The 57671-nt window shown below is 38.4% G+C and carries 49 protein-coding genes, 1 tRNA gene and 1 pseudogene (2 of these 51 running past the window's edge); 12 read left to right on the top strand and 39 right to left on the bottom strand.

What is annotated here, in order from left to right:
* The 6 genes and pseudogenes from AC3E7H_RS02260 to AC3E7H_RS02235 form a co-directional block, all read right to left on the bottom strand.
* On the bottom strand, window positions 1-6165 hold the 5' portion of the coding sequence (locus AC3E7H_RS02260; RefSeq protein ID WP_490676026.1) for a SpGH101 family endo-alpha-N-acetylgalactosaminidase. 867 nt of this gene lie to the left of the window's left edge; only the first 6165 of its 7032 coding nucleotides appear in the window; it begins with the start codon at window positions 6163-6165; its stop codon lies beyond the left edge, outside the window.
* 330 nt (window positions 6166-6495) lie between these two features.
* Entirely contained in the window at window positions 6496-8826 is a 2331-nt protein-coding gene (locus AC3E7H_RS02255; RefSeq protein WP_490676025.1) for a DNA translocase FtsK, read from the bottom strand.
* Window positions 8827-8957: 131 nt separating this feature from the next.
* Window positions 8958-9746 carry a HEAT repeat domain-containing protein gene (locus tag AC3E7H_RS02250; protein ID WP_490676024.1) on the bottom strand — a complete coding sequence of 263 codons (789 nt, stop codon included), beginning with the start codon at window positions 9744-9746 and terminating at the stop codon, window positions 8958-8960.
* Window positions 9747-9919: 173 nt separating this feature from the next.
* Window positions 9920-11883: pseudogene (locus AC3E7H_RS02245) on the bottom strand (PTS fructose transporter subunit IIABC).
* Window positions 11880-12791: a 1-phosphofructokinase gene (gene pfkB / locus AC3E7H_RS02240; protein ID WP_414260472.1), complete on the bottom strand. Its 912-nt coding sequence runs from the start codon at window positions 12789-12791 to the stop codon at window positions 11880-11882. Before pfkB ends, AC3E7H_RS02245 begins: the two are co-directional and overlap by 4 nt.
* Window positions 12788-13528: a DeoR/GlpR family DNA-binding transcription regulator gene (locus AC3E7H_RS02235; RefSeq protein WP_075228252.1), complete on the bottom strand. Its 741-nt coding sequence runs from the start codon at window positions 13526-13528 to the stop codon at window positions 12788-12790. Before AC3E7H_RS02235 ends, pfkB begins: the two co-directional genes overlap by 4 nt.
* A 161-nt stretch (window positions 13529-13689) precedes the next feature.
* Here AC3E7H_RS02235 and AC3E7H_RS02230 point away from each other — a divergent pair.
* Window positions 13690-13777: transfer RNA gene (locus tag AC3E7H_RS02230), tRNA-Ser, on the top strand.
* Between the two features lie 261 nt (window positions 13778-14038).
* On the opposite strand, the gene AC3E7H_RS02225 is transcribed toward AC3E7H_RS02230, so the two are convergent.
* From AC3E7H_RS02225 to AC3E7H_RS02160, 14 genes are all read right to left on the bottom strand, one after another.
* Window positions 14039-14356, bottom strand: a complete 318-nt coding sequence (locus AC3E7H_RS02225; protein WP_239682035.1) for a hypothetical protein — start codon at window positions 14354-14356, stop codon at window positions 14039-14041.
* Between the two features lie 907 nt (window positions 14357-15263).
* Window positions 15264-15656, bottom strand: a complete 393-nt coding sequence (locus AC3E7H_RS02220; protein ID WP_490676023.1) for a hypothetical protein — start codon at window positions 15654-15656, stop codon at window positions 15264-15266.
* 15 nt (window positions 15657-15671) lie between these two features.
* Entirely contained in the window at window positions 15672-15899 is a 228-nt protein-coding gene (locus tag AC3E7H_RS02215; RefSeq protein WP_414267296.1) for a Blp family class II bacteriocin, read from the bottom strand.
* Window positions 15900-16089: 190 nt separating this feature from the next.
* Window positions 16090-16386, bottom strand: coding sequence for a bacteriocin immunity family protein (locus tag AC3E7H_RS02210; protein WP_414267297.1), 297 nt, complete (start codon window positions 16384-16386; stop codon window positions 16090-16092).
* A 707-nt stretch (window positions 16387-17093) separates the two neighbouring features.
* Complete coding sequence (locus AC3E7H_RS02205) at window positions 17094-18419, bottom strand: GHKL domain-containing protein (protein ID WP_490676022.1); 1326 nt, start codon at window positions 18417-18419, stop codon at window positions 17094-17096.
* Window positions 18420-18429: 10 nt separating this feature from the next.
* Complete coding sequence (locus AC3E7H_RS02200) at window positions 18430-19170, bottom strand: response regulator transcription factor (RefSeq protein WP_490676021.1); 741 nt, start codon at window positions 19168-19170, stop codon at window positions 18430-18432.
* A gap of 10 nt (window positions 19171-19180) precedes the next feature.
* Entirely contained in the window at window positions 19181-19513 is a 333-nt protein-coding gene (locus AC3E7H_RS02195) for a LytTR family DNA-binding domain-containing protein (RefSeq protein ID WP_049526856.1), read from the bottom strand.
* Between the two features lie 463 nt (window positions 19514-19976).
* Window positions 19977-21311, bottom strand: a complete 1335-nt coding sequence (locus tag AC3E7H_RS02190) for an Nramp family divalent metal transporter (RefSeq protein ID WP_000094598.1) — start codon at window positions 21309-21311, stop codon at window positions 19977-19979.
* Between the two features lie 555 nt (window positions 21312-21866).
* Window positions 21867-25043 carry a carbamoyl-phosphate synthase large subunit gene (gene carB, locus AC3E7H_RS02185; protein ID WP_075228251.1) on the bottom strand — a complete coding sequence of 1059 codons (3177 nt, stop codon included), beginning with the start codon at window positions 25041-25043 and terminating at the stop codon, window positions 21867-21869.
* 448 nt (window positions 25044-25491) lie between these two features.
* Entirely contained in the window at window positions 25492-26571 is a 1080-nt protein-coding gene (locus tag AC3E7H_RS02180; protein WP_485681209.1) for a carbamoyl phosphate synthase small subunit, read from the bottom strand.
* A gap of 49 nt (window positions 26572-26620) precedes the next feature.
* Window positions 26621-27544 (bottom strand): aspartate carbamoyltransferase catalytic subunit, encoded by a 924-nt coding sequence (locus AC3E7H_RS02175; protein ID WP_373093788.1) that lies wholly within the window; start codon window positions 27542-27544, stop codon window positions 26621-26623.
* 17 nt (window positions 27545-27561) lie between these two features.
* Window positions 27562-28083, bottom strand: coding sequence for a bifunctional pyr operon transcriptional regulator/uracil phosphoribosyltransferase PyrR (gene pyrR / locus AC3E7H_RS02170; protein ID WP_000850020.1), 522 nt, complete (start codon window positions 28081-28083; stop codon window positions 27562-27564).
* Between the two features lie 209 nt (window positions 28084-28292).
* Window positions 28293-28922: an endonuclease III gene (gene nth, locus AC3E7H_RS02165; RefSeq protein ID WP_049509065.1), complete on the bottom strand. Its 630-nt coding sequence runs from the start codon at window positions 28920-28922 to the stop codon at window positions 28293-28295.
* Entirely contained in the window at window positions 28923-29465 is a 543-nt protein-coding gene (locus AC3E7H_RS02160; protein WP_000773200.1) for a YceD family protein, read from the bottom strand.
* A 169-nt stretch (window positions 29466-29634) separates the two neighbouring features.
* On the opposite strand from AC3E7H_RS02160, the gene AC3E7H_RS02155 reads away from it, so the two are divergent.
* Both AC3E7H_RS02155 and AC3E7H_RS02150 read left to right on the top strand, forming a co-directional pair.
* The gene (locus AC3E7H_RS02155) at window positions 29635-29964 is read left to right on the top strand and encodes a hypothetical protein (RefSeq protein WP_000389563.1); all 330 of its coding nucleotides are present in this window, start codon (window positions 29635-29637) and stop codon (window positions 29962-29964) included.
* Between the two features lie 346 nt (window positions 29965-30310).
* A complete protein-coding gene (locus tag AC3E7H_RS02150; protein WP_025171235.1) occupies window positions 30311-31870 on the top strand; it encodes an ATP-binding cassette domain-containing protein in 1560 nt (519 codons plus the stop codon).
* A gap of 44 nt (window positions 31871-31914) precedes the next feature.
* On the opposite strand, the gene htpX is transcribed toward AC3E7H_RS02150, so the two are convergent.
* Both htpX and AC3E7H_RS02140 read right to left on the bottom strand, forming a co-directional pair.
* On the bottom strand, window positions 31915-32814 hold the full coding sequence (gene htpX / locus AC3E7H_RS02145; protein ID WP_490676020.1) for a zinc metalloprotease HtpX: 900 nt from the start codon (window positions 32812-32814) through the stop codon (window positions 31915-31917).
* Window position 32815: 1 nt separating this feature from the next.
* Window positions 32816-33376: a LemA family protein gene (locus AC3E7H_RS02140; RefSeq protein ID WP_490676032.1), complete on the bottom strand. Its 561-nt coding sequence runs from the start codon at window positions 33374-33376 to the stop codon at window positions 32816-32818.
* A 94-nt stretch (window positions 33377-33470) separates the two neighbouring features.
* On the opposite strand from AC3E7H_RS02140, the gene rsmG reads away from it, so the two are divergent.
* Both rsmG and AC3E7H_RS02130 read left to right on the top strand, forming a co-directional pair.
* On the top strand, window positions 33471-34184 hold the full coding sequence (rsmG, locus tag AC3E7H_RS02135) for a 16S rRNA (guanine(527)-N(7))-methyltransferase RsmG (RefSeq protein WP_490676019.1): 714 nt from the start codon (window positions 33471-33473) through the stop codon (window positions 34182-34184).
* 360 nt (window positions 34185-34544) lie between these two features.
* Window positions 34545-35828 carry a uracil-xanthine permease family protein gene (locus AC3E7H_RS02130; protein ID WP_375555178.1) on the top strand — a complete coding sequence of 428 codons (1284 nt, stop codon included), beginning with the start codon at window positions 34545-34547 and terminating at the stop codon, window positions 35826-35828.
* A gap of 110 nt (window positions 35829-35938) precedes the next feature.
* Here AC3E7H_RS02130 and AC3E7H_RS02125 read toward each other — a convergent pair whose 3' ends face one another.
* The 6 genes from AC3E7H_RS02125 to AC3E7H_RS02100 form a co-directional block, all read right to left on the bottom strand.
* Window positions 35939-36697, bottom strand: a complete 759-nt coding sequence (locus AC3E7H_RS02125; RefSeq protein WP_490676018.1) for a CPBP family intramembrane glutamic endopeptidase — start codon at window positions 36695-36697, stop codon at window positions 35939-35941.
* A 116-nt stretch (window positions 36698-36813) separates the two neighbouring features.
* Window positions 36814-37725, bottom strand: a complete 912-nt coding sequence (locus AC3E7H_RS02120; RefSeq protein WP_000030342.1) for a DMT family transporter — start codon at window positions 37723-37725, stop codon at window positions 36814-36816.
* Between the two features lie 9 nt (window positions 37726-37734).
* Window positions 37735-38667, bottom strand: coding sequence for a serine hydrolase domain-containing protein (locus AC3E7H_RS02115; RefSeq protein WP_490676017.1), 933 nt, complete (start codon window positions 38665-38667; stop codon window positions 37735-37737).
* Entirely contained in the window at window positions 38664-39389 is a 726-nt protein-coding gene (locus AC3E7H_RS02110) for a CppA N-terminal domain-containing protein (RefSeq protein ID WP_049509927.1), read from the bottom strand. The genes AC3E7H_RS02115 and AC3E7H_RS02110 overlap by 4 nt, the downstream gene beginning before the upstream one ends.
* 149 nt (window positions 39390-39538) lie before the next feature.
* Window positions 39539-40357 (bottom strand): endonuclease/exonuclease/phosphatase family protein, encoded by an 819-nt coding sequence (locus tag AC3E7H_RS02105; protein ID WP_490676016.1) that lies wholly within the window; start codon window positions 40355-40357, stop codon window positions 39539-39541.
* A 51-nt stretch (window positions 40358-40408) separates the two neighbouring features.
* Window positions 40409-42595 (bottom strand): PTS transporter subunit IIBC, encoded by a 2187-nt coding sequence (locus AC3E7H_RS02100; RefSeq protein WP_490676015.1) that lies wholly within the window; start codon window positions 42593-42595, stop codon window positions 40409-40411.
* A gap of 201 nt (window positions 42596-42796) precedes the next feature.
* Between AC3E7H_RS02100 and mnmL the strand changes: the two genes are divergently transcribed.
* From mnmL to AC3E7H_RS02075, 5 genes are read left to right on the top strand one after another with little or no spacing between them, the layout of a single operon-like run.
* Window positions 42797-43744 carry a tRNA modification radical SAM protein MnmL/YtqA gene (gene mnmL / locus AC3E7H_RS02095; protein WP_000844482.1) on the top strand — a complete coding sequence of 316 codons (948 nt, stop codon included), beginning with the start codon at window positions 42797-42799 and terminating at the stop codon, window positions 43742-43744.
* The gene (gene mnmM, locus AC3E7H_RS02090) at window positions 43728-44285 is read left to right on the top strand and encodes a tRNA 5-(aminomethyl)-2-thiouridylate-methyltransferase MnmM (protein WP_000828447.1); all 558 of its coding nucleotides are present in this window, start codon (window positions 43728-43730) and stop codon (window positions 44283-44285) included. The genes mnmL and mnmM overlap by 17 nt, the downstream gene beginning before the upstream one ends.
* Window positions 44278-44532 (top strand): hypothetical protein, encoded by a 255-nt coding sequence (locus tag AC3E7H_RS02085; protein WP_000361083.1) that lies wholly within the window; start codon window positions 44278-44280, stop codon window positions 44530-44532. The genes mnmM and AC3E7H_RS02085 overlap by 8 nt, the downstream gene beginning before the upstream one ends.
* Before the next feature lie 11 nt (window positions 44533-44543).
* Window positions 44544-46598, top strand: a complete 2055-nt coding sequence (locus tag AC3E7H_RS02080) for a cation:proton antiporter (RefSeq protein ID WP_490676014.1) — start codon at window positions 44544-44546, stop codon at window positions 46596-46598.
* 31 nt (window positions 46599-46629) lie between these two features.
* On the top strand, window positions 46630-47493 hold the full coding sequence (locus AC3E7H_RS02075; RefSeq protein ID WP_490676013.1) for a YihY/virulence factor BrkB family protein: 864 nt from the start codon (window positions 46630-46632) through the stop codon (window positions 47491-47493).
* Window positions 47494-47720: 227 nt separating this feature from the next.
* Here the strand turns inward: AC3E7H_RS02075 and AC3E7H_RS02070 are convergent, their stop codons facing one another.
* Window positions 47721-48662 (bottom strand): ATP-grasp domain-containing protein, encoded by a 942-nt coding sequence (locus AC3E7H_RS02070; protein WP_001287359.1) that lies wholly within the window; start codon window positions 48660-48662, stop codon window positions 47721-47723.
* Between the two features lie 13 nt (window positions 48663-48675).
* Entirely contained in the window at window positions 48676-49926 is a 1251-nt protein-coding gene (locus tag AC3E7H_RS02065; protein ID WP_490676012.1) for a dicarboxylate/amino acid:cation symporter, read from the bottom strand.
* 251 nt (window positions 49927-50177) lie between these two features.
* On the opposite strand from AC3E7H_RS02065, the gene AC3E7H_RS02060 reads away from it, so the two are divergent.
* Both AC3E7H_RS02060 and AC3E7H_RS02055 read left to right on the top strand, forming a co-directional pair.
* The gene (locus AC3E7H_RS02060; protein ID WP_060955976.1) at window positions 50178-50531 is read left to right on the top strand and encodes a DUF3397 domain-containing protein; all 354 of its coding nucleotides are present in this window, start codon (window positions 50178-50180) and stop codon (window positions 50529-50531) included.
* Between the two features lie 110 nt (window positions 50532-50641).
* Entirely contained in the window at window positions 50642-52303 is a 1662-nt protein-coding gene (locus AC3E7H_RS02055; RefSeq protein ID WP_490676011.1) for an N-acetylmuramoyl-L-alanine amidase, read from the top strand.
* 35 nt (window positions 52304-52338) lie between these two features.
* Here AC3E7H_RS02055 and AC3E7H_RS02050 read toward each other — a convergent pair whose 3' ends face one another.
* From AC3E7H_RS02050 to AC3E7H_RS02010, 9 genes are all read right to left on the bottom strand, one after another.
* Window positions 52339-52653, bottom strand: a complete 315-nt coding sequence (locus AC3E7H_RS02050) for a hypothetical protein (RefSeq protein ID WP_000756544.1) — start codon at window positions 52651-52653, stop codon at window positions 52339-52341.
* Window positions 52654-52829: 176 nt separating this feature from the next.
* Window positions 52830-53690: a DUF6287 domain-containing protein gene (locus AC3E7H_RS02045; RefSeq protein WP_001034418.1), complete on the bottom strand. Its 861-nt coding sequence runs from the start codon at window positions 53688-53690 to the stop codon at window positions 52830-52832.
* A gap of 181 nt (window positions 53691-53871) precedes the next feature.
* Window positions 53872-55005: a site-specific integrase gene (locus AC3E7H_RS02040; RefSeq protein WP_301559692.1), complete on the bottom strand. Its 1134-nt coding sequence runs from the start codon at window positions 55003-55005 to the stop codon at window positions 53872-53874.
* A gap of 37 nt (window positions 55006-55042) precedes the next feature.
* Entirely contained in the window at window positions 55043-55378 is a 336-nt protein-coding gene (locus AC3E7H_RS02035; protein ID WP_490676010.1) for a DUF771 domain-containing protein, read from the bottom strand.
* A gap of 56 nt (window positions 55379-55434) precedes the next feature.
* Window positions 55435-55680, bottom strand: coding sequence for a DUF4160 domain-containing protein (locus tag AC3E7H_RS02030; protein WP_001127469.1), 246 nt, complete (start codon window positions 55678-55680; stop codon window positions 55435-55437).
* Entirely contained in the window at window positions 55673-55924 is a 252-nt protein-coding gene (locus tag AC3E7H_RS02025; RefSeq protein WP_000588738.1) for a hypothetical protein, read from the bottom strand. Before AC3E7H_RS02025 ends, AC3E7H_RS02030 begins: the two co-directional genes overlap by 8 nt.
* A 49-nt stretch (window positions 55925-55973) precedes the next feature.
* Window positions 55974-56291 carry a hypothetical protein gene (locus tag AC3E7H_RS02020; protein ID WP_490676009.1) on the bottom strand — a complete coding sequence of 106 codons (318 nt, stop codon included), beginning with the start codon at window positions 56289-56291 and terminating at the stop codon, window positions 55974-55976.
* Between the two features lie 61 nt (window positions 56292-56352).
* Window positions 56353-57225: an LPXTG cell wall anchor domain-containing protein gene (locus AC3E7H_RS02015; protein WP_490676008.1), complete on the bottom strand. Its 873-nt coding sequence runs from the start codon at window positions 57223-57225 to the stop codon at window positions 56353-56355.
* Window positions 57226-57240: 15 nt separating this feature from the next.
* Window positions 57241-57671: the end of a phage tail tip lysozyme gene (locus AC3E7H_RS02010; RefSeq protein WP_490676031.1), read on the bottom strand. It continues 664 nt past the right edge of the window; only the last 431 of its 1095 coding nucleotides appear in the window; its start codon lies off the right edge, out of view; the stop codon is at window positions 57241-57243.

Raw genomic sequence — 57671 nt, 5'->3', positions numbered from 1 at the left:
AAACTCTGGTACTTCATGGATTGCGGCTTCAACACCATTTACACCACCTGTGAATTCTGGAAGGTCAACAACTGGCGCAGCTTCGTCACCCTTGCTTGAAGTTGGAGCTTCAGGTTTAGGTTCTGGAGTTGGTTCTGGATCTGGAGTTGGAGTAGGTGTTTGGTCTTTCAATTGGTCGAGATAATTTGCAAAGAATTCAAGCATTCTATTTGTTAAGAGATGATTATCTGTTGCAAATTTCATGCTGGCAACAACACTTGCTACTTCCTCTTGATTACTTTTATCAGTCAATTTTTGAGCTTTTGCCAAGGCTGCTTCATAGGCTGTAGTGTCAAGACCAGTTTCAGCAACCTGTGGACGAGCGAAGATCAATTCTGCAGCTGATTGATATTGGTTTTCTGTATCACCGTAGGTTCTTGTTCCAGTTAGAACAATCTTTTTAGCCTTGATAGTCTTACCAAAGTCAATATCTTTTGGTTTATTATTGTTAGCCCAATTGGTTGCATTGAAGGTATGTTCCTTACCTGTTTCATCAGTAACCACAAGAGTGACATCTCTCAAGTTACCATTTGATCCTGAACCACGTGGAACGTAACGGAAGCCAGTAATTTCAGTTGGTTCCTTCAAGACCATAGTTGCAGGTTTACCAACATCTCCTCCGCTCCATGATGTATGCCATAGGCTAGAAACGTTGCCATCAAAGGCATTTTCAAGACCTTCACCAGCCTGAGCAGGAGCTGTAAGACTTGCAAAGTCATCTGCTACAAGAGCTGTTTTCTTCATCACTAAAGCGTCTTTAAGAGCATTGACCTTAGCAATTTCAGACTTAGCTTCTTCTACACTGATATCATCATCTGCTTGACTGAGGTTGAAGACAGCTTCTTTCAAAGCATCCATTGTTTCTTTAGTGTAGTTAGTCATCGCAACAGTTGGAAGATAGTTCTTGACAGCATTTTCTGTCATCATCTTACCAGTCAAGACAATTTCTTCGATTTGAAGTCTGTCCATGATGAAGTCATTGTAGCCACGGAAGTTAGCATTACCACCTGAGTCTCCGCGAGTGTTGCTTGCATTGCCTGTAGAGTAGATACCTACCCATGTATCGCCAGTTTCCGCACCTGTTACTAGGAAGGTTGCACGTTTCGCTTTCTTAGAATCTGTCCAAGTATTTGGCAATTCATGCATTTCCAAATTACTTGCTTGTCCAGATTGGAATTCTCCCTTACCGACTACAAAGGCGTAAGTATTGTCAGATCCAGCTTCATAGTCAAATGTAATACGGTAGGTCTTGCCTGCTTCAAAGCGGAAGTTTTGTGGAATTGTTTGGTAAACCAAGTTACGACGACTTACAAGTCCATTTGTCTTGAGTGACCAATTTCCTTCGATAACGTCATCAACTTTCTTGCCATTCCAATCACGTTGTGTGTATGGTCCATGTTTTTCAGACAAGTGAGTACGGTTGTCTTCAACGCCTTCGATACCACCGATGACAAATGGGAAGATACCTTGTCCGACATTTTCAAAGTCTTGTTTGAAGACGCCTGTTGCAGTATCGTGACCGTCACCGTACATATTTGATTCATTTTCAAAGGTACGAATTTCATCGAAGTAAGTTGCTTCATCGCCTGCTTCACGACTCAAGGTCAAGGTTACATTTGATACATCTGAACCTGTTGTGAAGAAAGCATACATGTTTTGGAAATAACTTGTGTTATCAACTGTTGCATTGCTTCGACGAGTATTGTGAGCATAGGCTTTTACATAGTTGAGGGCGAGTGACTTGTTGGTGTAGTTGGTTACTTCTTTTTCACCAGTATTAACGGTAATACTTGCTTTAGCATTACTACGGTTGTCTACACCGACATAGACTGCATATTTAGTATTTGGCTTCAAGCCAGTCAATTTTTGAGTGAGACTAACTTTTTCTTTGTTGCCTTGGATGCGGAGCATTTGGTTTGCACCTTGAGACTTCACGATTTCAGCCTTAGAAGCATCTCCCGAAATCTTCCAATGATCCAAAGATTCACTGTTAAATCCTTGGTCATAGATATGCATTCCTTCACTCCATGACATTTCAGGATTTGTTTGTTTAGAACGATAGAGAACATATGGCTGATTTGCAGTGAGGTCAAGGGTAATCTTACCATCTTTCACGGCAACTTCTTTTTCCTCAGTTTTACCTTGGTCAGTTAGCTTATAAAGGTAAACCTTACCATTTGCCCAGTCGCTAGGAAGTGTCCAAGTTGTTGCACCTGCTTCAGTATTGAAGTAGTACATTTTTTCCTTGTCACTTTCAAGCTTATTACCATTTGCATCCCAGTTCCAAGGTGTCAAGTAGGCTGAACCATCTTGAATCACACGATCGTTAAGCGTAACAATTCGTTCACGATATTGTGGACTGTTGACATCATTAGATTTACGAGTTACAACAACCTTGTTATTTGCAGCATCGACCAACTCGACTTTCATTTCTGGAGTCCATTTATAGGTACTACCATTGTCAGTCATGGTTACTGGTTTGCCATCTTCCCATTTGCTTACTGTGAAGTGTTGGAAGTACTTAGTCATAACGTCATGAGCAAACAAGTTTGTTACATAACCGTTATAGTCACTTCGTCCTTGCCATCCTTCAAAGTCCTTCATGCTATAACCGCCTAGAAGTGGGTAGTCAGCTGCACCACCATAACTTCTGTAGTCACCAACCCAAGAATCTTTTTGGTGGTTACGGATAAAGCGAGTGATGGCACTGTTAATACCTTTATTTGTATAGCCACCGTAGGTCAAGTCAGCTGCCCAGTGTTGGAAGGTAGAATCATATTCACCACCATGGCCCCACTCAATAGCAAAGCGCCAACCTTGTTTGTTAATTTCTTTCGCAATAACGTGAGTTGCCCAGGCACCGTTGTCACCTGATTGACCGTTACCCCATACGTCGACGTAGATGAAGTCTAGACCTTCACCCAACTCTTTCTTCAACTCTTCCCAACGAGCTAGACGCCCATGAGCGAGGTCATAACCAGCATCAATGTTGATACCTTGGTCAAGCCAGTTCCAACCGTAGCTATAGCTACCATCTGCATTTTTACGAAGAATATCTTCATTAAAGTATTTAGACTCTGGATAAGTTTCTGAAGCGTTGACGTGGATACCGAGGTGGGCACCATATTTCTTAGCTTTCTCAATAAGAGTCTTAAAGTCTTCAACACCACCGATACGTTTACCGATGTCCGCATAGTTCAAGTGTCCAGAGTCATGTCCTTCACTTCCGTATCCCTTAAGCAGTACACCTTGGCCAAGACCATCGGTATGGAGGTTGATCTTCTTGATACCATCCAAGGTCATGAGGAATGGGTTTTGCGCTTGTGAACCAAAGTTCATAGCGATACGGTAAGCAGTAATGTCTTTAACTTTTTCCCAACCTTGAGGGTTGTTCATGATGCTACGGTAAGCAATCGCACCATCTTGCCAGTCAACCTTATGGTCAGCATTGGCATCTTCAGTGATGACAACTTTTGCACTTGGAAGTTCTTGAGTGTATGCTGGGAAGACAACTCCATTGTGCGCTTTTTCCCATTGCCATTCAGAGCTATGAATTTCCACGTAGTTAGCATTGCCAATCGTATTCTTATAAGCTGTCAAACGTGTCCAGTCGTAAGAACCACCACCGTAGCTATTTTGTGAGTTACTCCATACACCTGCTGCAAGTTTGTCTGTTGAAACAAATCCGTACATGTAGCCTTTGGCTAATTCTTTCATTGGATTTGTTACTTCGATATGGTCATCACCACTGACGTGAGTATTGTTTGACATGGTTGCCCCATCAAACTTAGCTCCCGCTTGGTCGCTTGAAACAGATACCAAGGCATTTCCTAGGAAGCTGATTGAAGAAAGTAATTTACGTTCGTCATCAATCTTTTGTCCTGGTGTAACTTGGTTATGGTTGACAATCTTAGTCACATCAAAGTGAAGTTGGTTGTCCACCACTTGCAAACGAACTGTCATATCTGCATTGATGAGGTTTTCCTCATCACGGAGTTTCATTTCATACTCGGCAGTCGTTGCATTGACCTTCTTATAGGTAACTTCAGGAGTCACAGCGTGTTTATTAATCACAACTTGATTAATCGGTTGCACTTGACCTGGAAGCTTGTTGCCATTGAGGACGTACTCTTTAATACGTGGGAAGGCTTGGTCGATGACTGCTTTCAATACTGTAGATTCGATAGTGTCGTATTTGACATTGCTATCATCTACTGTGTCGCCCTTTTCTTTTTCAGCGGCTTCTTGATCGTTTTTCACACCTTCTTGATCATCAGTTTTGACATTGACAATGGTACGTTCGCTGCTGTTATAGGTTCCAGCTTTAAGAACGATTTTCTTCTCATCTTTGAGTTTGTCATTAACTGCAGATGGCAAGGTAACTGTGTCAAAGAGTTTGACATCGTTGTTAGTTGCATTGAGCTGTCCATCTGATTTAAGGCTGATGGTCAAGTGGTTCTCAGAACCATTTACTGGAGCTGCAACACGTCCACCTTGGTACCAAAGTCCACTTCCATTTGACTTGTATTCCCAGAACCATCCACCTTGGTCGTAACCTACAAAAACATTGTTATCAGTGTCTTTGAATTTCATGAAGACACCGAAGCGAGATTTACCTGTTTCAGATTCTTCTTTAAAGGTCAAATCAACAGTGGCATTTCCATTAGCATCGACTGTCAAACCATCTTTTTCAAACAAGGCTGGTTTCTTACCATTGTCATTTTGAGCAGTTGAAGCTAGTTGGTTGTAACGAACTCCATTTTCTTCACGGATTGTTACTGTTCCCTGTTGGTCTTTATTTTCAACTGTTTTCCATTCTGGAGTAACTTCTTTTGATTCAGTCGGTTTATTCTCAGCTGGTTTATTCTCAGCTGGCTTGTTTTCAGCAGGTTTATTTTCTGCTGGCTTGTTCTCAGCCGGCTTGTTTTCAGCAGGTTTATTTTCTGCTGGTGTTTCTGCTTTTGGCTTATCTTCCTTAGGTTTATCCTCTTTTGGTTTTTCTTCCTTGTCCTCAACTTGTTTATCGAGAGCATCTAGACCAGCTGGTTTCGTTGTTTCAATACCCTTGATGTAGTTTTGAATCCACTCTAGCTGAGCAGGTGAGAAGAGAATACCTCCACTACGTTTACCAGATACACCATTTTGGTGAATACCAATCAATTTCCCATTTTCATCGAAAATACCGCCACCACTAGCACCTGGTTCACTTCCTTGATAGCTAATGCCACGAACACCTTCTCCGTGATTATTAATATCCTCAACAGTTGTATTCAAAATTGGATCAAGTTCTCCTTTTGGATATCCAAATACGTGAACCTTATCTCCTACCTTAGTTGTTGCAGGCTTGTCAGTCACTTCAACTGGTGCATTTGCAAGAGGTGTACGAAGCTTAACGATTGCCAAGTCATTTTTATATCCTTTGAGGAATCCTTCACGGTCCCAGTGTTTTACATCATTTTTACTGAATTTGACGTCTGGAGCGCCTTGGTAAGAAATTGTATAAACATCGTCATCACTTTCAACATTATCAGCTACCTTACGATTATTGCCATCTGGAACATCTTTGATAAAGTTATGAGAAACAGACAAAACGAGATTTTCCCCGATAACAATACCACTACCGAGCCCAGCAGAGCTTTTAATTTCGACAGTTGCACCGTAGTTTAATACCCCATTTTTTGTTTTAGCTACTTCTTCTGGAACTAAGCTTTTATCTTCTTTTTCTAGTTCTTCTTTTGAGGCAGTGCGGCCATTTTCTTCAGCCTTATCAAGTTTTCCACGTAGTTCTTCAGGAAGAGTATCTGAAGCTGCTGAGCTTGTTGCAGTTGCAGTTTCTTTTTCTTTTGCCAGCAATTCTTCTTCAGTCTTTGGTCCTTCAGTTACTTCAGGAGAACCCTGATCTTCACCAGGTTTTGGTGCTTCAAAGTCATGCCCATCATCCTCTTTAGCATTGGCAAGAGCTGCCGCCAAATCAGTTGGCATATCTGCTGTCGAACCTGTTTGTGCAGAATCTGCGAGGACAGTGCTAGTTCCAAAGAAAGCTGCACCAATCATAACAGAAGCAACCCCTAGTGAAAATTTCCGAATACTGTATTTGCAACGTTTTTCAAATAATCCTTTATCCATCTGTTTTTTGGTTCCTTTCAGTTTGTCAAGTAAGCGTTTGCATTTTATTTTAAAAAAATATCCTCCTCAATTTTTAAACACTACTAGATAAACATATAATTTTTTCTATACCAATTCAATATATCAAAAACAGCTTAAAAAATCAATACTTTAATAGGTAAAACTAGTAAAAGTAAAATCCAATTAGTTGGCAAGTCTGAAACGATTTTCAGATGACTTTATTTCTAAAGAAATCGCTATAAAAAAGGAAACTTCATCGAAAAAGTTAGACCATTTTTGACTAACTTTTCAATAAAGTTTCCATGCATTTTTATACTATTTTTACGTTTTTTATTGTTGTAAGACTTTTCGAGGTTTTGTTCCTTCTGCAGGTCCGATAACTCCAGCCATCTCTAATTCTTCCATCAAGCGAGTTGCTCGGTTAAAACCAACTGATAATCTACGTTGAATCATGGATGCGCTCGCTTTTTGAGTTTCAATGACCAGAGCCTTAGCTTCTTCAAATAGCGGATCTCCACTTTCATCTCCTGAGCCAGACTCACCTTCTGTCTCAGAAACCTCTCCAGGATCAAAGCTTTCATCATAGTCAGCATCCGCCTGAGCCTTGATAAAGCTAACAATACGCTCAACATCATCATCCGAGATAAAGGAGCCTTGCAGTCGGACAGGGTGGTTTTCATCGATTGGTTTAAAGAGCATATCTCCTCGACCCAGGAGTTTCTCAGCACCATTTTCATCTAAGATAGTTCGAGAATCCGTTCCAGAAGATACAGCAAAAGCTACACGAGACGGCACATTGGCCTTAATCAGACCAGAAATAACATCCACTGAAGGACGTTGGGTTGCAAGAATCATGTGAATACCAGCTGCACGCGCCTTTTGTCCGAGTCGGATAATGGCATCTTCTACTTCTTTGCTGGCCACCATCATAAGGTCAGCTAACTCGTCCACAATCACGACAATTAAAGGAAGAGGTACTTGTTTGTACTCAGATTGAGCGTTGAATTCCTCCACCTTAGCATTGAAACCAGCAATATTACGAACCCCAATTTTAGCAAAGAGTTCATAACGGTTTTCCATCTCATCTACGACTTTTTGAAGGGCCTTGCTGGCCTTACGAGGGTTCGTCACAACTGGAATCAAGAGGTGAGGAATATCATTATAGACTGACAACTCAACCATCTTCGGATCCACCATCATAAACTTGACTTGATCTGGTCGAGCCTTCATGAGAATACTTGCAATAATACCATTGACTGCAACAGATTTACCAGAACCTGTCGATCCAGCCACAAGTAAGTGAGGCATTTTAGCAAGGTCGAAACTACGAGCTGTTCCGTTAACTGCTTTCCCAAGAGGAATTTCTAGCAGATTTTCAGGTTTAGTTTGGGACTGTTCCCATAGTTCTCGGAAAGATACGGTCGCAATTTCAGAGTTAGGCACTTCAATCCCGACCAAGGATTTCCCTGGAATTGGAGCTTCGATACGGACATCTTTCGCAGCCAAAGCCAGAGCCAAGTCATCTGCTAGATTGGAAATGCGATTGACACGAACACCAACTGCTGGCTTGACTTCATACTTGGTAACTGATGGACCAATCTCAGCACGTTCAACCGTTACCTTGATACCGAAACTCGCAAAGGTTTCTTCCAAAATTTTGATATTCTCGCGAACAATTTTCTTTTCCTTGGACTGATCTTTGGGCTTATCAGGTGCAAAGAGTTGCAAGCTTGGAAGTTTGTATTCCAAGGCTTTTTTAGCAGAAAAATCTACCTCAACATCCTCATCATCTAAGAACTCAGCTTCCTCTGGAGTATCAACTTCGCTAGGAACTTCATAGTCTGCTTGAGGGAGAATAATTTCAGGTTCTACCCATTCTTCCTCTGGAAGAGGTGGTAAATCATCAAAGTGAACAGGGGGAGCTTCTAAAATCTCGCCAGTTTCCATATCAACAGGAGGTATGTCCAACAAGGCTTGCTCTGCTTGTTCTTTTTCTAGTCTTTCCTGCTCCTCTATCTCCTTACGCGCTTTTTCTTCTTCCCGTTTGATGAAGCGTTCTTGTTTCTTCAGCTCGCGTCGCTCCATCCAAAGTGCAAAACGTGCTCCAAGAAAATCAGCAACGTCATAGACAGACCAGGGACTGACTAGAAGAACACCGATCAAGATTAAGATGGCTCCGATAAAGTAAGTACCAATATTTGAAAAAAGAAAGGCGACTGGAATATAAAGGGCAACACCTAGAAGCCCTCCTCCAGCAAAGCTAGTCACACGAAAACCTGTCAAATCTGTCAACACTTGGGCCAAAGTACCCTTTAAGACAGACTGCTCTAAGCCATATTTCCATACAAGATAAGCTTCAAAAATCAGCAATAAGCCTGAAAAAATGCAAAGAAAACCTGAGTTCAGACCTTCTTGCTTCCGAATCCATTTGAAGAAAAAAAGATAGACTAGAACGACAAAAATGACCAGATAGGCCAGACTTCCTACTAATAGACGAATGAGATTATAGAGGGTGAGACCCACTGCTCCTAATCTCAGAGCAGCGAACATTAAGCAAAAAGCTATGACTAAGGAAATTAACATCCGTTGGATAGCTTGCTTTCTTTCTAATTCAGCTTTTGACGGTCTCCGTCTTGTTTTACTTGTATTTTTGTTTGCCATGCTTCTATTATACCATATTTCAGAAACATCTAGAGAAATCAAAAAAATGACTGCATCTACTAGACACAATCATCTTTCGTTGATATTTTTGAATTTTCTATTCTATATGATTTTTCAACAACCTTGTCTCACTACTTCTTCAAAAATCTAATTGCTGATTTTCTTGCTTTCTCAATCTTTTCGATTTCCAACTTCTCTACAGCAGATGTAGGGATCCATTTTTTCCCAAACAATACCTGGGCTGCTTCTATCATCAGAGCGCAAGCCTGTATGTCCTTTTCTTCTGTAATTGCTTCACAAAATAAATCCTTCGTTTTTTCCATTAAGATTTCTTTTTTTACTTGATGAAAAGATAATTGCATTAGACTACTGGCAGACCAGGCACGACAAAGTGCATCTTTGTCAGTCAAGAGATGTTGTCCTAAGATTTCTATTTCACCTATTGAACCAATCCAACCTAGGGCAATGATTAGCTTCCTACGATTCGAAGCTTCTGAACTAGGTAAAAGAGAGAGCAGAACAGGAAGTACTTGCTTGCAAGAAAACGCATAAAAATCTCTATGTCTTGCTTTGGAGAGGATTTTCGCTAGGAAATAAACAATCAAAATGCGTTGACTCTCATCTTCCTCTTGATTGAGAGTTTCCAACAGATAGTCTATCCCCTCCTGTCCATGTTGGTCAAAACTCGCTTCAAAATTCAGGTCAGTTTCTTCCTCCCAATCTTTGTAAATGAGCTCAAAATGAAAGGCAATTTCTGGGCTCCTACCTAAATCAGCGATAAAATGAATTCGTTTAGAATCAGGAAAATTCTCCTCCAGCAAGCTGGCATAGGTCTCTTGTAACTCTTCTTTTGTAAGATTTTGGTGAGGGATATTTTCTTTCACTAATTTGTCGATTTCTTCTTTTCTAGAATCACTCATGACACTTTTCTCCTCTAAGGTATTTGTAGAACTTTAGCATTCTATCATTTGGATGAAGAAAAATTCTCTAATATTTACTTCTATTATATCACTTTAAAGATCGGTCTCCCTAACTCCATTATCAAAAAAATGACTGCCCACTTTCGTGTTCAGTCATTTGAATCTATTTGTGATTATTTTTCTAATGGTTTACGAAGGTAACCATAAACTACACCACTAACAAGTGCTCCTACCAAGACAAAGACAAGGTAAAGAAGGGCATTTGTTGTAAGGGCGATAACGAAGATTCCTCCGTGAGGTGCCATCAGTTTGATACCTGCAAGACCAACAAGTCCACCTGCCACTGCTGAACCAAGGATAAAGCTTGGGATAGCACGAGCTGGGTCAGCCGCACCAAATGGAATCGCTCCTTCAGTGATGAATGACAAGCCCATAACGATGTTAGTCAAACCTGAGTTGCGTTCTTCTTTTGTGAATTTATCTTTAAAGAGAAGAGTTGCGACAAAGATTGCAAGTGGTGGAACCATTCCTCCAGCCATAACCGCTGCCATGGCTACTGAACCACCTGTTGACACTGTTGCTGCAAGAGTACCAGTACCAAAGACATAAGCTGCTTTATTGACAGGTCCACCCATATCGACAGCCATCATTCCTCCAAGAACGATACCAAGAAGGACAGCTGAACCGCCTCCAAGACCGCCAAGGAAGTCGTTCATAGCAGTGTTGATTGCTGCCATTGGGATGTTAACAGCTAGCATGACAAATCCTGTCAAGACTGTTCCAAGAAGTGGCAAGAGAAGGATTGATTTAGCACCTTCAAGTGAACGTGGAACCTTCACGTATTTCTTAACCAAGAGCACCAAAGCACCAAAGCACCAGCGATAAATCCACCAACAAGGGATCCTAGGAAACCTGATGATACACCTGCAAGGGCTGAAGTTGCTTCACCACCTTGAGCGTAAGGGATTTTACCAAAGGCAAAACCTTCTTTGGCAATAGCTCCAGCAACGAAACCTGCTACCAAACCTGGTTTTTCAGCGATTGAGTAAGCAACATATCCTGCAAATACTGGAAGCATCAAACCAAAGGCTGCGCCTCCGATTTTCATGAACATAGAAGCGAGTTCATGGTAAGAACCAAGATTTCCAAGGCTATCATTCGGCACACCCATAGCACCATCAATCAAGAAGGCAAGGGCAATCATGATACCACCACCGATAACGAATGGCAACATTTGAGATACACCACTCATCAAGTGTTTGTAGAAGGCACCACCGATACTTTGTTTTTCATTAGATGCTGTTGTAGCTTTTGCTCCATTAGCAGCGTGATAAACTTCAGCATTCCCAGAAAGAGCCAAGTTGATTAACTCTTCTGTCTTGCGGATACCGTCAGCTACTGGACGATTTACCAATGGTTTACCATCGAAACGATCCATATCAACTGCTTTATCTGCAGCGATAATTACAGCTTTAGCCTTGCGGATATCTTCTGCTGTCAATTGGTTACCAACACCGCTGGCACCATTAGTTTCAACCTTGATACCAACACCCATTTCAGCAGCCACTTTTTGAAGAGCTTCTTGAGCCATATAAGTGTGGGCAATTCCTGTTGTACAAGCAGTTACAGCAACGATAAAGTCATCAGAACCATTTGCAGGTGTTTGAACTGGTTCCTCAGCTTTCTCTGAAGCTTGATCAAAGAGTTCAATAACTTGATCAGGTGATGTAACTTGACGAAGTTTGTCAGCAAAGCCGTCTTTCATCAAGTATTGAGATAATTCTGCCAAGGCAGCCAAGTGAGTATCATTGGCACCTTCTGGAGCAGCAATCATAAAGAAAAGGTCAGTTGGTTTTCCATCTAAACTTTCGTAGTCAACTCCCTTGTTTGACTTAGCAAAGAGAACTGTTGCTTCTTTAACTGCAGCGTTCTTGCTGTGAGGCATTGCGATACCATCACCCAAACCTGTAGAAGTCAAAGCTTCACGCGCCAAGATTCCTTCTTTGAAGGTTTCGAAATCTGTCACATATCCGTGCTCTACCAAGCTATGAATCATTTCTTCGATAGCTGCTACTTTTTCAGTTGCTTGCAAATCAAGCAACATCACATCTTTTCTCAGTAAATCCTGAATTTTCATCTTTTTTCTACCTCAACTTTTTCATAAGTTTCTTTAATAAATGCTGCAGTAGCCAAGTCATCAGAGAAGGTAGTTGCTGTTCCACAAGCCACACCCCATTTGAAGGCTTCTACTGCGTCTTTTGATTTTACAAACTCACCAGTAAATCCAGCAACCATTGAGTCACCAGCTCCCACTGAGTTTTTCACTGTTCCCTTGATTGGCTTAGCAAAGTAGGCTCCCTCGGATGTTACCAGAAGGGCACCATCACCAGCCATAGAGATGATAACATTTTGTGCACCTTTAGCCAGCAACTCTCGAGCGTATTTTTCAATCTCATCTAAGCTTTCGAGCTTCACTCCAAAGATAGCTCCAAGTTCATGATTATTTGGTTTGACCAAAAGTGGTTGATAATCCAAACTATCAATCAAAGTCTGACCTTCAAAATCACACACAACTTGTGCGCCCGTCTGACGGGTCAAGGCAATCAAATCCTTATAGATAACATTGCCTAAGTTTTTAGCACTCGATCCCGCAAATACAACTGTATCCTCTGCTGTTAGACTTGAAAGGATAGCTTTCAACTCCTCCAGTTGCTCTGCTTCAACAGTAGGACCAGTCCCATTGATTTCGGTTTCTTGGTCTGCTTTGATTTTAACGTTGATACGCGTATCTTCTTCAACTTGCACAAATCGCGTTTCAATTTGTTCCTCAGCTAAAGTATCTGTGATAAATTTACCTGTAAAGCCTCCGATAAATCCAGTCGCTGTATTTGGAATGTCTAGACGTTTCAAGACGCGACTGACATTAATTCCCTTACCACCAGCAAACTTATCATCACTATCCATACGATTAACACTACCAACTTCTACTTTATCCAAACGGACAATGTAGTCAATAGATGGATTGAGCGTGACTGTATAAATCATACTTCTATTACCTCCGTTTTTTCTTTGATAGCTGGCAAGAGCTCATGACCCTTGCTAGTAATGACTATAGCTCGTTTTAGAGGGGCAACCTTAGCAAAACTAGACTGGCCAATCTTAGATGAATCTGCCAAGACATAGGTTTGTTTGGCATTTTCTAAGATAGCTCGCTTAACCGCTCCTTCTTCCATATCCGGAGTTGTATAATAACCTTCATCTACCCCGTTCATTCCGATAAAGGCACGATCAAAGTGCAGTTGATTAATCTGGTTAAGCGCTACTCCTCCGATACTGGCATCTGTTGTCATTTTAACACCACCACCGATAATCACCGTTGGGATTTGCTTATCCACTAATTGTACTGCATGGTGAATGGAGTTAGTCACAACAGTAATGTCTTTTCGCTCCAATTCCTTAATGAGAAAGGCTGTTGTACTTCCTGCATCCACAAAGATAACATCTTTTTCTTTGATGAGGGAAGCTGCCTTTTGCGCAATCAATTTTTTCTCTTGAAGGTTTTTGACAGATTTCTCTTGAATGGTTTCTTCTTCTTGCAAGGAGTGAGGCAACTCTGCTCCTCCATGAACTCGGCGAAGTTTATTTTCCGATTCCAATTCATCTAAATCTCGTCTAACCGTTGATTCTGACGTGTCTAACAAACCTACTAATTTCTCTAGAGAAACGACTTTATGTTTGCCCAGCTCCTCTAAAATCAATTTTTTTCTCTCGGTTTTTAGCACTTACTCACCTCCTGTTAACGATTACAGTAATTATTCTATCACAAAAAAAATCGAAGTCAAGCATTTTTTGTCACTTTCTTCCATTTTCTATCATTTTGCCAATTGTTTGAATTTTATTTGCAAGATAATTCCCTTTATGATAAACTATTTTAGTAAGTATTGGAAGATTACTCAAGAGGCTTAAGAGGCCGTGTTGGAAACGCGGTAGGCGTGTGAAAGCGTGCGTGGGTTCGAATCCCATGTCTTCCGTTGCTATAGTGTGGTTGCATCTTCATGCAGCTTTTTATAATAGATTTTTTATTTAAGATTAGGATTGAAAAAGATACTTGACTAAAACTCACCACAAGAAAATAATCCAGTAAATCTCTGCATTAAAAAACGCATAGTATCAATGTTTGTGAACACTTGATATTATGCGTTTTTTATGATCATCATCTAACTTTGAAACGTTTAGTAAATAGCTAATTTAAAATCAAGCTGCAATTCATGTCATTATAATACATTCTCTATTTACCAAAATATTTTAATAGGACTATGGATTGTTCTTAATAGTTCCGCAGAATTTGCCAAGTCTGATACTCTACTAAAATCTTTACGAGCTTGTTCAGATAAAACAATTCCCCCTGGAAATAATTCGCGACTAAAGAATTCATAAAAATATCTGAAAGATTGAGCAAATGCAACACCATCTAATTTCATTTCGGATACTATTTTACTAACTAGACTATAAGCTTGGAAATATTGTTGTTGAGGTAAGTTCATTTCTTTAAAGCTAGTTTCAAATTCTACAATTGCATCTAAACATTGATTTCTAAATTGTTGATTCATTTCGATACTCCTTCATTACTATAACATACTGCTATTATCACAGCCATTTCTGATACAACACATTTTACTACAGATTCTATATTCATTTTGAAATTCCGAGAGTTCCAATTCGATTTCGTATATAGATAATCATTCCTACAAATAATATTATCTGAAAACATTCAAATGATAATTACAATCCTATATGGAATGTCTCCTACAATATCATGAATAACACACAAATTACATGACTTAATATAAAATTTAAAAATCTGAATTATTTTTAAAATTTTTATACTCTCTAAAAACACCTCTATAATACATAGTCAGACCTAATATAGCAATAAATTTATGAATAATAGTATTTGATTCTAATAAAATGTTTAGGACTAAAACCGTCATTATAAAACTAATTGCAATTATCAAACGATGCTTCATTTGTACCTCAACTTTCTATTTCGTAGAAAAAATTCAGTTCCTATTCAAAAGCCTATAATAGCTTCACCAAGTTCTATTATACAAATCCCAAAAGATCTTGAAAACGTCCAGAATGATTATAATATGGTTCCCCAAAATATGATCTAGACACAATTACTTAATATCATTCTGCATTACTAGTTTAATTTGATACAGTGAAAATCGAAAAATTATTAGCAATAATAAAAAGCCGTTTCCAAAAAACAAGAAATACATTGCTAAATCACTCTTTAAATAGTATAAAAACCAAATAAGCATCCAAAGTATGCTCATTTTTATAAAGATATTACTTACTATCCATTCAATCTTTAGCAAGAGATGATTAACTATATTCATTATTACAATCTCCATATTTCCATCCTCATCATATCTATAGCTCAATCACTTTACTACTATGTCTCAAAATAATTTATTATTATAAAATGCATATTTAATTTGTTCATACGTAACCTCATTCCTTCTTTAAAATATGTAATTCGATATTATTCGAGCAAATAATGTATCCTACTGTGAATAATACTACAAATATATGAGCATAAAATAATACAGAAAACGACTTATAGCCATTTATAACAACAAAAATAATTGATAATAGTAACAGAAAAAAAGTAGGTGTTGAAATCTTTTTAATAAATTGCTTGTATCGATTAAAGCATAGTTCAGAACTAATGTTTCCTCTCTTCTTATTATGCGTTAATAAGTGAATCAGCAACTCAAAAAACACACTACCTACAGAAAGAACTAAAACTTCGCTTATTGTAACATTTAGAACTATTCCAAGCGCACCTATTATAAAAAAAGACGTAAAAAGAGCTAAAATTAGCCTAAATTTCCCACTTTCCATTAACTAACCCCTTTTCTATAAAGATTTAGCGATAGCCCATATACCTGTGCAATATTGTGCTCCTAAAATACCTCCAGCCCAAGTTCCAGCTCCTGATGCAACCAAACTACCAATCATTGCTCCTGCTAATGTGCAAATTCCTGTCGCCTGAGCAACTTCCCCTGCACTAACTGTTCCTCCCTCAATGCTAGCCAGCATTTCGGTATCCAAAACATCAAATTGAATCGGTGTCTTTGTTTCCATGAGGAATACCTCCATATTAATTTTTATTATTTTTGTCAGATTATAACCTTGATGAATTTAATATAAGTATAGCAAAAGATTAATTTCCTCAAAATCTTTAAATGTAAGTTTTACATTATGAGATAGCTTTTTAATATCCTCGATATTAAAAAGCTATCTTCAAGTTGACATGATAGATAAATTCTCCAACTTACTTTAAATTAGAAAATGTTATAGCGAGCATATTTAAGAAAGCTCCTTTACCTCTCTCTTGATGAGGTATCTTTGCAGTTAAGCTAGCAAATTCTATCACATTTTTCGGCGCCAGATATTGATGAGTCATCAAATAAATAGACAAGTCATTACTTAATCTACCTATAGCTCCAAATTCATCATTTTTTATTGAGGTTTGTCCATTCAAAAATATTTTTTTTAATTGAACATCATGAGAAACTTCATCAGACAATAATAAGTTATCAATAAGATTTAATATCTCTTGTTTTTTCATTATGGAATAATAACTCCTATATAATAGATATTTTTTGTCAGATTGTAACCTTGACAAGTTCAGTATAGCAGAACAAAAGAGATTTTTACCACTAAGTCTTTAAATGTACGATTTTCATCACGAAACGTATTTTTTCATGATTTGTAACCATTCATTTTATTTTAATTATAAACCATGACATAAGAAAACGAGTATCTCCAACTACGGAATACTCGTTTTTTGATAGTTAGAAGTAGGATTTTGCCCAGCCTCTATGTAACATGCTCAAAACTTTTTAAAATACATTAATATCAAAAGAGCTGATAGCCTAATGAAGAGTCAAATGTTGCTAACTCCACTTATCTTCAAATTTAAATAGACACATTATCGGAGTTATTAGTAAGAAAAAATCTAACCAATTTAGATATTTCATAATATAGGATATAATACCAGCCATAACGAAAAGGTACAAAGCTGTACGATATCCTCTCTTTGGATTTTTATCAGACTTAGTATTAAAAATAATGTATACACAGCAAATTGCAATGAGTATAAGTTGAATCATAGTTTCATTTGACATAGTAAAACCTCTTCTTTTTTAAACTATTTTGGTGGTCTCAATTCAGAAGCTAAATAGCCACCTACGACAGCACCCTACAGCGCAAATCAAGTAAACTTGAGGCACTCCTTAAAATATTCAATAGAATATCCTAAGAGTGGTCGCTCATTTAAAGTTCTATTTCCAAAATCTGAGTAAAGACATGATTTTTACTTGTAGTTTTCAAACATACATTTGGATAAGATTTTAAAATTCTCCGAACATTGGCCAAACCTATACCCCGACCTACTCCTTTTGAAGAATTGTCACGCTTGAATATATCTCTCAATTCTATCTCTCTTTCTAAAGTAGAATTTTTAACAATCATGACTAATTTATTCCATTCTGTATCCTCAAGAAAACAAACTGCTATTCCTCCTTCTGCTGCGGACTCTATAGCATTATCTAACAAGATAGAAGTAATTGTTAAGAAGTCAATTTGTTCCATATTTTTTATAGAGAACTGTTCACTAATCTCCAGAGAAACTGGAACAGATAAGTTTTGGGCCTCCGATAACTTAGATAATAATAAACTCTTCAGCGCCAAATCCTTGATATTTCTTAGATGTGCCACATCAAAACGCTTACCTTTTAATTTTTCACCAGAATTTTTCAAAACACCATCATAGACTTGAGAAACCAGATTAATATCTTTTTGATCGATACCTATTTTTAAGCTTGACAAAATATTAGCATAATCATGTCTAAAGCTTCTAATTTCTTGATACAGCCCCTCAACTTGTTGACTATAATTACTAAGATTTTGCAGTTGAATTTCTTTTTGTAAAACGATTTTATCCTGTAATTCTTGAAGTAATTTTCTATCCAATAGATTAACAAAACAAATAAACAATAAAAAGTAAACTGCTGTCAATAATTCTTTATAATTCAACATTCTATCCCAACTTACTTTATCACTGTAGTTTATATAAGGTGGTAAGATAAAATAAGCTAGCATTAAAGTATCCGCAGTAATTAAAATAAATTTTGTCTTTCTATCCAAGTTCTTTATTTTTAAATGACTAAAATTATATCGAAAGAGACTAATAAGAAAAAACACAATAATTTCAGCTAATAAAGAGAAAATCATTGTTCCTAGATTAGTTTCATATAGTCTATATAATATTGGAATCTTAGAAATTATAAAGTAACCTAAAAAATTTCTGATGACATCCCAAAATCCGAGTGGAAATAATGAGTAAAAAAGTAATAAAGAGACCTTACTTCTTAATTTACCAATAGACAAAGTATATAGGATAAAAAAGGTAGGATAAATCAATAATGACCCAAGAAAGTAAAATCTAGTTGATTTAAATAAAACAATAAATAGTAATGTTAAAAGATGGAACAGAATAATGGACATTACTACTTTTTTCAGATTTAATCTCTCACCTACAACCTTAGTATGGATACATAACAATAGAAAAACACTTATAATATTTAGAAAAAATATCATCTAAATCTCCTTAGTCATGAAGTCTTTCGACAGCTTTCATGAGTGAACGTATTTTTAACCTAGAGACAATACAGGAAGATCCGTTCTGAAAATGAACTACCCGATTTTCTTTATCAATTAAAGATATATTATAAGGATTTACGATAAATGATCTATGACATTGAAATAAACGAGGTTCCTGTTTAAGAATATCTGACAATTGTCCATAAAATTCAACTATGTCTCGTTTGGAATAGAGAGTCAACTTATGAGCAATTGTTGATGTTTCAATATACAATAAATCTTTAAAAGGGACTTGAATTTGAGCTTTGGATCCTGTAAATATAAAAGAGTCCTCAGATACTGTTCTTCTTTGATTATCGCTAACACTTGAAATAACATTTTCAATTCGTTTGATAAATAATGGTTCAGGTAATTCTTTATCAATGAAATCAATAGCTGATACTAGGTATTCAAAAGATACAGGCATAAACTCAGAATGTGATGTTACAAAAGCAATCACTGCTTGAGAATCAAGTTTTCTAATTTCTCTAGCAACGTCTAATCCTCTTTTGTCATCATCTTTTATTTCAATATCAAGTAAAAATAATTGATGATTTCCTCTCTCTGAAATGTCCTCTAAAAGCTGTTGAGGTTTTCCATAAACCTCAAAATGCCTATACTCAACCTTATTATCCACCAAAATTTTTTTGACAATATTTTCAATTCTAGTCTGTTGTAAAAAATTATCTTCTAGTATAAAAATATTCACTACTTCACTCCTATATATTTTTCCACTGATTTTTTAATATTGTAAAGTGTCTTCTAGAACAAGCGATGTCTGATACTCTATCATCCAAAAACATAATTGTTCTTGTCTCATGATTAAATCCTGCTATTTTATCTTTATTCACAAGAAACTTTCTATGGCATCTAATAAGTTCTTCTGTACTTTCTGCTTCAATTTTAGATAGTGAGGTTGAAGCTTCAAAATTCCCTTCGGCTGTTACAAAAAGAACAGCATGAGCTTTTGTTGGGTGAGTTGTAACATAATAAATTTTAGAGAGTGGTACCTTTACGATAGCTCTATCTTGATATAAAATATAGTCTTTCATATTTAGCCTCCTTCTATAAGTTTAATCTTATCAGAATTATGGAAATTAAATTATAAAAATCTTAAATGGTTTTTATAATGTCTTGATTGGTAAAAATGTAGACTATTTTTACATTTCATGAGAAAATAAATAACTTTAATATTCCTGTAAAATACTCCCATACTTTAAGAGAAGAATACTATGAAACCAATTCAAATTTTAGTTTATATTTTATATCAATAAATTTGCCTTATTATTTTGTAAAAACAGTGAGGAAAATGAAAAATTTCCTAAGATATAAAATTACTGACAAATACAAATTCTCTACCTATATTATCATAAAATCACAATTTTTAACATTTAAAAAAAGACTTCACCCTGTACAGCACAGGACGAAATCCCTTTTGTATATTCTTTATCTAACTTTTTGAAATCCAGTGAATTCAACTCTAGGGTGATTTTTCCTACTTCATCTCAGATGCTCTTAAAAAATATCAAACAGCAGTTTCACATTGAGAACAGTTAAGATAATGGAAACAATATAACCAAGGATAGTATTCCACTTGGCATTGGTAAATTCTCCCATCAGTGATTTCTTAGAAGTTAGATAAATCAAAGGGAAGATTGAAAATGGAAGAGCGATAGAAAGAAAGACTTGTGAATAAACCAATAACTGATCCAAGGTTTTTTCTTGATGACCAAACAGAACCGCTACTATCATAACAGGCAGTAAGGCAAAGAGACGAGTCGCCAAACGAATGAACCACTGAGGCAATCGCATATGCAAGAAACCTTCCATAACGATTTGTCCAGTCAAGGTACCCGTAATTGTCGAATTTTGACCACTGGCTAATAAAGCCAAGGCAAACAAGGTTGATAAGGTTGAGCTAGCTATAGCTCCCGCAATGGTAGAATCCTGCAGGGCGTTATACATTTGAGAAAAGGCAGAAATCTCAGATGCATGTCCGAAAAAGAGGGCCGCCCCTAAGATTAAAAGAAGGGAGTTAACCACAAAGGCCAAGGATAACTGGAGATTAGAATCCCAGGTCATAAAGCGCACGGCTTTTCGAACATCATTCTTGTCCTTGTGATTGATTTTCCGAGTCTGAGACAAGGAAGAATGCAAATAAAGGTTGTGGGGCATCACTGTCGCACCCACGATCCCTAACGCCAAGGTTAATTGACTTTCATGCCCAGGCAAAGGACTCTCAAATAAGGTTGCATTTGGCAGATAACCTTCAACGATTCCTTGAAAGCTTGGATGTGACAAAGCTACTAGGTAAGTAAAGATTGCTAAGATCGTTAAAATTAGCGTGGTCACGATAGCTTCTATCTTCTTAAAGCCAAACTTCATCAGGAGCAATAAGAGAAAGACATCTAAAACCGTCAAAAGGATGGCTATCATAATCGGAATCTTAAAGAGAAGATTGAGAGCAATCGCTGAACCTAGAACTTCTGCCAGATCTGTCGCCATCAAGGCTAATTCTAAAATCACCCATAGACTATAACGAAGCCATTTAGGTGAATGATGAGCCGTTGCTTGAGCCAGGTCCATCTGGGTTACAATACCAAGCTTTCCTGCCATCTGCTGAAGTTGCATGGCAATGAGAGATGAAATCAAGATAACAAACAAGAGACTATACTTATAGGAAGCACCACCGACTACACTGGTAATCCAGTTTCCTGGATCCATATAACCAACTGCGACAAGAGCACCCGGACCTAAAAAGGCCTTTAAATTTTGCCAGAAATGATTGTTATTTGGAGTATCGATAGATTGATTAATCTCAGAGAGTGACACTTTTTTATGAGAAGACATAGATACTTACCTCTTTCTAAACCTACTTTTTCATTATTTTCTATTAGAGAAAAATAAGATTGACTTTAAACTATTAAAACAATGAAAACTATATGAAAAACATTTAGTTTTTTCATTATTTTTCTTAAGGCACCTTAATATTTTTCTTAAGGCACCTTAATTATAACACAAAAAATGAAAACTATATGAAAAACATTTAGTTTTTTCATTATTTTTCTTAAGGCACCTTAATTATAAAAAATATGATAAAAACTTAAGAAAATTCAACAAAATTTTAGGGAAAGTCAGAATAAGTCTACTCATTAACGATAATGATAAATCTATTGATAAACTTTGACATTTAATAGTGAACTGTAACTATTATTTCTAACTCGATTTCTCTATAAAAGAGTAAAAACCAGCGCCTTAAGACGCTGGACAAAAAGCTACTTATACTCAATGAAAATCAAAGAGCAAACTAGGAAACTAGCCGCAGGCTGTACTTGAGTAAGGCAAGGCGACGTTGACGCAGTTTGAATTTGATTTTCGAAGAGTATTAGATCATTTACCAAGAAACTAAATTGCTTCTGTAACGAAGCTACGGCTCTCAAGTACCTTAAGCATAGCGTCCGCTGTATCCAAAGCTGTAAAGAGAGGAACTCCGTGTTCAATAGCTGAACGGCGGATTTGTTCACCATCTTCATCAGCAGTTCGCTTGGTACCAACCGTGTTGATAATGGCTTGAATTTTCCCTTTACGAACATAGCTTGGGATATCGTGTTCATCATCACCGATCTTACCAACGAGTTGAGCCTTCAAGCCATGATTTGCAAAGAAAGCTACTGTTCCCTGAGTTGCAAGGATTCCGTAGCCAATATTTTGGAAACGACGAGCCAAATCCAAAGCTTCTTCCTTGGCATCGTCAGCGATAGTAAAGACAACATTCCCAAAGGTTGGCAAGTGAAGGTATGAAGCTTCAAAAGCCTTGTAGAGCGCTTTTTCTAGAGTCGTATCAGAACCCATAACTTCCCCTGTTGACTTCATTTCAGGACCGAGCAAGCTGTCTACTTTCGCGAGCTTAGTGAAGGAGAAGACAGGCGCCTTGATATGAACACGACTGCTTTCTGGGTAAAGTCCATCTTGGTAACCAAGTTCTTCAAGACTTTGACCAAGAATCAACTTAGTTGCAACCTGAGCCATCGGGATATTGGTTACTTTTGATAGGAATGGAACTGTACGGCTGGCACGTGGATTGACTTCAATAACGTAGACTTTTTCATCTTTGATGACAAACTGAATGTTCATCATACCGAGACAGTTAAGGCCGATTGCAAGACGTTTAGTGTAATCTGCGATCGTTTCTTGAACCTTTTGAGACAAGGTTTGTGGAGGATAAACAGCCATGGAGTCACCTGAGTGGACACCAGCACGTTCGATATGTTCCATAATACCTGGGATGAGGACATTTCGTCCGTCTGAGATGGCATCAACTTCACATTCTTGTCCAACGATATAAGAGTCGACAAGAACTGGATGGTCTGGACTTGCTTTAACGGCTGTACGCATGTAAGAACGAAGGTCTTCTTCGTTTTCTACAATTTCCATGGCACGTCCACCCAAGACATAAGAAGGACGAACGAGGACTGGGAAACCAATCTTACGAGCTGCAAGCACTGCTTCTTCTTCGTTTGTTGCAGTCTGTCCAGGAGGTTGTGGAATATCCAAGTCTTTGAGGGCTTGCTCAAAGAGGTCACGGTCTTCGGCACGGTCTAGGTCAGCAACCTGCGTACCAAGGATAGTTACACCAGCTTTTGCCAATGGTTCAGCAAGGTTGATAGCTGTTTGTCCACCAAATTGAACGATAACACCTTTTGGTTGCTCTAAGTCGATAACATTCATGACATCTTCAAATGTCAATGGCTCAAAGTAAAGTTTATCCGATACAGAGAAGTCGGTTGAAACGGTCTCTGGGTTTGAGTTCATGATGATGGCTTCGTAGCCAGCAGCTTGAATCGCCTTAACAGAGTGAACTGTTGCGTAGTCAAACTCAACCCCTTGACCAATACGGATTGGACCTGAACCTAGGACTAGTACAGATTCCTTTTTAGACTTGATGGATTCATTTTCCCAACCATAAGTTGAATAGAAATATGGAGTTTCTGATTCAAATTCTGCCGCACAAGTATCAACCATCTTGTAATCTGGGACAATCTTGTTTTCTAAACGAAGTTGGCGAACTTGATCAGCTGTAGTATTCCAGAGTTCAGCGATTTTACGATCTGAGAAACCATTCAATTTTGCTGTTTTTAGGACTGCTACATCTTGTGGATGTGCGCCCAATTCTTGCTCAATTTCAAAGATATGCAAGAGTTTATCCAGATAAAAGATATCGATTTTTGTAAGCTCAGCGATTTCCTCTGGTGTATAACCACGACGAATAGCTTCTGATACGTAAAAGAGACGGTCATCTTGAGCCTTAACAACCTTTTCAATCAAGGCATCATCTGAAACATCTGCAAGTTCAGGCATTTCATTGTGGTGAACCCCAATTTCAAGTGAGCGACAAGCTTTCAGAAGTGACTCCTCGATGTTACGACCAATGGCCATAACTTCTCCAGTTGCCTTCATCTGAGTACCAAGACGGCGTTCACCCTTTTCAAACTTGTCAAATGGGAAGCGCGGAATTTTGGCAACTACGTAGTCAAGGGCTGGCTCAAACATTGCATAAGTTGAACCTGTAACTGGGTTAATAACTTCATCCAAGGTCAACCCTACCGCAATCTTGGCAGCCAATTTGGCGATTGGGTAACCTGTTGCCTTAGAGGCAAGAGCTGAAGAACGAGATACACGAGGATTTACTTCGATGACATAGTACTTAAAGCTATGTGGATCAAGTGCTAGCTGAACATTACATCCACCTTCAATCTTGAGGGCACGAATAATGCTCAAGCTGGCATCACGAAGCATTTGATTTTCATAATCTGACATGGTTTGCGCTGGGGCAAATACGATGGAATCCCCTGTATGAATCCCGACTGGGTCAAAGTTTTCCATGTTACATACAACAAGGGCATTGTCAGCCGAGTCACGCATGACTTCGTATTCGATTTCCTTAAAACCAGCAATCGAACGCTCAATCAAACATTGAGTAACAGGTGATAGCTTCAACCCATTTTCAGCGATTTCACGCAATTCTTCCTCGTTGGCACACATACCACCACCAGTACCACCTAGGGTAAAGGCTGGACGGACGATCACTGGGTAGCCAATTGTCGCTGCAAAGGCAACGGCTTCTTCCACAGTGTTAACAATTTCAGATTCTGGAATCGGTTGATTCAATTCTTCCATCAATTGTTTAAAGAGATCGCGGTCTTCAGCTTGGTCGATGGCAGACAATTTGGTACCTAGAAGTTCTACTCCCAATTCATCAAGAATGCCATTTTTAGACAATTCCATGGCCATGTTAAGCCCTGTTTGCCCACCAAGTGTTGGAAGCAAGGCATCTGGACGTTCTTTACGGAGAATACGAGTCACAAACTCAAGTGTGATTGGCTCAATGTAAACCTTGTCTGCAATTTCCTTATCAGTCATGATAGTTGCAGGGTTTGAGTTTACTAAGACAACCTCATACCCTTCCTCTTTCAAAGACAAGCAAGCCTGAGTCCCAGCATAGTCAAACTCAGCAGCCTGACCAATAATAATCGGACCAGAACCAATCACCATAATTTTTTGAATATCAGTACGTTTAGGCATTTATAAGACATTAAGGGCGTCAAGTGGACAAAGCTAAAATAGGAGTTATGACGAAGAACTGTCAGTTCTAGGAATAACTATCTTTTTAGCAACGTCCGTAGCCCGTATTCAGTTTAGCAAATACGGACCACCCTTCTCCTTTCTATTCGTCGCCTCACAGGGCGACATTAAATAAATTCTCCGACGATTTTTTAACGAAACGATACTTTTCGGTAAAAAATCTAGTGCAGGAAGTTTTTAGTTCGCCTAATAGCGACTAAAAGAAACGACCTGCCTTTCTATTCAGCAACTCTCAGGTTGCTATTAAATAAGATACAAACGACGAATAGAAAGCGATGGAATGTTAGGAAACCAAGGAAGGATTGACAATCCGAGTTGGGGTCTCTAAATTCCGAGCTTTCCGTCCGTGTTCAGTTACATAAATTCTCCGACGATTTCACACTCGTCTTTAGTTTGCTTGTTTGAAAGCTTCCATCATCTCGATGAACTCGTCAAATAGATAACTTGCATCGTGCGGACCTGGTGCAGCATCTGGGTGGAATTGCACAGAGAAACCTGGTTGGTATCTGTGACGTACACCTTCAACTGACTTGTCATTGATTTCTTCATGAGTAATCATCAAATGGTCTGGAAAATCTTCACGACTCACTGCATATCCATGGTTTTGACTAGTAAAGTCCACGCGCCCTGTTGCAATTTCACGTACAGCGTGGTTAAATCCACGGTGACCAAATTTCATCTTATAGGTCTTGGCACCATTTGCCATTGCAAAGAGCTGGTGCCCCATACAAATACCAAAGATTGGAATTTTCCCGAGAATACCACGAATCATATCGAGTGCTTCTGGTACATCTTCTGGATTTCCCGGTCCATTTGACAACATAACTCCGTCTGGATTCAAGTGAAGGATTTCCTCTGCTGTTGTAGTATAAGGAACGACCGTTACATTACACTCTCTCTTAGACAACTCTCTTAAGATTGAATGCTTGAGACCAAAGTCTACAAGTACCACACTTAAACCTACTCCTGGAGCTGGGTAAGCAGTTTTTGTAGAAACCTGTTTGATATTATCAATTGGTAGAACAGTTGCTTGAAGCTGATCTGTGATGTGATCGATACTATCTCCAACATGTGTCAGAGTCGCTCTCATAGTTCCATGTTTGCGAATGATTTTTGTCAAAGCACGTGTATCAATACCTGAAATACCAGGGATCTTCTTAGACTTCAAAAATTCATCCAGTGTCATCTGGTTTCGCCAGTTGCTGGCTCTACGAGCTTCTTCAAATACTACTACACCTTTACAGGTTGGACTGATAGACTCGTAGTCATCACGGTTAATCCCATAATTTCCAACCAAGGGATAGGTAAAAGTTAGAATTTGCCCATTATAAGACTGATCCGTAATGGATTCTTGATAACCGGTCATCCCAGTATTAAAGACGATTTCACCAGTTACATCAATATCAGCCCCAAAGGCTTTTCCTTCAAAAATTGTTCCATCTTCTAAAACTAGAAGTCGTTTAGTCATAAATTCACCTCTCGTGGATGCTCTCAGGCATCTTTTAACGTTTTGTGTCTTATTTTGCGTTTCTGTAAGTCAATACAGATTCTAAAATTGCCATTCTGACAAAGACACCATTGGTCATTTGTTGAACAATACGTGATTTTGGTGCTTCGACCAAGTGATCAGCAATTTCAACATCGCGATTTACAGGAGCAGGATGCATCAGAATAGCTTTGTCTTTCAAGCGTTCATAACGTTCTTGAGTCAAACCATGCTGTGCATGATAGCCCTCTTTTGAAAAGACTGTTCCACTTTCATGACGCTCATGTTGAACACGGAGAAACATCATCACATCAACTTGGTCAATGATTTCATCAATGCTTACAAACTGTCCATAGTCTGCAAACTCTTGACTTCTCCATTCCTCAGGTCCAGCAAAGTAGAGTTCTGCTCCTAAGCGTTTTAAGATTTGCATATTGGATTTAGCCACACGCGAATGGTCAAGGTCACCAGCAATGGCTACCTTGAGTCCTTCGAAGTGTCCAAATTCTTCATAAATCGTCATTAAATCAAGCAAGCTCTGGCTAGGATGTTGACCCGAACCATCCCCACCATTGATAATCGAAGTCGTAATCGTCGGACTATCAATCAACTCTCTGTAGTAATCTACCTCGGGATGTCTGATGACACAGGCATCTACTCCCAAGGCTGACAAGGTCAAAATTGTATCGTAGAGTGTTTCACCCTTGTTGACTGAACTTGTTTTCACATCGAAGTCCAGTAGCTGAAGGCCCAGTTTAATCTCTGCTACTTCAAAAGATTTATGGGTACGAGTCGAACTCTCAAAGAAGAGATTAGAGACGATGTGTTGGTCCTCATAAGACGCTTTTGCTCCATTTTTAAACTCAATTCCTCGTTTAATCAATTTCATAACCTGGTCCACAGTGAGATCTTCCATGGATACCACATGTTTCAATGCTTGTTGATTTTCTGACATGGCTACTCCTTTAGCTATTAAGCTTCTTCAGTAATCAAAACTCTATCTTGACCATCAAGTTCTGTCATCTCAACGATGATTTCTTCAGAACGACTAGTTGGAATATTTTTCCCAACATAGTCTGGACGAATTGGCAATTCTCTATGCCCACGGTCAACCAGTACCGCAAGACTCACGCGCGCTGGGCGACCATGTCCGACAATGTTATCGATAGCAGCACGGATTGTACGACCTGTATAAAGTACATCATCCACCAAAATGACTTCGCGGTCTGTCACATCGACAGAAATCAATGAAGTATCTTCACCACTTTTGACATCATCGCGGAAAGGTTTTGTGTCTAATTCTACAACGGGAACAGAGATATTTTCCAATTGTTCCAAACGCTCTTGGATACGGTGAGCAATAAAGACACCACGTGTTTTTATCCCAGCCAATACAATCTTGTTTAAATCTTTATTTCGCTCGATAATCTCGTAGGTGATCCGAGTAATCGCTCGTTTGACGGTCAATTCGTCTACAACTTCTTTTGTCTTCATGACAAACCTCCAAAAAGAAAAGTCTCCTTTTTCAAGGAGACTTGAGAATGTATAACTAAGCGAGCCATACTGCAAACAGTATAGACTTACCCTTCTACTTAATCGAGCTCCTTGCCTGCCTCACGGGACAGGTTTAAAGGAATATTTTATTGTCCTTACTATATCACAAAGCCTAGTTCAAAGCAAGTAAAAACATTCAATGCTAAGCCTTATAATGAACTAAAATCGTATAACTGTGGATAGTGATCGCATTCTGGATTTTTGGGATGACAGATAGCACGACCAAAGTAAATCATAGCCTGATGGGCTGCCAACCATTCTTCTGGTGGCAAGACATCCATGACACGTTTTTCGACCTCAAGGGGTGTAGCTGATTTTTTAACGATATCGTGGTGTTTACAGATACGCTCAACATGAGTATCTACCGCAAAAGCTGGAATACCGAATCCCACGCTCAAAACTACGTTAGCTGTTTTTCGGCCAACTCCTGCCAAACTCTCTAATTCTTCCCTAGTCTGAGGGACTTGACCGTCAAAATCATCCAGTAGTTGTTGGGCACATTTTTTGAGGAATTTAGCCTTATTGCGATAAAGGCCTAGGCGAGAAATATACGAAGCAATCTCACTCTCACTTGCATCTGCCATGGTTTGTGGGGTTGGAAAAGCTGCAAAAAGGCCAGGAGTAGCCTTGTTGACTGCCGCATCTGTCGTCTGAGCAGACAACATAACAGCAACCAGAAGTTCAAAATGATTGCGAAAATCTAGACTTGGTTTTGCATCTGGAAAAAGAGCAATGATTTCCTCAATGACATGACGAGCACGTTTCTTGGATAAAACCATCTATTCGTCTCCGTCAAACAGTCCTTGCAAACCTGCAAAAGGACTATTTTCTTCTTTTTTGACTGCCTGTTGGGCTTGATACTCTTCCTCAGACATGATTTGCCAGTCATTTCCAGAAACAAATCCCTGACCAGCTTCTTCCTCAGCTGTTAGGACTTTGATAGGAATATTGAGCAAAATATTATCTGAGACACTTTCAGCCAGGTCAATTTCCCCATTTTCAATTGGTAAAACCAAGTCATCATCTAAAACTTCTTGGTCCAGTTGATTAGTAGCACCTTCCATAAAGACTTCCGTCACTGGATATGATTCATTCAATTCTACCGGCTCCATGCTACGGCTAGAGGCTAAGACGATTGTATAAGACAACTGATAATCTAGGAAAAACATAAGGTCTTCGTACTGAATTTTTCCTACAGCAACAATATCTTTTACATCTATAATTTCTTGATTACGGGCACGCAAGTCAGCTGCTAAGTCTAAAGTTTGCTCAAAGTGCAAACCTTCAGGCTGCTTACGAATTTCTTGAATATTTAATTTCATACTTCCTCCATAAAGATTTACTCACTTGATTATACCATGAAAAAAGTTCAAACAAGGTATCTAAACATTTTAAATATTTTTCACTATTTTTTGATATATTTACTATGACATTTTTTGTTTTTGGTGCTATACTATAGACATCAATACATGAGCAAAGGAGGACGCTCATATGGAAGACAAAGAACTAATCTTAGAAGCTTATCAACTCATTTCCGAGTTAAATAAAGCTTACCAAACTTGCAAACAAGGATTGCCTGATGATCTGCGCTTGCAGCAAAATATTGACGAGCTACTCAGACAACTTAAAAAGACAGAGAAACTAGATAACTCTATCTTAATTGATCTTGAGAAATTTTACCAATGTACCAGTCTCTTGATTGGACTTGGCACACTTAAGCTGAATGAGCAAACTCGCACTGCTTGGCGAAACTATGATAAGTTTCACTACGATCAAGTCAAACACGTTTTGACACTCTATGGACCTGTTTTTGGTTTCTAGAAAGACTTGAATTTCACATTTCTTTTGACAAAGTGTTCCAAAAGGTATAAAATAAACATAATAATTTTCGGAGGTAAGGGAGACATGAACAACTAAGTCTATCAAATATAGAACCTTTATTTAGTAGATCTTGTTTTTGTCTCTTTTTGTGTGCTCTTTTATGCTCTTTCTTCTGGCATTTTATACTCAATGAAAATCAAAGAGCAAACTAGGAAGCTAGCCGCAAGCTGTACTTGAGTACGGTAAGGCGACGCTGACGTGGTTTGAATTTGATTTTCGAAGAGTATTAAAAGAGTTTTTTTGACATAGACTTTGGGCTCTACTAGGTAAAGTAGAGCTTTTTGTTATGCAATATAGACATTCTAGAAAGGGCATTAATATGATAAAAATTAACCATCTAACTATCACTCAAAACAAAGATTTACGAGACCTTATTTCCGATTTAAATATGACTATCCAAGACGGAGAAAAGGTCGCTATTATTGGTGAAGAAGGAAATGGCAAATCAACCTTACTTCGAACTTTAATGGGAGAAAGATTAGCTGATTTCACTATCAGGGGAGAAATCCAGTCTGACCTTCAGTCCCTGGCCTACATTCCTCAACATCTCCCTGAAGAACTGAAGAAAAAATCTCTACAGGACTACTTCTTTTTAGAATCTACTGATTTGGACTACAGCATTCTCTATCGCTTGGCTGAGGAATTGCATTTTGATAGCGACCGTTTTGCTAGCAACCAAGAAATTGGGAATCTCTCGGGGGGAGAAGCTTTGAAAATTCAGCTCATCCATGAGTTAGCAAAACCTTTTGAGATTCTATTTTTAGATGAACCTTCAAATGACCTAGACCTTGAGACGGTTGATTGGCTAAAAGGTCAGATTCAAAAGACCAGGCAAACTGTTATTTTCATTTCCCATGATGAAGACTTCCTCTCTCAAACGACAGATACTATTGTCCACTTGCGACTGGTCAAGCATCGGAAAGAAGCCGAAACGCTAGTCGAGCATTTAGACTATGATCGCTATAGCGAGCAGAGAAAGGCTAATTTTGCCAGACAAAGCCAGCAAGCTGCTAACGATCAGAGAGCCTATGACAAAACCATGGAAAAACATCGCCGAGTTAAGCAAAATGTAGAAAATGCACTTCGAGCTACCAAAGACAGTACTGCAGGTCGCCTATTGGCTAAAAAGATGAAAAATGTTCTCTCTCAAGAAAAACGCTACGAAAAAGCAGCTCAGTCCATGACCCAAAAGCCACTTGAAGAGGAACAAATCCAACTCTTCTTTTCAGATATAGAGCCATTAGCTGCTTCAAAAGTCTTGGTTCGACTGGAAAAGGAAAATTTGTCCATTGGTGAGCGTGTTTTGGCTCAGGAGTTACAACTAACTGTCCGTGGTCAAGAAAAAATCGGCATTATCGGTCCCAATGGCGTTGGCAAATCCACTCTGTTAGCCAAGTTGCAGCAAGTACTAAGCGACAAAAGAGAGATTTCGCTTGGATTTATGCCACAAGATTACCAAGAAACATTGAATTTGGATCTATCTCCAGTAGAATTTCTTAGCCAAACTGGACACAAAGAGGAATTACAGAAAATCCAATCTCACTTAGCTAGTCTCAACTTCAGCTATCCAGAGATGCATCACCATATCCGCTCCTTATCTGGTGGTCAACAAGGTAAACTCCTTCTTTTGAATTTAGTTCTGCGAAAACCAAACTTTCTCCTTCTGGATGAACCCACACGAAATTTTTCTCCAACTTCTCAACCAGAAATCAGAAAACTCTTTGCCAATTATCCCGGTGGTCTGGTTACTGTTTCGCATGATCGACGTTTCTTAAAAGAAGTCTGTACGAATATCTATCGTTTGACAGAACATGGTTTGGAAGTCGTTGATTTACAAGATTTATAAATGTAGAAAATCTCAAAAATCCAGAGGAAAAGCTCTGGATTCTTTTACATATGTTTCAAACGCTCAATCCGTTCTGAGATTGGCGGATGGGTATAAAAGAGTTTTTGTAACCCACCTCGTTTTTGAGGATCGTTGATGTAAAGTGCACTGCTAGCATCATCTACATGATGGCTCATGGGTTTACTATTGTCCAACTTACGTAGAGCATTAATCATCCCTTGAGGATTACGAGTCAACTCTACACTGGAAGCATCTGCTAAAAATTCTCGTTGACGAGAGATGGCTAGTTGTACCAAAGTTGCTGCTAGGGGAGCCAAAACAAGTGCTAGGAGGGAAACAACTAGCATAATAATTTCAAGTCCACCACTATCACGGTCATCACTTCTACGACCACGGCCTGCACCACCCCACCACATCATGCGTCCAGCCATACTTGATAAAAGTGTAATGGCACTGGCAAGGGCAACCGCAATAGTAGAAATCCGAATATCATAGTTACGAATGTGACTGACTTCATGGCCTATAACCGCTTCTAACTCTTCACGATTCATAACCGCTAAGAGTCCTGAAGTTGCGGCTACAGCTGCATTTTGAGGATTTGAGCCTGTTGCAAAGGCATTTAAGCTGGCATCATCGATGATAAAGACACGTGGCATAGGAATTTGCGCCACCATAGCCATATCTTCAACAACATGATAAAGAGTTGGTGCGGTCTGCTCATTCACCTCACGCGCACCATTCATGCTCATGACTATCTCTGTTGATTGAAAAATCATGGACAAGGCATAGATAAAGCCGATAATCAGAGCGATAACTAAGCCACCAAGACCAGACCGCATAAAGAGGTAACCAACTGCATATCCAACCAAAGCCAAAAGTAAAAAGAATACTAGTAGTAAAATCCAAGTTCTTCGCTTATTACTCGCGATTTGATCATACAACATCCTAGTCACCGAAACCACTAAAATCGACTTTAGGTACTGCCTTTTCCTCTTCAGGAGTTTGAAGGAAATCAGCGAGTTTAAAACCAAAAAGTCCTGCAATTAGATTACTTGGGAAAGTCTCCAATTTAACATTATAGTTGCTAACAACACTATTGTAGAGTTGGCGAGAGTAAGAAATTTTATTTTCAGTATTGGTCAGCTCTTCTTGCAATTGTGCAAAGTTGCCACTCGCTTTAAGGTCTGGATAATTTTCTGCAACGGCAAAAATACCTGAAACCTGGCGTGTAAGAGCATCACTAGCCTTCATAGCTTCTGCTGGTGAAGTTGCTGCGGCTACTTGATTACGAAGTTCTGTAACTTTTTCAAGCGTTGAACCTTCATACTTTGCATATCCCTTCACGGTCTCAATCAAGTTTGGCAAGAGATCGTTACGACGTTTCAACTGAACATCAATCTGACTCCATGCCTCCTTAGTTTGCATACGATTTTTAACTAAACCGTTATAACTAACAATTACGAAAATAACAATAAGAGCAAGAACTCCAAGAATAATCCAAGTCACCATATAATTCCTTTCTTCTTTTAGATTAGTACCAGTATATCAAATTTCCATCTTTTTGTGGTAAAATAAGATGATACTAAAGAAGGAAACTACTATGAAACCAGAAACATTTTATCAACTGCTAGCTGAACAAAATATCCATCTTTCTGACCAGCAAAAAGTTCAATTTGAGCGTTATTTTGAACTCTTGGTTGAATGGAATGCAAAAATCAACCTGACTGCTATTACAGAAAAAGAAGAAGTCTATCTCAAACACTTCTATGATTCCATCGCTCCTATTACACAGGGATTGATTGAAAACCAGCCTATTAAACTCTTAGATATCGGTGCTGGAGCAGGATTTCCTAGCCTTCCTATGAAGATCCTCTATCCTCATCTAGATGTAACCATTATTGACTCTCTCAATAAACGAATCAACTTTCTGAATCTATTGGCCCAAGAACTAGGTTTAGAAAATGTTCACTTCTATCATGGACGTGCCGAAGACTTGGCCCAAGATAAGAACTTCCGTGCTCAGTTTGATATTGTTACAGCTCGTGCTGTTGCCCGTATGCAGGTCTTGTCCGAGTTGACTATCCCCTACTTAAAAGTTGGTGGAAAATTGCTTGCACTCAAGGCTAGCAATGCACCTGAGGAATTAACTGAAGCTAAAAATGCCCTCAATCTTCTCTTTAGTAAGGTTGAAGAAAACCTCAGTTACACTCTTCCTAACGGAGACCCTCGCTACATTACTATTGTTGAGAAGAAAAAGGAAACTCCAAACAAATATCCACGTAAGGCTGGGATGCCTAACAAACGTCCGCTTTAGAAAGATTAAAAAAACTGCAAACTCACACCTCGCTTTCTCATTTCAAGGCTCGGGAAAAAATGATTTACAAAATCATACCTCGCTCTCTCATTTCAAGGCTCGGAAAAAAATGATTTACAAAATCATACCTCGCTTTCCCATTTCAAGGCTCAGGAAAAAATGATTTACAAAATCATTTTTTTCTGCTATACTATCCTAAGCAAAGGTTTTTAATGTCATCCCGTGAGGTGACGAAGGCGCAGATCTATATAAAACTCTTTAAAACTTGATATAGGAGTCTTGTTTTAGAGAGGTCTTACTCTGGGAGCCTATTGCTATAAAATAATGGGCTCTTTTTTGATGCCCAAAAGTGAGGTTAATATGAAACAGGAATCAACTGTTGATTTGCTTTTAGACGTTGACCAACGTCCTTCAGCTGGAAAGGGAATTCTTCTTAGCTTCCAGCACGTATTCGCCATGTTTGGTGCAACCATCTTGGTACCTTTGATCTTGGGAATGCCTGTATCGGTTGCCCTTTTTGCATCAGGTGTAGGAACACTCATTTACATGATCTCTACTGGCTTTAAAGTTCCAGTTTATCTGGGTTCTTCTTTTGCCTTTATCACAGCTATGTCACTTGCCATGAAAGAAATGGGTGGTGATGTATCTGCTGCTCAGACAGGGGTTATCCTGACTGGTCTTGTTTATGTACTTGTTGCTGCAAGTGTTCGCTTTGCAGGTACAAAATGGATCGACAAACTCTTACCTCCAATCATTATCGGTCCTATGATCATTGTTATCGGTCTTGGACTTGCTAGTTCAGCTGTTACCAACGCTGGTCTTGTAGCTGACGGAAACTGGAAAAACGCTCTTGTAGCCGTTGTTACTTTCTTGATTGCTGCCTTTATCAATACAAAAGGAAAAGGCTTCCTACGAATCATCCCATTCCTTTTTGCCATTATCGGTGGTTACCTCTTTGCCCTAGCACTTGGATTGGTTGACTTCACTCCTGTTCTTGAAGCTAACTGGTTTGAAATCCCTGGTTTCTACCTACCATTCAATACAGGTGGTGCCTTCAAACAATACGACCTATACTTCGGTCCTGAAACAATTGCCATCCTACCAATCGCAATCGTAACCATTTCTGAACATATCGGAGACCACACCGTTCTAGGTCAAATCTGTGGACGCCAATTCTTGAAAGAACCAGGTCTTCACCGTACCCTTCTTGGTGATGGTATTGCAACATCTGTTTCTGCCTTCCTCGGTGGACCAGCAAATACAACCTACGGTGAAAATACAGGGGTTATCGGAATGACTCGTATCGCTTCTGTCTCAGTTATCCGTAACGCTGCCTTTATCGCAATTGCCCTTAGCTTCCTTGGTAAATTTACTGCTTTGATTTCAACAATTCCAAACTCTGTACTTGGTGGTATGTCTATCCTTCTATACGGGGTTATCGCAAGTAACGGTTTGAAAGTCTTGATCAAAGAACGTGTTGACTTTAGCCAAATGCGCAACCTTATCATCGCAAGTGCTATGTTGGTGCTTGGACTTGGTGGTGCTATCCTTAAACTTGGACCAGTTACCCTTTCAGGTACTGCCCTATCAGCTATGACAGGTATCATCCTAAACTTGATCTTGCCATACGAAAACAAAGACTAATCCATATAGAATCAACAAGAGGTCGGGACCAAAATCCCGACCTCTATTTTTATTCACAAGAAGACTTTGATACAGTGACTCATTGGACTGTTGTCAAAAAGTTTGATTTCTTAATTTTCCCAAGCAATCAGAAGATACAAGAGACTTGAACCAAACATATCAGCAAGAGCATGCATGAGAAAGAATGGCAGTAAATTCTTGACTACATACTTGTACAAGAAATAATAAAAGAGACCGTAACCAAGCCCAATCACCAAGGCCCAAAGTAATCCTTGATAGGTATGGAAAGAAATCCGTATAATTACCGAGTAGACTAGAGCTAACCACTTGTGCTTTTCTTTTACTGAAGTCAGTAAGCCTAGGAAGAAAAATTCTTCATAAAAACCATTTAGTAAAGCATAGCAAATCGCCATCGGCGTTAAAGCCATGAATTTTCGAATGATTTTCATAGGATCTATAAAAGGGATCAACTGAGGATTAAAATAATTGTACTCACCACTGAGGGTTGTTACAATATCACCGAATATCCCAACTACAGCAAAGATAAGGGGAACCCAAATTAAAACAGACCAGCGCCAGCGTAAAGGAAGCTGTTTAAAATCATAATTTCGAATCAAGAGATAAAGGAAAGTAATCCCTAACATCATCAATTGAAAAGTAAAATTACTAGAATAAGCTGCTCCATCACTCGCTACATTTGTCGTAGTTTCTGCGACGCTAGTAAGAGTTGAGGGCGATAAACTCTCCATAAATTGTTGAGTAGAACGAATGATAAACTCTCCAAACATTAAAACAGTGATGATGAGGATATCGAACCATTTTAAGTATCTTAAAGGTTTTGATGGATGAATACTTTGTAGCAAATTCATATTTCTTCCTTATCTTTAAATGTATGAATTGATTATAACCATTCATTCTTAAAGTTATATGAATCAACTTGCTAGAAGATTAAAAAAACAGCCTTATCAAAGACTGTTTTAATCCATTAAACAGAATGTTGCTTCTTTTCAAGCATTAAATCCTTCAATGAAATGATAGTCACAGCTAGTAAAATCATTGCCATACCAAGAAAATCTACAGGATAAAAGATATCCCCCATAATCATGAAGGCAAAAAATACTGCCGAGATAGGCTCAATCGAAGCCAAAAGGCTAGACTTGACTGGTCCTATCATACTAGCTCCCTTGAGGAAGGCTGTATAGGCAAAGACCGTTCCAATCAGAATGATACCAGCAAAAGCTAGAAAGATATCAAAAGATATGGGAATACTGGCCCCGATAAGCCCCGTAAAAGGTACTGCTAGTATACCTGAGATGGTCATTCCAACACCAATAACCAAAATGCTCCCCCATTTTTGAATCAATTTTATGGGTAAAATGATATAAAGAGCATAGGTTAGGGCCGAGAACAAACCCCAAAATAGACCAGCTGGAGTCATCGAGAGTTGATCCAATTGCCCATGGGTTGCAATGAGAAAGGTCCCACCTATAGCTAAAAACATAGAGATGATTTCTGAAAGCGTCGGAGCCACCTTATCCTTGATACAAGTGTAAGCAAGGATTCCAACTGGACAGACATACTGGAGGACTGTCGCTGTCCCAGCATTTGTCTCCTGAATAGCTGAAAGATAAGCTAATTGATTTAGAAAAAGACCAAATAAAGAAAATAGCAAGAGAGAAAACAGGCTTGATTTATCTTTTAGAAAAGCTATGAATTGCTCCTTAGATTTGATATAGGACAAAAGAACCAAAAGGAGTCCTGCAATAATCAAACGGATATTGGTTAAAACAAGAGCAGAAATTCCATGAGCCATCAAGTATTGACCGCTAGTCCCTGATAGGCCCCAGGCAATACCTGCAATCACTGTAAAAATAGTTCCTTTTAACGCTTTAGACATGAGCCCTCCCTAGTCTGCTTCACGAATCAAGTCCATGACCTGATTACGATCCAATATCCACTGAGCACGCTCATCTTTCTCATAGGTTCGGTTAGATAAAAAGATTGCCGCCTCTTGTTTCTGTCGATTCCACATGATAAAAGTTCCAGTATAACCTGTATGGTCCAACCAATCACCTTCAAGATTCCAGGCCAATGAGCGTTCTTTATCACTCAGATCCGAAAAATTCTGACTCAATCCTTCAGCAAAATCATCTTGCAAATAATGCTCTAAGAAGATTTTTAAATCCTGAACTGTTGAAAACAAGCCTGCACTACCTGCATGTTTTCCAAGCAAACGAGCCTTGGGATCATGGACCACTCCTGCTTTCTGTCCACGGACCGTTGGAACAGCACAGTTAACTGGACCAAACTGAGTTTCCTTCATCTTCCATGGATTCAACACTTGCTCTTGTAAAATCTGATCCAAGTCCTTTTCAAAATAAGATTCTAAAAGAAAACCTAGTAAGAGAAAGTGCACATCTGAGTATAGAAAGGCTCTCTTCTCTCGGCGATTCAGATGAAACATAGCTTCTCTTAACTGATCTGCTGAAAGCTGATCTCTATTAGGAATAAAAGGATCTAAATCCGTTGCATGCGTTAGGAGTTGTCGAATGGTGATGTCTGGGTAATCCGCCTCTGGAAGATAGTCTCTTATGGAGTTATCTAACTCAATCTTGCCTTCCTTCCACAAGAAGGTTAAGACCGTTCCTACTCCAACAACCTTGCTGACACTTGCCAAATCATAGACCAAGCCCTCACGAGTCTGCTCACCAGTTTCTGGATTTGCTTCTCCTAGATACCAGTCAGACCAAACGCCATCCTGATAATACGCAAAAGAGGCACCAGGATAAATCCCTGCCTCAATTTGTTGCTCTATTTTTTGAATGATTTTTTGTTTCATACTGCTTCAAACCACAATTCAATATTGTTGGTATCCTTAGTTAGGAAAAACTTCTCAGATTTTGGAATAAAGTAACCAACTTCTTCAAATCTCTGACGCAATACAGGCAAATCCAAATTCTCTACTTGAAATTTCAACATAGACAAGTCCCAAGTTACATTATTTTCAACCAGTAAATCGATCCCTTGAGATTGATTAAAAGCTAGTCGGTTTTCGATTTCTTCTTTATCAAGTAGGCTTGATGTCTTATCTGGTAAGTTAATTTCCACCGAGATTTCAAAGGCTGTCAAATATCTCAGTTTCTCATCTTTTGCAAAAGTGACTTCTTCCTCAACTTTTTTCAAATCCTTGATATCATCTTCAGCATGAATAAGAATACAATCCCCTTCTGGAGAAAGAACCTCAAAAGCATATCCCTTATTTCCTTTATAGAGTTGAGGGATTTCTTCCATTCTAGCTAGTAGTGCTTCAATCTCAGATGGCTTCTCTACCTTTACAAGTAATCTAGCTAATTTTTTAATCCCTTCAACCTTACGGCTCCTCATACTTGGTGACTCTTCTAAAACTAACTTTTCAATACCTGATTGGTCTCCTAGTGATAAGAATGCTGACTCTTCAAGCAAGGGTTTCATCCCCAAAGTCTCAATATAAAACAACTCATTTAAATTTCTATTATTTACCTTTAGCGTCGGGATCATACGCTTTATTTGATTTACAATCATAAATTCCTCCAACACTTTTTATTTTAAAGGATTTTATCTTTTTTTACAAGTTATTCAATAAAAAACTTTAACTATATTAACTCTTTAAATTAAATTCCCCCTTCTGTTTGTAGAAGGGGGGCTTGATTGTTTTTACTAAAATAACTGATTTAGTCTTTCCAAGATAGTGTTGCTTGCAGACCGTAATGATCACTAACTTGTGGACTGTTTTTACCATCAAAGACCACGTGAAGTTTTTCTACCTGCACATCCTTTGTTGTAAAGATATAATCGATTCGAAGAGGTTCGCTATTTCCCTTCCAACCATCAATTTCAGGCGGAACAGTGTAACTACCACTTCTTTCTTTTGCAACTTCAAATGCATCTTGTAAGTTTAGTGGACTAGCTAAAATAGCTTGGTAGCCCTCTTGACCTGCAGGATTATTAAAATCACCTGCTAGTAAGAGTGACTTGTTCAATTCTTTCAGAACCGCTTCAAAGCGCGCCCATTCCTCTTGGAAGCCTTTATCCCACCAAGAGAGATGGACACTCGCAACTGCAAGTTCTTTACCTTCAACTACTGTCTCTGCTAGAGCAACTCGACGAGTGTGGTAATCTGTCGGATCATCTACATCTGAAACCAAAATTTCACGCGCTTCAATTGGTGTTTTAGATAGGATTGCAACACCTTCATGGTAACGATCATAACCGATATGGTTATAGGCCCAAGTCCAATAATAGTTTTGACCTTGCTCAGCCAACTTCTCTACCAAAAGTCGCACATAGTGGTCTTGATGAATCGGCTCAGCAGATGGTAATGGCTGATAAAGTGCACCAGCTTCTACTTGCGCTGAAGTAATTTCCTGGTTAATTTCCTGAAAACAAATCAAATCATAACTGTTTTCAAGTATATCTTGAAGTAAAAGTTGAAACTTTTGTTCAGGATCTTTTTCCATCCAACTATGGGTATTGAGTGTTAAAAACTTCATGCTTTTCTCCTATAAACAAGAGGTTGGAAACAGCTTCCAACCTCCTAAATATTACAATTCTACTTTTGCAACTGCTGTTTTAGCTGCAAGAGAACCTGTTTGTTCTAATTTAACTGATTTGATCGCGTCACCATTTGTGAAGACAACCACAGTTGTAGTTTCACGACCAGCTTCACGGATTGCACCCAAGTCAGCTGTGACAAGAAGATCACCAGCAGCAACCTGTTGTCCTTCAGTAACACGAACTGTAAATGGTTTTCCTTCAAGACTTACTGTGTCCAAACCAATGTGAACAAGTACTTCAAGGCCTGCTTCAGTTACAAGACCAAGAGCGTGTTTAGTTGGGAAGATGCTTGACACAGTACCTGATACTGGAGATACAATGTTTCCGTTTGCTGGTTCCACTGCAAATCCATCACCCATCATTTTTTGTGCGAATACAGGATCCTTCACTTGATCCAATTCAATCACTTGACCGTCAGCAACTGAGTATACTTCTTCAGTCACACCTTTGTATACAACAGCATCTTGTTGAGCTGCTGCCTTTTGACTTGGAAGAGTTTCAGGAATCACTTCACCTGAGTCAAGAAGGTCTTGAATATCTGATTTCAAAACGTCAGCTTTAGGTCCGTAGATAGCTTGGACACCTTGTCCTTTCATGACAAGTCCCATAGCTCCTTCAGCTTTCCATTGTTCCTCTGTTCCAACTTTTTCAGCGTCTTTTACAGTAACACGAAGGCGAGTCATACATGCGTCCACATCAACGATGTTAGCACGTCCACCAAGAAGGTTAATGATGTTAACAGCTTGAGAAGCTTCTGCAACTTTTGACTCACCAGAAGCAGCAGATTCTGATGAACCTTCAGCAGTTTCGTAGTTTCCGTTACGTCCTGGAGTAGCATAGTTGAATTTTTGAATCATGAAGTTGGCGATAAAGTACATGATAACTGCAAATAGTGCTGTTACCCAGATAAAGTTAATGATATCCATACCAAGACCAGCATTGATAGCTAGTGGAGTACGAGTCAAGAATTCAATTGAACCGAATGAGTGCACACGAAGGTGAACAATATCAGCCATAGCAAAGGCAGCACCTTGAACAACAGCGTAGACAAGGTAAAGAGGTGTTGCAACGAACATGAACATATATTCAATTGGCTCAGTAACACCTGTCAAGAAAGTTGCAAGAGCTGTCGCAATCATCATACCTTTGTATTGGTGTTTCTTGTCTGCTTCAACATTACGGTAAATAGCAGCAGCCACACCCATCAAAATACCGAATGAACCAATCATTTGTCCAACTTTGAAACGAGCTGGATGAACTGTATCTAGCAATGTTTGGTATTGACTAGCATCAGTACCTTTAAGGTTTACAAGGTCTGTTACCCATGCAAGCCAAAGTGGATCTTGTCCAAATACTTGAGTGCCTTTTGCTGCACCAGTTAAAATATCGTAAGTACCACCAAGAGCTGTATAGTTCATTGGGATAGTCAACATGTGGTGAAGACCAAATGGCAAGAGCAAGCGTTCCAAAGTACCATATAAGAATGGTGCAAGTACTGGTGCTGTTTCTTGTGAATTGGCAATCCAGATACCGAAGTTGTTGATACCTGTCTGAATCAGTGGCCAGAAAGCTGAAAGAAGAATTGCAGCGATTGCTGAGCGAAGAATAACTACAAATGGTACAAAACGTTTCCCGTTAAAGAATGAAAGTGCATCAGGAAGTTTACGGAAGTTGTAGTATTTGTTAAAAGCAGTCGCTCCAACAAAACCTGAGATAATCCCTACAAATACCCCCATGTTAAGCGCTGGTGCCTCAAGTACGCTAATGAAGTAATCAGCAACCTTGATAGAGTTACCAAAGAGTGTTGATACCATAGCGTTAGGATCTTTCAACATATCACTGCTTACACTAAAGATGGTACCAGTGATACGGTTGATTAGGATAAAGGCAAGACCAGCAGCAAAAGCACCACCAGCACGTTCTTTAGCCCAACTTCCTCCAATAGCGAGGGCAAACAAAATATGAAGGTTACCGATAACTCCCCAACCAATTTGCTCTAGTACGCCACCAGTAATAACTAGGGGAGCAAGGTTTGGGTCAATCATTGCAAGTGACTTACCGATTGAAATCATCAATCCAGCCGCTGGCATAACAGCGATAACCACCATTAGAGCCTTACCGAATTTCTGCCAAAATTCGAAAGACAAGACATTTTTGAATGTATCTTTCATCATTCAAATCTCCTTTATATTTATTCGGCAAACGTTTTACGAAAACGTTTGCGCTTGTTTGTGATTTAATTCTACCACTTTTTATTTTTTTGTAAAGGCTTTTATAAAAAAATTTTGACTTTTTCTTTCGTTTCACTTTCTAGGCACGCTCTCTCTTACTGACCTTTTTTGAGTTTGTAGGGCTTTTCTGATATAATATTAGCTATGAAATCCTATAATACCTTGAATGATTACTATCGAAATTTATTTGGAGAAAAGACTTTTAAAGTCCCTATTGATGCTGGCTTTGATTGCCCCAATCGCGACGGAACTGTAGCACATGGGGGCTGTACTTTTTGCACGGTTTCCGGTTCTGGAGATGCAATCGTTGCTCCTGATGCTCCTATTCGCGAGCAATTCTATAAGGAAATTGACTTTATGCACCGTAAGTGGCCAGATGTTAAAAAGTATTTGGTTTACTTCCAAAATTTTACCAATACACATGAAAAGCTAGAAGTGATTCGCGAACGCTATGAACAAGCTATCAACGAACCAGGTGTAGTTGGCATCAATATTGGGACTCGACCTGACTGTCTTCCTGATGAGACTATCGAATACTTGGCAGAATTATCAGAGCGAATGCATGTTACTGTAGAACTAGGTTTACAAACTACCTATGAAGAAACTTCTGAATTGATTAACCGTGCCCACTCCTATGAACTCTACGTGGATACGGTCAAACGACTTCGGAAGTATCCGAAGATCGAGATTGTTGCCCATTTGATCAATGGTTTGCCCGGTGAAACTCATGAAATGATGGTGGAAAACGTTCGGCGTTGTGTAAGGGACAATGATATCCAAGGGATTAAGCTTCACCTACTTCACCTCATGACCAACACTCGAATGCAACGCGACTATCATGAAGGTCGTTTGCAGCTCATGAGTCAGGATGAATATGTCAAGGTCATCTGTGACCAACTAGAAATTATTCCCAAGCATATTGTCATCCATCGGATTACGGGTGATGCGCCTAGGGATATGTTGATTGGTCCTATGTGGAGTCTCAATAAATGGGAAGTTCTAAATAGCATTGAGGCTGAAATGAGACGACGCGGTAGCGTCCAAGGATGCAAGGCTGTAAAACAGGAGTTTATGAATGAAAAGACCACTTGAAATGGCGCATGATTTTCTTGCCCAAGTCATCACCCAAGAGGATATTGTCGTTGATGCGACCATGGGAAATGGCCACGATACCTTTTTTCTTGCCAAGTTGGCTAAACAAGTCTACGCTTTTGATATACAGGAACAAGCTCTAGAAAAGACTAGCCAACGTCTACAAGAAGCTGGTTTGACCAATGCAGAATTAATCCTACAAGGTCATGAAACCGTGGATCAGTTTGTAACTGAGGTGAAAGCTGCCATCTTTAATCTAGGTTATCTTCCTTCAGCTGATAAAAGCATTATCACCCAACCTCAAACAACTATTGAAGCACTGGATAAACTTTGCCAAATGCTTGTTAAAGGTGGACGAATAGCCATCATGATTTATTACGGGCATGAAGGCGGAGATATCGAACGGGATGCAGTCATGGATTTTGTCAGTCACTTACCACAACAAGAATATACTGCTACGATCTATCGCACTCTCAACCAAATCAACAATCCACCGTTTTTAGTCATGATTGAAAAATTAGAAAGGTATCGCCATGGATAAACAATACCTACGAGATAAAATAGAAGGTCTTCGACAAAAATTCGTTGAATCAACCCAACATGAACGAGCAGTTGGTATGTTAGATGAAGTTCATATGAGTAAGAAGATGTTGAAAATCAAGAAAAAAATGATTTCACTTGAAATGGAGCGTTGTCAGAAGAAAATCGAGCATAAGGACTGCTCGAAGATTGATCAAAAAATCCAAGAACAAAAGGAACTTTTTGAAGCTTGTCGCAAACAAAAATAAGGAGGTAGAAGATGGATTTACTTTTTTATCTCTTAGTATTTTTACTAGTTCTTATTGTTTCTAGCACGACCAATAAACTTCTTCCCTTTTTACCCATGCCCCTGATTCAAATTTTGTTAGGGATTGGAATTGGACTTTGTTTACCCAACAACCAATATCATTTAGATACTGAGTTATTCCTAGCTTTAGTCATTGGCCCGCTACTATTCCGAGAGGCTCAAGAAGCAGACATTACTTCTATCCTAAAACACTGGCGGATTGTCCTCTTTTTGATTTTTCCAGTTATCTTTATCTCAGCTCTGAGCATGGGAGGAGTCGCCCATGTCCTTTGGGCGAGCCTTCCATTGGCCGCCTGCGTAGCAGTTGGTGCTGCTTTAGGTCCTACTGACCTAGTCGCCTTCGCATCTCTTTCTCAACGTTTTTCCTTTCCGAAACGGGTTTCTAATATCCTAAAGGGGGAAGGTCTTCTGAATGATGCTTCTGGACTAGTAGCCTTTCGTATGGCTCTCATCGCTTGGACAACAGGAACATTTTCGCTCACCCAAGCTGGAACCTCATTAGCCATTTCCATCGTTGGAGGATTTGCAGTCGGCTTTATAACAGCCCTAATCAATCGCTTCCTCCATACTTTTCTACTCAGTGTCCGTGCAACAGATATCGCAAGTGAGCTCTTATTGGAACTTAGTTTACCTCTCTTGACTTTTTTCATAGCTGAAGAGATTCATGTTTCTGGAATTATTGCGGTCGTTGTCGCTGGTATTTTAAAAGCTAGTCGTTTCAAGAAAATAAATCTGCTTGAAGCCCAAGTTGATACTGTTACAGAGACTGTATGGCACACAGTAACCTTTATGCTTAATGGTTCTGTCTTTGTTATTTTGGGAATGGAACTGGAAATGATTGCGGAGCCAATTCTGAAGAGTGCTTTTTATAACAATGTGCTCCTTCTCATCACTATCTTCCTCTTAACCTTCCTACTCTTTGTCATCCGCTTTCTCATGATTTACGGCTTTTACGCGTTTCGAATAAAGAAACTTAAAAAAAGCCTCCATAAATATGTCAAAGATATGCTTCTCTTGACATTTTCTGGAGTTAAAGGAACTGTTTCTATTGCTACCATCCTCTTGATACCTTCTAATCTGGAGCAGGAATATCCGCTCCTTCTCTTCCTCGTAGCCGGTGTAACCTTGGTCAGTTTCCTTACTGGATTATTGGTCTTGCCACACCTTTCTGAAGAGCAAGAACCATCTAAGGATCATCTCATGCACATCGCTATCCTAAACGATGTTGCCATGGAATTAGAGAAAGATTTGGAACATACTAAAAACAAGGTTCCCCTCTATGCTGCTATCGATAATTATCACGGACGGATTGAAAATCTCATCCTCAGCCAAGAAAACAAAGAAATCCAAGAAGACTGGGAAGCTCTTAAACTTTTGATTCTCAGTATCGAGAACGATGGTTTGGAACAGGCCTATGAAGAAGGCAAAATCGGTGAAAGAGGTTATCGTGTTTATCAACGGTACTTGAAAAGCATGGAGAACAATATTAAGCGAAACTTTGCTTCTCGCCTAACCTACTACTTCCTTGTTTCTATCCGGATTGTGCGTTTTCTCCTTCATGAATTGCTCACATTTGGAAAAACCTTCCGTTCTTGGAGAGACAAGGGAAATCAAAGACTATTAGCCATCGATTATGATCAGATTGCAGAGCTCTACCTAGCCAACACTGAAATCATCATCGAAAGTTTGGAAAACCTGAAAGGGATTTATAAGAGTTCCTTGATTAGCTTTATGCAGGAATCACGTCTCCGTGAAACCAGTCATATTACCAGTGGTGCCTTTGTGGAACGGGTAATCAATCGTATCAAACCCAATAACATCGATGAAATGTTGAGAGGCTACTATCTAGAACGTAAGTCTATCTTTGAATACGAAAAACAAAAACTCATCTCAGCCCAGTATGCTAAAAAACTGCGACAAAATGTGAACAACCTAGAAACTTATTCTCTAAAAGAATCAGCCAACACACTACCTTATGATATGATGGAATTAGTTCGCAGAAATTAAGATTTAGGTTATTATTGTGGAGGATTATGCAATGAAAAAGTTGTGGAAACAACTAACCAATAGGCCTTTATTGAAAGCTTTTTTGCACTACTATCGTGTTTCAGATATTGAATTAACCAGTGTAGCTGTGGCTTATTATTGGTTGATTTCAATCTTTCCCTTACTTATGATAGCTGTCAATATCTTGCCTTATTTTCAAATTCCAGTCTCCGATTTCTTGATCACACTAAAGGAATTTTTACCAGATACGATCTATGATGTAGTAGCAAAGATTGCTCGTGAAGTGCTGACACAACCATCTGCTGGACTCTTGAGTTTTGCGGTAATATCAGCTCTTTGGACATTTTCAAAATCCATGAATTTCCTCCAAAAATCTTTTAATAAAGCTTATGGAATCGCTAAAAACAGAGGGCTTATTTCCCATCAACTGATGAGTCTCCTGGTTAGTTTGGGATTACAGATTCTCTTTGCACTTGCTCTATTCCTAAGTATGTTTGGTCATATGTTATTGGATCTGTTAAAAAACTACTGGAAATCCGAAAGTTCTCTATTTGCATATTTACAGGATTTTACAGGACCGCTGATTTATGCCTTTCTTTTTGCGATCTTGATTATGCTCTATTATTTCCTTCCGAATGTGAAAGTCGGTCGTATTCGTTACGTCCTTCCTGGAAGTCTATTCGTACTTCTTACTCTTATATCTCTATTAACAATCTTTTCAGCTTATTTCAACAATTATGTTAACTATCTAGTCGACGTTCGATTTTTTAGTTCCATCATCGTTGTTGTCATGATGTTCTGGTTTATAATTATTGCCAAGATATTGATTATCGGTGCAGTGATCAATGCGAGTGTTCAAAGCCTAAAAGACCCGGACTTTAAAGCAAATCATTAATTTTTTATCGATTAATACTCAATGAAAATCAAAGAGCAAACTAGGAAGCGAGCCGCAGGTTGCTCAAAACACCGTTTTGAGGTTGTGGATAGAACTGACGAAGGCAGCTCAAAATACTATTTTGAGGTTGCAGATGGAAGCTGACGTGGTTTGAAGAGATTTTCGAAGAGTATAAACAAATCAATCCCCCAGTCATTTGATACTGGGGGATTTTTGAATTAGTTACCTTATTGTCCACTAGTCAAGGCTTGCAATTCTGTTTTTAGATACTGAGCCAAATGTTGGTGAGCAAAAATATTGGCATTTTTTTCTGCGGTAGGATTGTAGTTGGTGTTGGTATTTACATCATAGACATAAATGTCTCCACTCTCTGATTGAACCCATTCAATCGCCGCAACTTCAATCTGAGCATTTTTCAAGAAATTCTCATAAGCTTCTCTTCGGTCATCTGGTAGAGGTTCTGTAATCTGGAATTTCTCAGACGTTTCTAGTTGTTCTGGTCTCTTGCCGATTTGACAACCATCTGCTGGACAAAGTTGGAAACCATCTGAAGAGTCGATTGAAACAGTGTAGAGAAACTTCTGATTGATAAACTCTGAACGACGAATACGTCCATCACTTGGTTTTATGTAGGCTTGTAGCAAGGTAATCCCGTCCACTGAAGGTTCAAAGAGGGGACTATTGACATAGGCTTCAAGTTCTTCTTCATTTTGGAAGAGTTGAACTCCTAAGCCTTTACCTGCTCGATTGTGCTTGGTAATCAAAGGATAGATGTTAAATTTTCTGGCTGCTTCAATGATATTTTCTTGACCCAAAACTGCAACTGTTGCAGGAGTCTCAATACCCGACTCGTTTAACTTTAAATATTGTTTAACTTTACTGATTTCTAGGTTGATAGCACCAGTACCATTCACAACCTTGCGTCCGTGTGCTTCTAGCCAAGTAATCACCTGCTCTGTAAATTCTGGTGCATAGCGATGACCTCTGGTATGAGAAGATGCAGACATGCGATTGTAAAAGATACCTTGCGGCGGTGGGCTTTGCAAATCTAAAATCCCACTAGACAGATCCCATAGTTCATAAGGGACTTCTAGTTCTTCCAACCATTTGACCAAATGCTGGGTCCATTCAAGATTCTCATGGATTACATAAACTTTTGCTTCACTCATTACTCATATCTCCTTAAGAAAAGCTGACTGATAATTGGCTTTCCTTTTCTTCTTCTAAAATATATCCTTCTGTTTTTTCGATAACGCTGACTGTTAAGATTTGACCCAGAACATTGATCATGGTACGGCCAGCATTGACAAAGAAATCAACTGCAAAAATCAAGGCCACTCCTTCAACTGGCAAGCCCAATTGAGGTGCTGCAGCTAATAGAACTACGATAGCTCCTGATGGCACAGTTGCTGCAGTTTTTCCAATCAAAGTCAACAATAAAACAGTAAACAAGAGACTTGATAAAGAAAATTGTATACCATAGGCGTGGGCGATAAAAATTGTCGCTACTGAGAAATAAACCGCTGCTCCTTCTAAGTTAAAAGTATATCCTAAAGGAACAACTAAATCAATTGTATGCTCGTCATGCCCCTGTTTTTTCAAATCTTTAAGAAGTGATGGCAAGACAACACTAGAACTACCAGTAACAAAGGCCAGAGTCAAAAGACTCCAATTTTCACGAAAGGCTGACAAATACGGTACTTTAAAGAATAGAGCGATCAAAGGGAAAATAAGGAGAACCAATACAGCATAAGCCAAGTAAGTTCCGATTACAAATTGACCAAGTCCAATCAATTTGTCAAGGCCAGTAGTTGCAACATCTTTTGCGATAAATCCAAAAATGCCAATCGGTGAAAGTTTGACAATCACTGCAACAATCTTATAAATAGCTTCAATCCAGATTTGGAAACCTTCGATGATTTTCTGAGATTTATCAGACTTAAGGTTACCAATTCCGTAACCAAGAAAGATAGCAAAAACGATAATCGGCAATAGGGCGCCGTCTGAAAGAGATTTGACAATATTTGATGGAATAAAACCAAGGAGAAATTCGCTAAATTTTACATTGTTGGCGATACCATCAAGGTTCCCACCAGTTTGACCAATATTCACACCTTGTCCAAATCCTAAATAGTAACTAGCAAATACAAACAAGAGCGTAATAGCAGTTGTCACGGCAAAAAAGTAAACCAAGCTCTTGGTCAAGATTTTCCCGAAAGATTTTTTCCCGATAACGCTGGCTACTGCAACAACGATAGTCGGGAAGATTAGTGGAATGATAACCATATTGATCAATTTAATAAAGGCTTGACCTAAAAATTGATAAAAGCCTGCAAATTGTGGCCAGATAAGGGCAGCGATAACACCAAAGACCAAAGCCACCAATAATTGAATGCCTAGTGAGAGTTTTGACCATAAAGTAACTAATTTCATAAGAAACTCCTTTGTTTTATTTGCTACTCATTCTACTACTATTCTTCACTTCTGACTAATATATATTTTCTATAGTGAACATAAAAAAGATTTATATTGAGGACTCAAACTATCATTGTATCGAACACATGATTTATTCTGATCAAGCAGAAATTATAAAATCTGTTTCTTATCAATGATTTTTTGCTAAAACAGTGATAAATCAAGGAATTTACTTTTCTATTCTCTAAATTTTATGATACAATAATGGTATGATTTTAATGAAACTTGCTTCCATCTTGCTTTTGGTACTAACCTTAGCTCTGGCGATTATTTTAAGCAGACTCTTTAAGTTAAAAAAAAGGGGCATCAATGCTGCTGATTTAGCTTTTCCTTTTCTAATTTTTGAATACTATTTGATTACGGCTAAGATGTTCACACACAATCAACTTCCAGTATTGGGAACGGCCTTATCAATACTAGCAATTGTGTTAGTCTTTTTCTTCTTAAATAAAAAACGTAGTTTTTATTATCCAAAATTTATTAAATTCTTTTGGCGAGCTGGATTTTTACTAACACTGCTCATCTATATCATCATGATTGTTCAAATTTTCGTGATGAAATAGTCAACTATTACAATATAGCCCACCAACACCTCGATCTTGGTCACTAAATGTTCCATATGCGGCACTTTTCTGATAAAATTATAAAAAAATAAAAATAGGAGATTAATCAAGTGAAAAAAACGCTCTTGGCAAGCGCCATTACGCTTTCAGTATTTGGTCTAACAACCAACCTTAGCTATGCTGAGGAGAACAAAGTACAGTCAACCCCAGTAGAAACAACACACAGTGAAACCTCTACTGACAAAGTGGAGAAAAACAGTCTCCCAGCTAAGGAAGCTGAACCTTCAACTGAAGCAAATGCCAATCAAACGACAAATCCAACTAAGAAAGAAGAAGACAAGGCACCAGAAGTTCAAAAAGAAGGTTGGGTATTAGAGGAAAATATCTGGCGCTTCTATGAAAATAATGCCCCTGTTCTTAACTGGAAAAAAATCCACGGAAAATGGTACTACTTCAACAAAGATGGCATCATGTTGAGCGATACTATTTTTGACGGATATATCCTTACTAGTAGCGGGGCCATGATCGATTCCGGTTGGAGTAAACTCCAAGAAAAATGGTATTACGCTAACGCTTATGGAAAAATTTCTCAACAAAAATGGGAAAAGATCGGTGGTGTCTGGTACTATTTTGATCAAGACGGTGTCATGCTCAGCAACACGATTTTTGACGACTATCTGTTTACCAATAGTGGTGCCATGGCTGAGAGTTCTTGGGTAAAACAAGATGGACAATGGTACTATGCCCTTGCTTCTGGTAAATTAATCAAAAACAAGTGGGATAAAATCAGTGGTACCTGGTACTACTTTAACAAAGATGCTACTATGGCAAGTAACCAATGGCAAGGTAGCTACTACCTAAAAGCTAGCGGGGCCATGGCTGAAAAAGAATGGATTTTCGATAAAAACTATGATAGCTGGTTCTACTTGAAATCTGGTGGTGCTTACGCAGAACGTGAATGGATTGGCTCCTACTACCTCAAGGCAGGTGGCTACATGGCTAAGAGCGAATGGATTGACGACAGCTTCTATAAAGCCCGCTACTATGTAGATGACAATGGAGTCTATGTTACAGGAACCCATAAAATTGATGGACAAACTCATCAATTCCAAAGCAATGGGAAATGGATTGGTGAAACTTCTGTAAGTCGTGGTTTTGAAAAGGGGAAATATAACAATATTATCTTCCTAGATCCAGGTCATGGTGGTAAAGATCCCGGTGCATCTTATTATAACATCACCGAAAAAGAACTGAATATGCAAGTTTACCAAAAGCTACGCAAGGAGCTTGAAGGACTCGGCTATACTGTTCTTTCTTCAAGAGACAGTGATGTCTTTGTAGACTTTGTCACCGAACGTTCAAGAATGGTTAATAAGACTGACTCAGATATCTTTATTAGTATTCACTTCAATGCTAGTGGTAATCCAGCTTCAAATAGAGCTGGGATTCAGACTTATTCTTATGAAGAAGCTGCTGGTTATCCTTCTAAAATCAATCCGTACTGGCATAACCACCCTGACCGAATCAGTGAAAGTAATCGCCTCGCGGCAGATATCCACTCTTCACTACTAGCTGAAACTGGTGCTAAGGATGCAGGACTCCTACAAAGTAGTTTTGCTGTTCTTCGAGAAACTGATAAACCAGCTGTTCTATTGGAATTGGGCTATATTGACAATTTCAATGAAAATCAACAAGTCCGCAGTGACGCCTACCAAAACAGATTGGTTGCAGGTATTGTCAAAGGAATTCAAAAATATTACGCAGGTCAATAAAGAAAAAGTCTCGAGAAACCTCGAGATTTTTTATATTATTCTTCTAACTTGTTGGCTTCAGGAAAGAGAAAACCAATTCCCACACAAGCCAGAACACCAGCACCGATTACCAACCCACTTGAAAGTGGCAAGATATCAAGAATGGCATTAGCGATGATAAAGGCAATAATTAAGCTCATGAGACTGGCCTTGTAATCTTTTTTTACTAGATTTTCAAGAGTGAAAAACAGAAATAGACCTACTGGAAAGAGTGCCCAGATGTTAACATCCAAACTCGGCCATCCAACAAAGCCAAAATACAAAACTGCTACTGCAACAACTAAAAATCCAATACCTAATACTTTTTTCATGATACGACCTCATTTTCTATTTTGTTGGAAGCTTTGCTCCCTTTGACAGTTACTACTATAACAGAAATAAAAATAGTCAACAATAGCTTTTGCTTATGTGGTCGACATCACAGGCTATGTGGTCAAAACTTTTCAAAAAAAGAAGCCTTAGTTGGCTTCTTTTCATTCATTTTTCATTATTCTTTAGACTCTAAAGCTGATTTGATGGCATCACGATCAGCTTTCAATTTCGTTAAATTCTTCTCTTCTGATTCTAATTGGCTCGTATCTGGTTTAACACGATAGTAAACATTTTCTGGATGCATCAACATCCCTTCATATTGTTGTCCTGCAAAGAGTCTGTCCTCAGTGTGATTGGAATTGTCTGTTATTTTACCATCATCACCAGGTTCCATGACAACCCCACTTGGTACAACGACTACCACAAACCCTCCCGCCTGAGAACCTTTTGCCCAAGCGCCAAGGGCTACTGTTTCTGAGTTACGATCATTCTGACTTTTTGATACTTTCAATCCAACAATAGACTCATGCTTTTGATCATTGTATATCCAAGAAGATTGGACTTCCCCTGAATCGTTAATGACATATTCATTACCAGACTGTGTCCGCCAAGTACCCTCTAAACTTGATAAATCATTACTTCTGAGGGCTTCAAGATCTAATTTTGGAACAGAAGCTTCTTTTTTTAATTGATTAACGAGCTGCTCTGATTCTGAAATCTTGGTATCCAAATCAGACAATTGTTCCTTTAGTTTTTGAATTTCCTCTTCCTTTGCCTTATCCTTTTCTTCCTCTTTCCCCTGACTTCTTGTCGTCTCTTCAGTCTTAGATGAGGAAGAAGTTTGATTTGCTTCTTGCTTGAGATTAGGTGAATTTAAAAAGATACTAGCAACAATGATTATAACTAGTGCTGTTAAGGCAAGACTGATATACATTTTTATATTTTTAGTTGTAGAGGAGGCTTCTGCCAATTTCGATGCAGTTGCTTTTCGACCGTGGGTCTTCTCAACATGTTTCATCCGTTCTTTCTTGTTCATGATACTCCTCCTCATTTTGATGAGTGTTGATGATTCTAATAAACTAATATAATATTTATTTTATTGCTCTTTCTTATGCCGATTGCAGGGATAAGAAAATATCTCAGAAATATTGTATTATCAATGCTTTTGATACACTTGGTCAAATTTTGGTCAATGAATTTACTTTTATTTTTCTTCTTTAATCGACCAATAACTGCCTAACTGTATCATACTCTTTATCGATCACTTCTTGCAAAACATGACCATATGTTCTAATAATTTGCTGAATATCTTTATGTCCCATCAGCTTTGCTACTATCCATATATCCACCCCCTTTGCAAGTAGAAATGAACCGTAGGTATGTCTACCTGAAGTTGCTGACATTTCTTGACTACCAATTCCAAGTTCTGATAAACAAACTCTTAAATATTTATTAAGACCTGCATTTGTTGGGATTCTATATCTTCTATCATAAAAAACTAAATCTTCTTTATTCAAATCTTCACGATCATAAAGAACTTTAGACTGTTCTGCTTTTAAATCTTCTAGAACTTGTAATAATTTTTCATCAACAGGAATCTCTCTAACAGATGTTTTCGTCTTTGGAGGAGTAAATTCTTGTCGATCTCCTGAAAATCTTCTATATGTTTTAATGGTCTTGTTTTCAAAATCAATGTCAGACCAGCATACTGCCATACCTTCTCCAACTCTAAATCCAGTCTTAAATAAAAAGTATAATAGATAAGCCATCACCGATTCTCGATAATTAAATTTTGACCGTAGATGAGATAACAAACTTTTATAGTCAGAAATACTATGGAGATATTTATCATCAATATCTTTACCAGACAGACCAAATATTTTTACACCCTCAGTAAAATCATTCAAAACTAGACCATTTCTCTTGCTAAAATTGACTACTGTTCGAATATCAGCATTTAATCGACTTACATGATCTTTAGTTACTTGTTCACCATATTCATTCAATTTAGACTGATATTCTTTATGACTAATTTGAACTGCAGGTATGTCTAAAAAGATTTTCTCCATCATCTTTCCTCTATAAGAATAGCCTTCTTTTGTCGATTTTGCCTTTTCTGATGGAAGAATCACTAAATCATACCAATCCTGCCACAACTCATACAGTGTAGCCTTACTATCAAACCTCGCTGTATAATTTGATTGATATAATTTCCTCTCTTTTTCCTGAGCTTCATTCATTGCTTCTCGTTTAGTTCTAAAACCCGAATTTGTCGCAATAACATTACCTTGCTTATCAAAGATACGGTAATCCCAAAGTTTGTTTTTTCCACGCTGTCTGTAACTTGCCACACTAACTCCTTTCTGAATGGCAGTCATCACCATTCTATTATAACATTAATAATATTTTTTGATAATTTTTATCAAAATATTCCCTTGTTTTTCTTGCTAAAAATCTATAAGGTGACCCCTTACTTTTCGGATATAAGACAAATCCTTCTTTATTTTGTTCAATATCTAATTCATTTTTGATTATTGGGTTCAATAAAATATCATTGACCAATTTTGTTTTACTAATAGACAATAATTCCTCAACCTTATCAATAGTCCACCATTGACCAATTTCTTCTTTCTGGATTAAATCTATATACTCGGAACGACTGATCAAAACCATATTAGAAGGAATTGGAACTTCAATATTAAATACTTGTTTCGACTCTTTCATTTACTACTCCTTAAACAACAAAAAAAACAAGCCATTTCTGGCTTGAATTTATTTTCTTAATACGCACTTTTTTGATATTCATCCCATAAAGCTTGAAGATCATCTGCATTTTCTAAAACATACTGCCTTACAATCTTCATATCTTTTGATTTCAATCTACCATCTCGAAGCTCTCCAGTCAAAAACATTGAACCTACTTCCTCACCATGGATATAGATATGAATATGTGCCTTCTGACCTTTATGATTATGCTCATTCGGACGAATCTCAATACCATACTTCAAAAAAGAATACTTAGGCATGTAACAACCCCACGTAGTCCTTCCACGTTTCAAGGTAGTTATCACGATTCAATTCAATTTGTTTTTGAGCAAACCGAATATCATAATCAGCCAAGTCCAAGTCCTCTAAGACTTCACCTGTAAGAATATTAAAAGTTCCAATCAATTCTTCATCATCATACATACGTAAAATAGGATTATTGGGATTTTTAAAAATATCTTCTTTTGTGACTTCTAGATTTGTAACACCAAACTCTTTAATCATGATTCATTCCCCTTTCACTTTCTTTTATTATATCACATTTTCAATTATTTTATAATTGTTCTAACAACTTCTCTATATTTGGAAAATAAGTATAAGCTACTCCTCTAGTAAAATCAAAAGAGTAGCCTTCCTCAATTGACACAGATACACTCGCATAATTTCTTCTTGGTAATTTTTTATTAGCATGACTCCCTTCATAATCATAAGTAACTTTAACAAACTTCGCATTTTTTATAACTTCAACTATCATAGTTTCAATACCATGATCAGTTACAGAGTCAGCAATAAACTCTATAGATTCTTGATTTTCACCTAACCTACTAGCTAATTTCACAGCATAGATTTTTAATAATTCTACTTGATCCATTTTAACTCCTTAAACCAACAAAAAACAAGGCAAGTTTTACCCTGCCTTGACTAATTTTGTGCTACTTAACTTTTCGTTTTCCAAAAAATGTCGCAACTAAACCAACAAATCCCCAAATAGTTGCAAAAATTGTGCTCGCTGTTCCAGTATTTGGAAGAACTTTTAGTTCCCCTTCCTTATCTTTCAAAGCGATTGTACCATCTTTCTGTTTGACTGCTCCCACTTCATAAGGCTCTTTTTCTACATAATTGCCTTCACTTTCTTCTACAACTACTTTGCCTTTATTAGTGCCTACAATCTTATATCCTGTATTTGTTTCGATAGGTTTTTCCTTAATTTCTTCTTTAGTCACATTCAAGGGCTTAGGTTCTTCTTTTTCTTTTACTCCAACATTATCCTCTGCCCTTTGTTTTTGTTCCTTCACTTCTGGAGTATCTTCTTTATTTGGTTTCGTATTTTCTTCTCCCTCTTTTGATTTATCCGAAGTTGAATCAGATGATTTTTGATCTCCTTGTTTATCATCACCCACATTTTCAACAGGCTTTTCTTCTTTAGATTTATTGGTAGAAGGACTTGCTGGCTCCACAACTACTCCTGTATGATCGTGTTCCTGATTCTTATTAGTATCTTTTCCAAGTTCTTCAGATGGTTTATCTTCTTTTGGTTGTTCTGTTGGCATTATCGGCTCTACAACTACTCCTGTACTATCCTTGTCCTCTTTTTTATCCACACTTCCACCCAAATCTAGATTTTCATTTACTGTTGGCGCTGTAGACTCCTTAGGAGCTTCTGCAGGTTTTTCTGAAACTACTAAACCTGAATTATCATTTGGAGTTGAACTATTTCCACCCAAATTAATTTCGTCTGCTAAAATTCCATTTGCGACTGAACTCAATACAGCCACTGACAACAATGTTACAAATTTTTTATTCATATTTTTCCTCTTTTCTTATTTACCAATTACATATAAAAAGTTTTTTGCTTGATCAGCAGTAAAGACACGATAATCTGTAATCCCTGTTCCTTGCATTGGTTGAATGACATTACATTCAGAAATCAATATTGAGCCATCATCTTTAATATCTTCGACAAAGGCAACATGACCATAAGTTGCATGACTACCTGCTTGTCCTCCTTGAAACGAAACAGCAGAATGTTTAGTCGGTGTATTTGTCACCTCATATCCATCCTTGTGTGCCCAATCCTGACCATTTCCCATATACGGATCAAAGTTTATTCCAAATTCTTTTGCACGATTGAAAACATACCAAGTACATTGACCATAAGGATAAGATTGAGTGATATAGCCAGCTTGATTTATTTCCTTATCAATCGAAAATCCACTAGGTAATTCAGTAGAAACCTGACCAAATGGAACAT

The sequence above is a fragment of the Streptococcus sp. SCPM-O-B-15304 (M98) genome (assembly GCF_058200215.1).
This window is presented reverse-complemented; position numbering and strand designations above follow the sequence as displayed.

What these genes read in the sequence shown, in the direction of transcription:
- AC3E7H_RS02255 (WP_490676025.1), bottom strand. Translation starts at nt 8,826, where the DNA reads ATGGCAAACAAAAATACAAGTAAAACAAGACGGAGACCGTCAAAAGCT.
- AC3E7H_RS02250 (WP_490676024.1), bottom strand. Translation starts at nt 9,746, where the DNA reads ATGAGTGATTCTAGAAAAGAAGAAATCGACAAATTAGTGAAAGAAAAT.
- pfkB (WP_414260472.1), bottom strand. Translation starts at nt 12,791, where the DNA reads ATGATTTATACAGTCACGCTCAATCCATCTATTGACTACATTGTCCGT.
- AC3E7H_RS02225 (WP_239682035.1), bottom strand. Translation starts at nt 14,356, where the DNA reads ATGAATCAACAATTTAGAAATCAATGTTTAGATGCAATTGTAGAATTT.
- AC3E7H_RS02220 (WP_490676023.1), bottom strand. Translation starts at nt 15,656, where the DNA reads ATGGAAAGTGGGAAATTTAGGCTAATTTTAGCTCTTTTTACGTCTTTT.
- AC3E7H_RS02215 (WP_414267296.1), bottom strand. Translation starts at nt 15,899, where the DNA reads ATGGAAACAAAGACACCGATTCAATTTGATGTTTTGGATACCGAAATG.
- AC3E7H_RS02210 (WP_414267297.1), bottom strand. Translation starts at nt 16,386, where the DNA reads ATGAAAAAACAAGAGATATTAAATCTTATTGATAACTTATTATTGTCT.
- AC3E7H_RS02205 (WP_490676022.1), bottom strand. Translation starts at nt 18,419, where the DNA reads ATGATATTTTTTCTAAATATTATAAGTGTTTTTCTATTGTTATGTATC.
- AC3E7H_RS02195 (WP_049526856.1), bottom strand. Translation starts at nt 19,513, where the DNA reads ATGAAAGACTATATTTTATATCAAGATAGAGCTATCGTAAAGGTACCA.
- AC3E7H_RS02190 (WP_000094598.1), bottom strand. Translation starts at nt 21,311, where the DNA reads ATGTCTTCTCATAAAAAAGTGTCACTCTCTGAGATTAATCAATCTATC.
- carB (WP_075228251.1), bottom strand. Translation starts at nt 25,043, where the DNA reads ATGCCTAAACGTACTGATATTCAAAAAATTATGGTGATTGGTTCTGGT.
- AC3E7H_RS02180 (WP_485681209.1), bottom strand. Translation starts at nt 26,571, where the DNA reads ATGACTAAACGACTTCTAGTTTTAGAAGATGGAACAATTTTTGAAGGA.
- AC3E7H_RS02175 (WP_373093788.1), bottom strand. Translation starts at nt 27,544, where the DNA reads ATGTCAGAAAATCAACAAGCATTGAAACATGTGGTATCCATGGAAGAT.
- pyrR (WP_000850020.1), bottom strand. Translation starts at nt 28,083, where the DNA reads ATGAAGACAAAAGAAGTTGTAGACGAATTGACCGTCAAACGAGCGATT.
- nth (WP_049509065.1), bottom strand. Translation starts at nt 28,922, where the DNA reads ATGGTTTTATCCAAGAAACGTGCTCGTCATGTCATTGAGGAAATCATT.
- AC3E7H_RS02160 (WP_000773200.1), bottom strand. Translation starts at nt 29,465, where the DNA reads ATGAAATTAAATATTCAAGAAATTCGTAAGCAGCCTGAAGGTTTGCAC.
- AC3E7H_RS02155 (WP_000389563.1), top strand. Translation starts at nt 29,635, where the DNA reads ATGGAAGACAAAGAACTAATCTTAGAAGCTTATCAACTCATTTCCGAG.
- AC3E7H_RS02150 (WP_025171235.1), top strand. Translation starts at nt 30,311, where the DNA reads ATGCAATATAGACATTCTAGAAAGGGCATTAATATGATAAAAATTAAC.
- htpX (WP_490676020.1), bottom strand. Translation starts at nt 32,814, where the DNA reads ATGTTGTATGATCAAATCGCGAGTAATAAGCGAAGAACTTGGATTTTA.
- rsmG (WP_490676019.1), top strand. Translation starts at nt 33,471, where the DNA reads ATGAAACCAGAAACATTTTATCAACTGCTAGCTGAACAAAATATCCAT.
- AC3E7H_RS02130 (WP_375555178.1), top strand. Translation starts at nt 34,545, where the DNA reads ATGAAACAGGAATCAACTGTTGATTTGCTTTTAGACGTTGACCAACGT.
- AC3E7H_RS02125 (WP_490676018.1), bottom strand. Translation starts at nt 36,697, where the DNA reads ATGAATTTGCTACAAAGTATTCATCCATCAAAACCTTTAAGATACTTA.
- AC3E7H_RS02120 (WP_000030342.1), bottom strand. Translation starts at nt 37,725, where the DNA reads ATGTCTAAAGCGTTAAAAGGAACTATTTTTACAGTGATTGCAGGTATT.
- AC3E7H_RS02115 (WP_490676017.1), bottom strand. Translation starts at nt 38,667, where the DNA reads ATGAAACAAAAAATCATTCAAAAAATAGAGCAACAAATTGAGGCAGGG.
- AC3E7H_RS02110 (WP_049509927.1), bottom strand. Translation starts at nt 39,389, where the DNA reads ATGATTGTAAATCAAATAAAGCGTATGATCCCGACGCTAAAGGTAAAT.
- AC3E7H_RS02105 (WP_490676016.1), bottom strand. Translation starts at nt 40,357, where the DNA reads ATGAAGTTTTTAACACTCAATACCCATAGTTGGATGGAAAAAGATCCT.
- AC3E7H_RS02100 (WP_490676015.1), bottom strand. Translation starts at nt 42,595, where the DNA reads ATGATGAAAGATACATTCAAAAATGTCTTGTCTTTCGAATTTTGGCAG.
- mnmL (WP_000844482.1), top strand. Translation starts at nt 42,797, where the DNA reads ATGAAATCCTATAATACCTTGAATGATTACTATCGAAATTTATTTGGA.
- mnmM (WP_000828447.1), top strand. Translation starts at nt 43,728, where the DNA reads ATGAAAAGACCACTTGAAATGGCGCATGATTTTCTTGCCCAAGTCATC.
- AC3E7H_RS02085 (WP_000361083.1), top strand. Translation starts at nt 44,278, where the DNA reads ATGGATAAACAATACCTACGAGATAAAATAGAAGGTCTTCGACAAAAA.
- AC3E7H_RS02080 (WP_490676014.1), top strand. Translation starts at nt 44,544, where the DNA reads ATGGATTTACTTTTTTATCTCTTAGTATTTTTACTAGTTCTTATTGTT.
- AC3E7H_RS02075 (WP_490676013.1), top strand. Translation starts at nt 46,630, where the DNA reads ATGAAAAAGTTGTGGAAACAACTAACCAATAGGCCTTTATTGAAAGCT.
- AC3E7H_RS02070 (WP_001287359.1), bottom strand. Translation starts at nt 48,662, where the DNA reads ATGAGTGAAGCAAAAGTTTATGTAATCCATGAGAATCTTGAATGGACC.
- AC3E7H_RS02065 (WP_490676012.1), bottom strand. Translation starts at nt 49,926, where the DNA reads ATGAAATTAGTTACTTTATGGTCAAAACTCTCACTAGGCATTCAATTA.
- AC3E7H_RS02060 (WP_060955976.1), top strand. Translation starts at nt 50,178, where the DNA reads ATGATTTTAATGAAACTTGCTTCCATCTTGCTTTTGGTACTAACCTTA.
- AC3E7H_RS02050 (WP_000756544.1), bottom strand. Translation starts at nt 52,653, where the DNA reads ATGAAAAAAGTATTAGGTATTGGATTTTTAGTTGTTGCAGTAGCAGTT.
- AC3E7H_RS02045 (WP_001034418.1), bottom strand. Translation starts at nt 53,690, where the DNA reads ATGAACAAGAAAGAACGGATGAAACATGTTGAGAAGACCCACGGTCGA.
- AC3E7H_RS02035 (WP_490676010.1), bottom strand. Translation starts at nt 55,378, where the DNA reads ATGAAAGAGTCGAAACAAGTATTTAATATTGAAGTTCCAATTCCTTCT.
- AC3E7H_RS02030 (WP_001127469.1), bottom strand. Translation starts at nt 55,680, where the DNA reads ATGCCTAAGTATTCTTTTTTGAAGTATGGTATTGAGATTCGTCCGAAT.
- AC3E7H_RS02025 (WP_000588738.1), bottom strand. Translation starts at nt 55,924, where the DNA reads ATGATTAAAGAGTTTGGTGTTACAAATCTAGAAGTCACAAAAGAAGAT.
- AC3E7H_RS02020 (WP_490676009.1), bottom strand. Translation starts at nt 56,291, where the DNA reads ATGGATCAAGTAGAATTATTAAAAATCTATGCTGTGAAATTAGCTAGT.
- AC3E7H_RS02015 (WP_490676008.1), bottom strand. Translation starts at nt 57,225, where the DNA reads ATGAATAAAAAATTTGTAACATTGTTGTCAGTGGCTGTATTGAGTTCA.